Source organism: Bacillus nitratireducens, assembly GCF_036320425.1.
Lineage (GTDB): Bacteria > Bacillota > Bacilli > Bacillales > Bacillaceae_G > Bacillus_A > Bacillus_A nitratireducens.
Window position 1 is genome coordinate 286,072 of sequence record NZ_JAUMJO010000003.1, and the last position, 57,671, is coordinate 343,742.

A 57,671-nucleotide genomic window follows, 5' to 3' on the forward strand; every position below is an offset into this window, starting at 1 on the left:
GTGACATATCTCCTTTTTGTGTTATACTATTATTGGGATTGGAGATAAATAGTATAACGCATTCAAGGGGGATAACATATTATGACTCGTGTGGCAATTAATGGATTTGGACGTATTGGGAGAATGGTATTTCGTCAAGCAATAAAAGAAAGCGCATTCGAAATTGTAGCAATCAATGCAAGCTATCCATCAGAAACGTTAGCACATTTAATTAAATATGATACAGTTCATGGTAAGTTTGACGGAACAGTAGAAGCATTTGAGGATCACTTATTAGTTGATGGGAAAATGATTCGCCTTTTAAACAACCGCGATCCAAAGGAATTGCCTTGGACGGATTTAGGTGTTGAAGTTGTAATTGAAGCAACTGGTAAATTTAACTCGAAAGAAAAAGCAATTCTTCACGTTGAAGCTGGAGCGAAAAAAGTTATTTTAACAGCGCCTGGTAAAAATGAAGATGTAACAATTGTAGTTGGTGTGAACGAAGACCAATTCGATATTACAAAACATACTGTTATTTCAAATGCATCTTGTACAACAAACTGTTTAGCGCCTGTTGTAAAGGTGTTAGATGAGCAGTTCGGAATTGAAAACGGTTTAATGACGACTGTTCATGCTTATACAAATGACCAAAAAAATATTGATAACCCACATAAAGATTTAAGAAGAGCACGTGCTTGCGGACAATCAATTATTCCGACAACGACAGGTGCTGCGAAAGCGCTTGCAAAAGTTCTTCCGCACTTAAACGGCAAACTTCATGGTATGGCACTTCGTGTACCAACACCAAACGTGTCTCTTGTTGACCTAGTAGTAGACGTAAAACGTGATGTAACAGTTGAAGATATTAATGAAGCGTTCAAAACTGTTGCAAACGGTGCATTAAAAGGAATTGTAGAATTTAGTGAAGAGCCTTTAGTGTCTATCGATTTTAATACAAATACACACTCAGCTATTATTGATGGTTTGTCTACAATGGTAATGGGTGATCGTAAAGTGAAAGTACTTGCTTGGTATGATAACGAGTGGGGCTACTCTCGTCGTGTTGTAGATCTTGTAACGTTAGTTGTTGATGAATTAGCGAAACAAAAAAATGTGCAACATATTTAAGTGAACGAGGGAGAGGGCAAGTGAAAATTTGCCCTCTCTTTTTAATTTTTTCTGAAAAGGAAAAAAATTATATGAGTATATTTTGGAAAGTGGACATACCACGAAACGTTGGGATTACTGTATTCGTGAATCATTAATTTTTTTTAGGGAAAAGTAAAGAGGAAAATATGACAGAAAATCGAAAAAACTGTTGTTGCAAAATGAAAATAAACAAAGTATACTAACACTCGTAAACTTAAGAGCTGAGGTACGTAGTCACTACTTAAAGGGTTAGGACCTCTCTGGACTAACTTTCCCCCGTGGTAGTGGAGCAAGCCAAATTGCAAATTAGTTTTCAATTCGAACAGTTAGAATAAATTTACAAGGGGGAACTGTAGAATGGATACTATGGATACGATGGGTCGTCACGTGATCGCTGAACTTTGGGATTGCGATTTCGACAAGCTTAATGACATGCCGTATATTGAACAATTATTTGTGGATGCAGCACTAAGAGCTGGTGCTGAAGTACGTGAGGTTGCTTTTCATAAATTTGCACCACAAGGTGTAAGTGGAGTAGTAATTATCTCGGAATCACATTTAACAATTCATAGCTTTCCGGAGCACGGTTACGCAAGTATTGATGTTTATACTTGTGGGGATCGTATTGATCCAAATGTTGCTGCAGAATATATTGCAGAAGGTTTAAACGCGAAAACGCGTGAGAGCATCGAGCTTCCTCGAGGCACTGGTAGCTTCGAGATTAAGCAGAGAGAAACAAAAGCTCTTTAAAAAAGAACATAATTGATTTAAAATGTAAAGAGGTGTATAATGCACCTCTTTTTTAGTTTATATAAAATAGGATCATGATATGTAATAACTTAGAGTGGTCAGTATATAAGAATGAGTTATATAATATTGTATATATATTTTCACATGTAGGTGAGTAGCGAAAAAATAAAGATTATATTGTAAAGGAGTGAATGAATTGCGTTGTCCATCCTGTTTTCATAATGGCACAAGAGTGTTAGATTCGCGTCCGGTAGACGAGGGACGCTCTATTCGAAGAAGAAGAGAGTGTGAAAGTTGTTTAAGTCGCTTTACAACATTTGAAAGAGTAGAAGAATCACCTCTTATCGTTGTTAAAAAAGAAGGAACACGAGAAGAGTTTAATAAAGAGAAGATTTTACGCGGTTTAATTAAAGCGTGTGAAAAAAGACCTGTATCTTTAAGGCAGTTAGAGGAAGTGACACAAAGTGTGGAGCGTGAACTTCGTAACTTAGGTATATCGGAAGTGAAAAGTGATATGATTGGTGAAATTGTTATGGAAGAACTTCGTGATATTGATGATGTTGCTTACGTACGTTTTGCTTCTGTGTATCGTCAATTTAAAGATTTAAATGTATTTATTGAAGAATTAAAAGATATACTGCAAAAAGAGAGAGAGTAGAAGGTGTAGTATATTCTCTTTATATACTGTAAGTAAATGAGATAAGAGAGCTAGAAGCGGAAGCTAATAGCTCTTTTTCGCTAAGGAATTATATAATAAAGATAGAACGAGTGAAATATAGGTTAGATTGGATGAGAGAAAGGAAAAGCAAGAATGGAAAAACAGTCATGGATGGAGCTATTGCCGATTGATCGTTATAAGGTAAGTGCGAAAGGGTTGTTACATAATTACGACCGGAAAGTTTTAACAATGTTGTATCAGCCATTAATAGGTAGTAGAGCTTTTAGCTTATACATGACGCTATGGGGAGAGTTAGAGCAAGATCGTGTATTTGGAAAAGAGAATACACATCACTCCCTTATGGTGACCATGCAAATGCAACTTCCTGAAATATATGAGGAACGAGTAAAGTTAGAGGCGATTGGGCTTTTAAATGTATATATTAAAAAAGAAAAAGATATTCGAATGTTTATATATGAGTTGCAACCACCGTTATCTCCGAAGCAGTTTTTTGATGATATTGTTTTAAGTATCTTTTTATACAATCGATTGAGTCGGACAAAATATAACCAAGTAAAGCAATATTTTTTAGAAGAAGAATTCGATTTTGCTTCTTATGAAAATGTTACGCGCTCCTTCAACGATGTATTTGATTCATTTAACCCGGGTCAGTTTGAGCATGCGCAAGAAGAACTTCGTATCCCGAAAACGACAATTATGCCAAGTAACGAGAAGGGGGATGCTCCGAAAGTTTGGAATGATTTCTTTGATTTCTCTTTATTTGTGGAGGGATTATCAGCGCTTGTTCCTAAAAAGGCAATTACAGATCAAGTACGAGAATGTGTCATTACACTCGCTTATGTGTATGGTGTGGATGTGTTATCAATGCAAAATATCGTTCTTGGTACGGTGACAGAGGTGCAAACAATTGATATCGAAAGACTTCGAAAAGGAGCTCGTGATTGGTATCAATTTGAAAATGGGCAAGCTTTACCTATATTAAGTGAAAGAGTGCAACCTCATGCTGCGCGTACGATGAAAGAGAAAGAGCCATCTACGCAAGAAGAAATGCTGATGAAGCAGTTAGAGGAAATATCGCCAAAACAACTATTGAAAGAAATTTCGGGCGGTGCAGAAGCAACGAAAGCAGACTTGCAAATTGTTGAGGATGTAATGATAAATCAAAAGTTAACGCCGGGGGTTGTGAATGTACTTATTTATTATGTTATGCTACGCTCAGATATGAAACTTGCGAAAACGTATGTTGAGAAGATTGCTGGACATTGGGCACGAAAAAAGGTCGGTACAGTAGCTGAAGCGATGGCGTTAGCGAAAGAAGAAAACCGTCAATATCAAGAGTGGGCTGAGACGAAGAAAAAAGGTCGTACGGCGAAGAAAACAGTGCGAAGAGAAATGGTACCAGATTGGCTTAAAGAAGAGCCGAAAGAAGAAGTGAAAGAAACTGTGAAAACGGACGTGAGTGTTGAGAAAAATACAAGTTCGTTAGAAGATGAGCGGAAGCGATTAGAAGAAGTGTTGAAAAAATATAAGCGTGATTAATAAAAGAGAATGAACGCTCTTTGAGGTGAGGAAATGGAGCATATTCAAAATTCATTTACGAAATTAATGGAAAATGAAAATTTTAAAAATAGATATGAAGTCTTAAAGACAGAAGTGATGGCGCATCCGCGTGTGAAAGCATTTATAGACGAACATAAAGGTGAAGTAACGACTTCTATGATTGAGCGTAGCCTTGTGAAGTTGTATGAATATATTGGACAAAGTGTAGGGTGTGCGGATTGTCCGGATTTAGGATCATGTAAAAACATGCTAGAAGGATATGAGCCGAAGCTCGTCATCCAAGGTAAGATGATTGATATTCAATACGATCGTTGCATTAGAAAAGTAGCATATGATGAGAGAAAAAAATATGAAAAACTTGTTCAAAGTGTATATATGCCAGCTGACATTTTACAGGCAACTATGGAAAATTTAGACCCTTCAGATTTAGATGCACGTATTGATGCAATAGGTGCATCGAATGAATTTTTAAACACATTCGAACCAGGTAAAAAAGTACAAGGTTTATATTTGTACGGTAAATTTGGTGTAGGGAAAACGTATCTTTTAGGGGCAATTGCAAATGAGCTTGCTCGAAAGAAAATTAGTTCGATGCTCGTATACTTCCCTGAATTTCTACGTGAAATTAAAAGTTCGATTCAAGATAATTCGATTGGTGAAAAGATTGATGCAGTTAAACGCGTACAAGTATTAATGTTAGATGATATCGGAGCAGAAGCGATGTCAAGTTTTGTACGTGATGATGTGCTTGGCGCAATCTTGCAGTTCCGTATGTTAGAGAACTTACCGACGTTCTTTACGTCTAACTTTGATTTCAAGGAGTTGGAACATCATTTAACGTATACACAACGCGGTGAGGCAGAACAAATGAAAGCAGCACGTATTATGGAACGAATTAAATATTTAGCGAAGCCAATTCCAATTGGTGGGAAGAACCGTCGTCATAAGTAAAAGAGCAAGCTGAGAAGCTTGCTCTTTTTTTATTATAGTGATGATTTCTTGGCGATAAGATTAAAGTATTCAAGGTGTCTAAAACTAATGCTTTCTTCATAACGATGTAGTAACTCTTAAGCGGTTTACATATGACGGAGGAATCTTTTATATACTCAAACATCTTAATACCGTCCGTTTATCCTAATTCGTGAGGGCTAATAATCAGTAGGGGATGAACAAAACCCCCACTGATTAAAGTTTCACTTTATCATAATGGTCAAATTGTTGAAAATTCATAGTAGCTTGTATCATTTTTTTCTCTCCCCCTTAATATATATAAAATTAGCAAGCCATATCGAGTGGATTTTCTAACGATGGGAGATATATTTCTACTAAGAGTGAACTTCCACAGATCGGACTCTTATAGGATGTGTAACGTATAGATGCAATCCTTTAGAGCGGGGATAAAAGGGGGGACAAAAGTGATTGAAATTTGCTTCGAAGAAAAAAATGATGCTGCGCACGTATACAGACAACTAACGAAAAGAACGGAATCTTTATACAAGGAAACAAGTGTATATTTAGATGGGCAAAAGGTTATTATTCATATACCACTATGTGAATCGAATTATATTGAAAAGATTTTATTGCCAGTACTACTATATTTCATTATGAATGTGAAACAAAATGAATGGATTCATACCATTTTAAAGGAAAAGTTTTTTTACGAAGAACAAGAAGAGTGTCATCAAATCTTGCATATGGCACAGGAGATATTAAAAGAAAGAAGAAAAGGAGTGGCTCATGATTTAACGCGTCATAAATTTGAGACATATATTATGTCATCTTTAAATGATTGGCTTTGTGATCCGCTTTCATTCTCGTTTTCATCATATGTCCGTTTTCGCCTTCGTACATATAGGGAAATGGTAGCCAGACTTGCTGAAGTTGCAATTGATGAGTATAAAATGGAGCAAGAATACCAAATGTTCATTGAGACCCTTCGTCAACAAGTTAGTGGCCGGAAATCACGTTTGTCCTGTGTACATCTTATTTTTGATGAAAGTTTTATTTTCTATGATGATAAAGGTAGACGTTTAAAACAGGAGAGATTGGTCCAATATATAGATGAAGAATTATTAAAGCAAAAGGATGTATATATCGATACGAAAGTAATTGCGCCACTTCTTTCTATTTCGCCGAAAAAGATTTATTTATATACGAAAGAACAAGATCATAACATGATTGTAACTTTGCGAAATGTATTTCAAGAACGGGTCCAATTGCATGGATTACATGAGTTTGAGCGCAATGTGAAAAATTTAAAAAATAAAGGTAACGCCCTTGATTTTCTAAGTTTTTGAGCATATAATTACCTACATAAATGAAATATATTGAAATGTCATGATGAGGACATGAGTAGTTATCTACGATTTTCAGAGAGGGAAGCCTTAGGGTGTGAGCTTCCTAGTACGGGATTATTACTTACCACCTCTAAACTTTAGCAGTGAACGTTTTTCTAGTAATTGCTAACGGACAACACCGTTATGTTGAACTTGAGCAATTAACAATAAGGTTAATTGGAACAAGGGTGGAACCACGAATTCAACACTCGTCCCTTTTTACGGGATGAGTGTTTTTTATTTTGAAAAAAAAGAGGAGTGACCAGTGATGGCAGATGTAGTTAAAATTACTTTCCCTGATGGAGCTGTGAAGGAGTTTCCAAAAGGCGTAACAACTGAAGAAATCGCAGCTTCTATTAGCCCAGGCTTAAAGAAAAAAGCTGTGGCTGGAAAATTAAACGATGAGATGATCGATCTTGTTACACCAATCGAAGAAGATGGTGCAGTTTCTATTATTACATTAGATTCTGAAGATGGCTTATACATTTTACGCCATTCAACAGCCCACCTTTTAGCACAAGCGTTAAAACGTTTATATAAAGATGTTAAGCTTGAGCTTGGCATTGGTCCAGTAATCGAAAATGGCTTCTACTACGATATTGATATGGAAGAAGCAATTACGGTTGAAGACTTCAAGAAAATCGAAAAAGAAATGCAAAAAATTGTGAACGAGAACTTAGAAATCGTTCGTCATGAAGTACCACGTGCAGAAGCACTTCGTCGCTTTGAAGAAATCGGCGATGAGTTAAAATTAGATTTAATTAACGATCTTCCAGAAGATGCAGTTATTACAATCTATGAGCAAGGCGAATTCTTCGACCTTTGCCGTGGTGTTCACCTTCCATCTACAGGGAAGATTAAAGTATTTAAATTATTAAGCGTTGCTGGTGCTTACTGGCGCGGCGATAGCAATAATAAAATGTTGCAACGTATTTACGGTACTGCATTCGTTAAGAAAGCAGAATTAGATGAGCACTTACGTATGCTTGAAGAAGCAAAAGAGCGCGATCACCGTAAATTAGGTAAAGAATTAAAACTATTTACTAATAGCCAAAAAGTAGGACAAGGTTTACCACTTTGGTTACCAAAAGGTGCTACAATCCGCCGTATTATCGAGCGTTATATCGTTGATAAAGAAGCAAGCTTAGGCTATGATCACGTATACACTCCAGTACTAGGAAGTAGAGAGCTTTATGAAACTTCTGGTCACTGGAACCACTACCGTGATGGTATGTTCCCATCAATGGAAATGGATAATGAAGAATTAGTTCTTCGTCCAATGAACTGCCCTCACCATATGATGGTTTATAAAAATGATATTCACAGCTACCGTGAATTACCAATCCGTATTGCGGAACTTGGAACAATGCACCGTTATGAAATGTCAGGTGCGTTATCTGGATTACAACGTGTACGCGGAATGACTTTAAATGATGCGCACATTTTCGTTCGTCCAGATCAAATTAAAGAAGAGTTAAAGCGTGTTGTAAACTTAACTCTAGAAGTATACAAAGATTTCGGTTTAGAGAACTATTCATTCCGTCTATCTTATCGTGACCCAGCTGATACTAAAAAGTACTATGCTGATGATGAGATGTGGGAAAAAGCACAAGGTATGTTAAAAGAAGCTATGGATGAAATGGGTCTTGATTACTACGAAGCTGAAGGTGAAGCGGCATTCTACGGTCCAAAACTTGATGTTCAAGTTCGTACTGCTCTTGGAAAAGACGAAACACTTTCAACTGTACAATTAGACTTCTTACTTCCAGAACGCTTTGAACTATCTTACGTTGGTGAAGATGGTAAACAACATCGTCCAGTTGTAATTCACCGTGGTGTTGTATCAACTATGGAACGTTTCGTTGCCTTCTTAATTGAAGAATACAAAGGTGCATTCCCAACTTGGTTAGCTCCAGTTCAGGCGCAAGTAATTCCTGTTTCTCCGCAAGTGCATTTAGACTATGCGAAGAAAGTACAAGATGAATTACGACGTGCTGGTATCCGTGTTGAATTAGACACTCGTGAAGAGAAAATTGGTTACAAAATCCGTGAAGCACAAATGCAAAAAATCCCGTACATGCTTGTAGTAGGTGACAATGAAGTGGCTGAAAACGGCGTAAACGTACGTAAATATGGTGAACAAAAATCAGAAACAATTGCATTAGATGCTTTTGTTGACATGATTAAAGTAGAAGGAAAACGATAAGAAAGAGCCGCGGTATACCGCGGCTTTCTTATGTATTATAAATAATTAAATTTAGAAAAAATAACCAAACAATACTTATCATAAAAAAGTATTGCAAGTATGTTAGTTGTTTGTTACAATATTTCTTGTTGTTAGTAAAACACATCGCGTCTTCTTGACAGACGTCATGTCCTATGATAAACTCATCAAGGATAATAGAATATGGTTTTGGAACAAGTAGAAGCACCCGCTTCTCACCTGATGGACGCATTCGCAGTTAGCAGGTAAATGTATTTCTTACTTAAGATCTTACAAGTGTGGGTGCCGTATGCCCGCGCTTTTTTTGTTCGGGTTCTACAATTACAAAACGTATTCTGAGAAAACCTTGGAGGTGGCTTACTATTAGCAAGGATATGATGATTAACGAGCAAATTCGTGCACGTGAAGTACGTTTAGTTGGTGCAAATGGCGATCAACTTGGAATCAAGTCTCGTAATGACGCTTTAGACTTAGCTGCAAATCTTAATCTTGATTTAGTATTAGTTGCTCCAAATGCGAAACCGCCAGTATGCCGCATTATGGACTACGGTAAATTCCGCTTTGAGCAACAGAAGAAAGAAAAAGAACAGCGCAAAAATCAAAAAGTAATCAGCATGAAAGAAGTTCGTTTAAGTCCAACAATTGATGAACACGACTTTAACACAAAACTTCGTAATGCTATCAAGTTTTTAGAGAAAGGCGACAAGGTTAAAGCGTCAATTCGCTTTAAAGGACGTGCCATTACTCATAAAGAAATCGGTCAACGTGTTTTAGATCGCTTCTCAGAAGCTTGTGCTGAAGTTAGTACAATCGAATCTAAGCCTAAAATGGAAGGACGTAGTATGTTCTTAGTTTTAGCACCGAAAAACGATAAGTAATAGATAGAGGAGGAAATACCTATGCCTAAACAAAAAACTCATCGCGGCGCTGCAAAGCGTTTCAAAAAGACTGGATCAGGTAAACTGAAACGTTCTCACGCTTACACAAGCCATTTATTCGCTAACAAATCTACAAAAGCTAAACGTAAACTACGTAAAGCTGGTGTAGTAAGCGCTGGTGACTTCAAACGCATTCGTCAAATGCTTGACAACTTAAAATAAGTTCGGCTGATATATAGAACAATTAGGAGGTAATATTATGCCAAGAGTAAAAGGTGGTACAGTTACTCGTCAACGTCGTAAAAAAGTAATAAAATTAGCAAAAGGTTATTACGGTTCTAAAAATACATTATTCAAGGTTGCTAACCAACAGGTTATGAAATCTCTAATGTATGCATTCCGTGACCGCCGTCAAAAGAAACGTGACTTCCGTAAATTATGGATTACACGTATCAACGCAGCAGCTCGTATGAATGGTCTTTCTTACAGCCGCTTAATGCACGGTCTTAAAAATGCTGGCATCGAAGTTAACCGCAAGATGCTTGCTGACTTAGCTGTTCATGACGAAAAAGCTTTCGCTGAATTAGCAACAGTTGCAAAAAACAACATTAACTAATTAATTAGTTGAAACCTTAGAAGATTTTTCTTCTAAGGTTTTTTTATTTACATTCATGGCAAATAGTAAATGATTTGCAAAATCATTTACTTATTATCGTTATCGATATGACAAAATCAATGCGAAAACTATAGTGATATAGAAGAATATGTGTATAATGTCGGGAGAATCCTCCTGGCTTTTTTTTATTTATGCTCCTTTGGAAAGAAGAGTATCTTTCCTAGCAGAAACGACACTGCTATAATGGAAAGATGATATGGAACTTTCATCAGATAAAGTAAAACTTTAACCAGTGTGGTGTTATCCTCGGCTAAATATTAGCCATCACCAATGAGGTGAACAATCGAATAGCGATGATTGAAACGTATTTGCAAATTAAGGACAAGCTATTTTATAAAGAGTTAGGTAGCTGACTTGTTAATAAGAACTGAAAAATAATAATGAACTTTGAGATGAAACAACATTGTTGCGTAAAATGCGATGTTGGAGGAGGACAATAGAATGGACTTACTACAACTATTTAAACTACAAAAAGAATTAGATGACCGTATTGTGAAAGAACATGACTTACAACCGAAAAAATTGTTAAAAGAAAAAATGTTAGCTCTTCTTGTAGAAATTGGAGAACTTGCAAATGAAACACGTTGTTTTAAATATTGGAGCAATAAACCAGCATCAGAGCGTGAAGTAATATTAGAAGAGTACGTAGATGGTTTGCATTTTATCTTGTCAATCGGAATCGATTTAGGAATTGATAAAAACTTCTTATTCTATAAATGTGCGCAAACGAATAAAACACAAGTAGAAATTTTCTTAGACACATATGCAAAAGTGATTCGATTTACAGATCAACCTTCTATTACGAACTATATTGAACTATTTACAAGTTATCTTCGCCTTGGACAAGCGCTTGAATTTGAACAAGAAGAGATTGAAAAGGCGTATTTAGACAAAAATGAAGTAAATCATCAGCGTCAAACACAAGGATACTAAGTTAATTTTTGAATATTTCAATTTCCTTTTGTATAATAAAGTGACTGAAGAAAAAGGAGGGTGTTGGCAATGACAAAATTAGACGCGACATTGACAATGCTAAAAGAATTAACAGACGCACGAGGTATTGCGGGTAATGAGCGCGAACCACGTGAAGTAATGAAGAAATATATTGAGCCGTTTGCAGATGAACTTTCTACTGATAATTTAGGAAGTTTAGTTGCGAAAAAAGTTGGGGAAGAAAACGGCCCGAAAATTATGGTTGCAGGTCATTTAGATGAAGTTGGCTTTATGCTTACGCAAATTGATGACAAAGGCTTCCTTCGTTTCCAAACGGTTGGTGGCTGGTGGTCGCAAGTTATGCTGGCACAGCGCGTAACAATTGTAACGCGTAAAGGAGATATAACAGGTGTGATTGGTTCGAAACCACCGCATATTTTACCTCCAGAAGCTCGTAAAAAGCCAGTTGACATTAAAGACATGTTCATCGATATTGGTGCTTCTAGCCAAGAAGAGGCAATGGAGTGGGGCGTAAGACCAGGAGATCAGGTTGTACCTTACTTTGAATTCCAAGTAATGAAGAATGAAAAGATGTTACTTGCAAAAGCATGGGATAACCGAATTGGTTGTGCAATTGCAATTGACGTATTAAAACAATTAAAAGATGAAAAACATCCAAACGTTGTATACGGCGTTGGGACTGTACAAGAAGAAGTTGGTCTTCGTGGTGCGAAAACATCTGCGAATTATATCAAACCAGATATCGCGTTCGCAGTAGATGTTGGTATCGCTGGAGATACACCGGGTGTAACGTCAAAAGAAGCGCAAAGTAAAATGGGCGATGGACCGCAGATCATTTTATATGATGCTTCTGTTATTGGTCATACAGGTTTACGTGACTTTGTAGTTGATGTTGCTGATGAATTACAAATTCCATATCAGTATGATTCTGTAGCCGGCGGGGGAACAGATGCAGGAGCAATTCACATTTCTGTAAACGGTATTCCGTCTATGGCAATTACGATTGCGACACGCTACATTCATTCTCATGCGGCAATGTTACACCGTGATGACTATGAAAATGCAGTAAAGTTAATTGTAGAAGTTATTAAACGTCTTGATAAAGAGGCTGTACATAACATTACATTTAATTAATAGAAAAAAGCGAAGGATAACCTCCTTCGCTTTTTTCATTTTTAAAACGGTCTTTCTAATCCTGCTGCAGTATGGGCTCCTAAAATAATTAAGCGAGTTAATTGCATTGCCATGAAATGTGGGGTATAAATCATGCCTCTTTTTAACCATGACATAATCATTCCGATATGAGCGCCTGTAACATAACTAATAAGAATATCACGAGGGACCATAAGGTCTTCATCATCTGGCTGGGAAATAGATAAGCTTAATGTTAAATGTGTTTGGATTGTTTTCATCATTTTATAAGAATAGTTTCCAGCTGCCTTATCGCCGAGCATAACGTTATAGAAATTAGTATTTTCTGCGATATGCTCAAACAAAGCTAAAAAAGTTGGATGCGGTGAATCAAAAGTGAGCTGAAAATCTTCTTTATTTCGATTTTGTGGTTTAATTACTTCAGCTAATTTTTCTAGCATTTCTTCTATGCTTTTGTCTAATAAATCATATTTATCATGGTAATGGCTATAAAATGTAGCGCGATTTACAGGAGCGCGTTCCGCGATATGTTGCACAGTTACATTTTCAAAGCCCTTTTCGCCTACTAAAGCGACAAAAGCATCCTGTATGAGTTGTCTCGTTCGTTTTACACGTGGATCATTTGTATTTTTAATAGACATTTTACTTCACCTCGTTTAATTTTTTTAACTTAAACAACACATATATAGTGTAATGTTGTTTAAACAACATATAGGTTTAAATTGTTGGTTGTAGATTCGGCATAATTATTTATAATTATAAACGATAGTCCTTCAGAAATCAGCACCGCTCGCAGACAGACGAAATAAGGTTTGTACTGCAAAGGGTGTGATTTTTTTGTTTAAAAGTTAATATAATTAACAATTAAGCAATATAAACAATAAGGATGTAAATAGTTTAGAAAAAAATTATATGCGATATAAGGAGAGGAATGCAATGAATCAGTTTCGAAGAATGGTAATTATCAACATTATCACATTAATTGTATTAGTTGGCGGCGGTATCGGCGGTTATTACTACTACAATCAAGCAGAAAATTATTTAAAAACAGACAATGCAAAAATTGACGGAAAGGTAATTCCGATTGCATCACCAGTAGCAGGTAAGTTAACAGACTGGAAAGCTGAAGTAGGAAAAAACTACAATGAAAACGATAAATTAGGTGCTGTCACTGTAGCAGGAGCAAATGGCGAACAAACAGTAGACGTAACAATTCCGCAAAATGCTACGGTTGTACAATCAAACGCAACAACAAACGCGTTCGTTGGAGCAGGTAGCCCAATTGCATACGCATTTGATATGAGTAATTTATGGGTAACAGCAAACATTGAAGAGACAACTATTGATGATGTTCAAAAAGGTCAAACAGTAGATGTATATGTAGATGCATACCCAGATACAACGTTAACAGGAAAAGTAGAACAAGTTGGATTAACAACAGCGAATACATTCTCGATGTTACCATCAAGTAACGCAACAGCGAACTATACGAAAGTAAAGCAAGTTGTACCAGTTAAAATTTCTTTAGATCATAGTAAATCAGTAAATATTGTTCCTGGAATGAATGTGTCAGTTCGTATTCATAAGTAAGGGGGAGATGAGATGTCCTCAATTGCAATTGTAGGATATGCACTATTTTGTATAATCGTCTTCTTCCTTGTAAATCGTCTTTTACGAAAGAAAAAAACGAATATGGGAGAAGAACAAGTCCCAGCCGTAAGTAAAATAGAGGTAACTAAAGCAGAAACAGAACTTGAACAAAAACAAGAAATAGAAGCTTCTAACGTAGTGGAATTAGAAACAGGGAAGCAAGAGCAAGTAAAGCAAGAAAAAGAAATGCTGAAGAGACAATTGCCGGTAGAGAATGTGAATGTAAAGGCAGTTGTAGCTGTATTAATTCTTGGTATGTTCGTTTCTATTTTAAACCAAACAATCATTAATGTTGCGTTGCCTCCATTAATGAACGAATTTAACGTATCAACTTCAACGGCCCAATGGTTAATTACAGGTTTCATGCTTGTAAACGGAATTTTAGTACCGATTAGTGCCTTTTTAGTTTCGCGATTTACGTATCGTAAATTATTCGTAGCGGCAATGTTATTTTTCACGGTAGGATCTATCATTTGTGCTACATCAGGTAACTTTACAATGATGATGACGGGCCGCATTATTCAAGCGGTTGGTGCAGGTATTTTAATGCCGGTTGGTATGAATATCTTCATGACATTATTCCCGCCTCATAAGCGCGGAGCAGCGATGGGATTACTAGGGGTAGCAATGATTTTAGCGCCAGCTATCGGACCAACTATTACAGGTTGGGTGATTGAAAATTATAGCTGGAACTTAATGTTCTACGGTATGTTTGTGATTGGTTTAATTATTACGTTCTTATCTTTAAAATTCTTCACACTAGCACAGCCGGTGTCTAAAACAAAGTTAGATGTATTTGGTGTTATTAGTTCAAGTATTGGACTAGGAAGCTTATTGTACGGATTTAGTGAAGCTGGAAATAATGGCTGGACTAGTGCAGAAGTTGTTATAACACTTATCATCGGTGTCATTGGTTTAGCAGTATTTATTTGGAGAGAGTTAACAACGGACAATAAAATGCTTGATTTACAAGTGTTTAAATATCCAACGTTCACTTTCACATTAGTAATTAACGCAATCGTAACGATGGCATTATTCGGAGGTATGTTATTACTTCCAGTATATTTGCAAAATATTCGCGGCTTTACGCCAATGGAATCTGGTCTACTACTCCTTCCGGGATCATTAATTATGGGGATTATGGGACCAGTTGCAGGTAAACTATTTGATAAGTATGGTATTCGTCCGTTAGCAATTGTCGGATTAGCCATTACAACATTTGCGACATATAAATTTACAACGTTATCAATGGATACACCGTATAGCGTTATTATGACGGATTATATTATACGTTCAATTGGTATGTCATTCATTATGATGCCAATTATGACAGCTGGTATGAACGCGTTACCGATGAAATTAATTTCTCACGGTACAGCAACGCAAAATACGTCAAGACAAGTAGCTGGTTCAATTGGAACGGCGATATTAATTACGCTTATGACGCAACAAACTACTGCTCACGTAGCGGATTATGGCAATATGTTAACAACGTCAAACCCGATTTTAGTTGATAAAGTACACGGTATGGGCCAAAGCTTAGCGGCATTAGCCGGATCAGCTCAAGCAGGAGATGCGATGAGCACGCAACTATTATTCGGACAAATTTCTAAGCTATCTGCGATTAATGGCATTAACGATGCCTTCTTAATTGCAACAATATTAGCCGGTATTGCTTGGGTGTTATCGTTCTTCTTACCATCAGGCAATAAACCAAATAGAAAAGCAGGGAATTAATTTCCCTGCTTTTTTATGTTTTTATGTAGTTAAATATAAAAGATGATAAGCAGTCAAAGAGCATAATCCCGTTATAAACAAAATTATCCCCATAGAACGAATATGTGTGAATTGTCTCCCGCTTATAATAGCTAATAGTCCGGCTAAAGGGAAGAAGCTCCAATATAAAGTTCCTGAAATTGGGAGCATCCGCTCTAAATCTATTCCATAGCCTATACAAATGATAGGAACAACGATAAGCGATATGCTAATCAATCCCGCTATAAAGGTAAGTAATTTTCGGTATTTAATTCCGGCAGCAATTAAAAAAATGCCCACGATGACTTCACATAGCATCAAAATAGGGCCTAAGATAATCCAAACTAACAATCCGGTAACTTCCATGTGTAATAACTCCTTAATGAATGAAATATGAATCAGGCATAGACATGAGCTGATAACAAATAGCTGCGAACAGTCCTAACGAGAAAATAATGAATCCCATATTACGTATACTTTTAATTTTTGAACGTGCCCCATTAATCCCTGCTAATAAACCAGCTAGAGAGAAAAGCATCCAATATAGAACCGCTGGAATATGAAGAACATCCTCTCCGTTTATACCTTTGTTCAAACAAATAAAAGGCATTATAACGAATGAGCAGCAAATAATCCCCATTAAAATAGCAAGGAATTTACGATGAATAATTCCGGTTACCACTAAAAAAATACCACCAGCAATTCCGCACAACATGAGAAGTGGCATAAAAAGCATCCAAATATTACTTAATTAACATAGGTAAACGCCTTTATGTTAATTAAGTAATATTTTACTACATGAGGTTTATTTTGGATATTGTAAATAAATATGAATAATTTGATAGGAATGTATGGATGATATGTTATTGGCTCTTAGAAAAGCTAGGGGATAGTGTGACGGGAGAAGCGTTTGAAGTTGTTATAAAAGAGTAAAAGAGGTATCGGGATGATACCTCTTTTTTACGTTGAAAAGGCGATTATATTAGTCAAAATATGTAATAGTATAGCGGGAATAATAGATTTAGTTTGTTTGTACAATAAACAAGCAAATATTCCCGTCATAAATGCGCTAATCATAACTCCCACAGAGTACGTATGAGCAATACCGAAAATTAAACTTGAGAGAATTACAGCTGGCCAAAAGGTAAACTTCTCTTCGAAAAAACGAAGAAGAATACCTCTGCATACAAGCTCTTCAAAAATAGGTGCAAAAATCCCACCAGCTAGAAGTAAGAGAAGTGGATAGTGCTCTAGTGTTGAAAGTTGTAATGCATCAGACTGTTCTTGTACGGATGAAGGGAATAATTTATCTAGTACAAACATATCTACAAACAGGGTGAGTACATAATAAATGAGAACATAGATGTACATCTGAAAAGATTTTAAAACTCGAAAATCGAATGTAGGTAATACTAGTTCTTTCAGTGGTTTATATTTCATGATATATACGATTAGTAAAAGTAGGGCAACTAATTCATAACTTACATTTTTTATAGATTCAAGCAAAGGTTTATTTGTATCTGGGTTAATATATCCATATAACTCAATAGGTAAAAATGTAAAGAGTATATTTATTAATGAGAGACACGGAAAGAGAATGAATAAAACTCCAAGAAATTGTAACCATGACATAGAGTTTTTCTGTTCGTGTGGAATTTGTGTAGCGGGTTGCATATGTTCAAATCACCTCTTTATATTTATATATAAAATTATAGTTGATTTGAATTTGGAATGTTACGTTTAAATATTACATACAAGATTCGAATTTGAAATATTCCGTTTGTTTTTTAGGGGGAAATAATAAAAGAGGTATCACTCTGTAGTGATGCCTCTTTCTCATTGATAACTATGTTTTGCCTTGCTATTCGATTTCGATTGCTCTATTTGCAATTCACGCTCTACCAATCGGTCTAATTGTTGGATAGCTTTCAATGCTTTTTCATAAGAAATCGTTCTATAATGATGTGCGCCACCCGGTTCCTCATCGGCTTCATCCGCCCACTTAATAACGTTTTGTAGAGGTGTTCTTTCAAGCGTTTGTTCTAGTAGGAAAGAATCGGTGTGCAGAAGAATTGCAACAGAAATTTCTTTTGCTAGTTTCGGATGTTCTCCTAATCTAATAAGCAATTTATGAGCTCTTTCTGCTCCTTTAATTGCATGTATATCATTCTTTTTATACAAGTCATAGTCCCATTCTCCCTCGCTGTACCATGTGTGGTGTCCGATATCATGAAGGAAACCAGCCTTTGTCGCAGCATCGACTGAGGCGTGATGCTTTTTAGCTAGGTGAAACGCATGGTAAGCGACAGCAATCGCGTGGACCATTCCAGAACGGTTTACATATTTTTGTGTAATGTGATGTTTAAAAACTTGTTCAAGCGTAATACGGTGCATAAAACATTCACTCCTTTTATCTAATGGTGTATATGAAGAAAATCGATCGGTTTAAATGTATTTTGAACATTGTACTCCATCAATCAGCGTTAGTAAAGTAGAAATGTTTAGGAGAAGAAAAAAATTTTCGTAAAAAAATCACCTCGGCTTATGCTAAGGTGATTTTCAAATTGCTTATTTTTTTAATCCTTGCTCCAGTGTTTCTAACATTTCGTGTTTTTCATTTTCATCAGCATTTTTCCAAATGACTTCGAATAAAACGCCAAGACCTGGAAGCATTTTTTCTTCACCGCTTTGAATTGCATCGACAATCGTTTCTTGTAATTGGTCTTGTGAATTCCCAGTTACATTCGCTAATACAGCGCCGCGTAAATTAAAACTCATGATTTTCACCTCTTCTTCAGAATTGAAACTGACGTTAGTTTTTGTTCTTTTTTATGTAAATATGTATGAAAAATAGGCTATAATGATAAGACAAGAAGAGAGGGAAATACATATTATGAAAAACATTGATTCAGTACAAAATCCGCGTGTGAAGCAGTGGAAAAAGCTGCAGACGAAAAAAGAGCGCGATAAAAAAGGTTTATTTTTTGTAGAAGGATTCCATTTAGTAGAGGAAGCTTTAAAGGCGGGAGTTGTAACAGAACTTATCGTTTCTGATCAGACAGATCTTCCGAAAGATTGGACAGTTAATGATGTGGAAATGTATATTGTGCCTGAAGCAATTGTAAAAATACTTCGTGAAACAGAAACAACGCAAGGTGTATTTGCTGTTTGTGAAAAGCATGAGAAAGAAGTAGCTCTTACTGATGGGAAGTTTCTTTTATTAGACGGCCTTCAAGACCCAGGTAATTTAGGAACGATCATTCGTACAGCTGATGCAGCTGGTATTCATGCCGTTGTGCTTGGAGAAGGATGCGTTGATGTTTATAATAGTAAAGTACTCCGCTCTACACAAGGTTCTATTTTCCGCTTACCAATTGTAAAAGGGAACTTAGAAGAATGGGTAGACAAGTTAAAAGAAAATAACGTCCCTGTATATGGAACAGCTCTTGAAAATGGAGTTCCGTATGGTGAAGTAACACCGGCCGGAAGTTTTGCATTAATTGTAGGAAATGAAGGAAGCGGCGTACGCCAAGAAATTCTTGCGAAAACGGATCAAAACTTGTATATTCCAATTTATGGCGGGGCAGAATCATTAAATGTTGCAGTTGCAGCAGGGATTTTAACGTATTATTTACAAAGCCCGGTTGCGAACAAATAAAAAACTTCTTATAATAAGTTGAAGTATATGTTTGTAATGAACATACAATAAAAGTTAAATAACGAAAAACGTTGATAGAGAAGAGTAGCTTACAAAATCGCCATATAGGGAGAGAGTGCCATAGACTGAAAGCATTCTTATGGTAGACGGAAGTGAATTCACCTCTGGAGTTGACGCCAGGACCATTTATATGTAAAGGCGTTCCGGTCAGAATTGATCGTTATAACTAATGAGTGGGCAGACTTGTTCTGTCAATTTAGGGTGGTACCGCGAATTTACCTCGTCCCTTTTTGGGAGCGGGGTTTTTTTATTTTTAAAATTAGGAGGGTTCCAAATGGAAGCACGTTTAAAAGAGCTAAAGCAAAAAGCGTTAGAGCTTATTGAAGAAGCGAAAGAGCTAAAAGGCTTAAACGATGTACGCGTAGCGTATTTAGGGAAGAAAGGCCCAATTACAGAAGTATTACGCGGCATGGGAAAATTATCAGCAGAAGAGCGTCCACGTATGGGAGCATTAGTAAATGAAGTACGTGAAGCGATTCAAACGCGTCTAGACGACAAAATTGGTAACTTAGAAAAAGCAGTGATTGAAGCGAAATTGGCTACTGAAACAATTGATGTTACACTACCAGGTCGTCCTGTTGAGACAGGTTGTCACCATCCGTTAACAGCTGTTGTTGAACAAATTGAAGATGTATTTATCGGTATGGGTTATGAAGTAGCTGAAGGAACAGAAGTAGAAAAAGACTACTACAACTTCGAAGCATTAAACTTACCGAAAGATCATCCAGCGCGTGATATGCAAGATACATTCTACATTACAGAAGAAACGTTACTACGTACACATACATCTTCTGTGCAAGCACGTACGATGGAAAATAATAAAGAAAAAGGCCCGATTAAAATTATTTGTCCTGGTAAAGTGTATCGCCGCGATGACGATGATGCGACGCATTCACACCAGTTCATGCAAATTGAAGGTCTTGTAATTGATAAAAACATTCGTATGAGTGATTTAAAAGGTACACTGCAAGTATTCGTGAAAAAAATGTTCGGTGAAGACCGTGAAATCCGTCTTCGTCCAAGTTTCTTCCCATTCACAGAGCCATCTGTAGAGATGGATATTTCTTGTATGATGTGTCACGGCAAAGGTTGCGGCACTTGTAAAGGAACTGGCTGGATCGAAATTTTAGGCGCAGGTATGGTTCATCCGAACGTACTTGAAATGGCTGGTTATGATTCAAAAGAATATCAAGGTTTCGCATTCGGTATGGGCGCAGAGCGTATCGCAATGTTGAAATACGGCGTAGATGACATTCGTCATTTCTATACAAATGATGTACGTTTCTTACAACAATTCAAACGAGCGTAAGGGAAGGAGAGGATAAATATGTTCGTATCATATCGTTGGTTACAAGAGTATGTAGATATTAAAGATGTAACAGCACAAGAACTAGCAGACAAAATCACGAAAAGTGGTATTGAAGTAGAGGGTGTTGAAGTATTAAATAAAGGTGTAAAAGGTGTTGTAGTTGGTCACGTATTAGAATGTGAAAAACACCCAGAAGCTGATAAATTAAGCAAATGCTTAATTGATATCGGTGAAGAAGAGCCAGTACAAATTATTTGTGGTGCTGCTAATATTGCAAAAGGTTTAAAAGTACCAGTTGCAAAAGTTGGCGCTGTACTTCCTGGTAACTTCAAGATTAAAAAAGCAAAACTACGCGGTGAAGCTTCTCACGGTATGGTTTGTGCGCTTCAAGAGCTTGGTATTGATGGAAAGTTAGTTTCAAAAGAATATGCAGATGGTATCTTCATCTTCCCAAGTGACGCTGAAGTTGGTGCAGATGCACTTGAAATTTTAAACTTACACGATGAAGTACTTGAGCTTGGTTTAACACCAAACCGTGCAGATTGCTTAAACATGTTAGGTGTTGCATATGAAGTAGCTGCTATTTACGGCCGTGAAGTAAAACTTCCAGCTATCGACTTACAAGAAACAGCAGAAAAAACTTCTGATTACATTTCTGTAAGTGTAGAAGCGAAAGAAGAAAACCCATTATATATTGCAAAAATGGTTAAAAACGTAAAGATTGGTCCATCACCAATCTGGATGCAAACTCGTCTTATGGCAGCTGGCATTCGTCCAATTAGCAATGTAGTTGATATTACAAACTACATTTTAATGGAATACGGTCAACCGTTACATGCATTTGATTACGATAAATTAGGTTCAAAAGAAATCGTTGTTCGTCTTGCAAAAGAAGGCGAAAAAATTGAAACGTTAGATGATCAAGAACGTACATTACAAAGCCACCACCTTGTAATTACAAACGGCACAAAAGCTTTAGCTGTTGCTGGTGTAATGGGCGGAGCTGATTCTGAAGTTACAAATGACACAGTAAACGTTCTAATCGAGTCTGCATACTTTGCAGGACAAACTGTGCGCCGTACATCAAAAGATTTAGGTCTTCGTAGTGAATCAAGTGCACGTTTCGAAAAAGGGATCGACCCAACACGCACATTTGAAGCGATTCAACATGCAGCTGCTTTAATGGCAAAATACGCTGGCGGTGAAGCACTTGAAGGTGTAGTAGAAGCTGATAACTTACAAGTACAAGAGCGTACAGTATCTGTTACTGCTGAAAAAGTAAACCGTGTATTAGGTACAGATATTTCTGCAAGTGAAATGGGTACAATGTTCACAAACTTAAAATTCCCATTCACAGAAGTTGAAGGAACATTCCATGTAAATGTACCAGCACGTCGACCTGACATTACAATTTCAGAAGACTTAGTAGAAGAAGTGGGTCGTCTATACGGTTATGACCACATTCCAGTTACATTACCTTCTGGAACGATGACACGTGGTAAATTAACATCGGCACAAACGAAACGTCGTAAAGTACGCCGCTTCTTAGAAGGCGCTGGTTTATATGAAGCAATCACGTATTCATTAACAAGCGCTGACAAAGCGAAACAATATATGGTTGAGCCAAACGAAAAAGCTCCTGTAAATCTTGCACTTCCAATGAGCGAAGAGCGTAGCCAACTTCGTTTAAGCTTAGTGCCACAATTGTTAGAAGCAGTTTCATACAATGTTGCACGTAAAAACGATAGCGTTGCTTTATACGAAGTAGGTTCTGTCTTCTTACCAACAGAAGCAGGAGAACTTCCGAAAGAAGAACAACATCTTGCAGGTGTTATGACAGGTCTGGCTCTTCACCATGCATGGCAAGGTGAGAAGAAAGTTGTAGACTTCTTCGTTGTGAAAGGTGTGCTAGAAGGATTATTCGACGTACTAGGCGTTGCCAACCAAATCACATATGCACCAGCAAAACGTGAAGGTATGCACCCAGGTCGTACAGCTGACATCGTATTAGATGGCGAAGTAATCGGATTCATCGGTCAATTGCACCCAGAAACCGAAAAACAAATAGATGTGAAAAATACATTCGTATTCGAACTATCTCTTGTAAAAGTATTCGGTGCAGACGCAGAGGAAACTTACTACTCAGCAATTCCACGTTTCCCATCTATGACACGTGACATGGCTGTTGTCGTAACAACAGAAACAAAAGCTGGTGAAATGAAGCAAGTCATTGCTGAAGCTGGCGGAGAACTTCTGAAAGACGTAACACTATTTGACTTATACGAAGGTGAAAAAATGGAAGAAGGCAAGAAATCACTTGCATTCTCTATGACCTACTTCGATGCAGAACGTACGTTAACAGACGAAGAAGTAACAGAAGCACATAACCGTGTATTAACAACGGTAGAAGAGAAATTTGGTGCGGAGTTACGTAAGTAATTAAAAAATGCCGGATTTAAAAATAAAAAACACATAGTTAATTACTATGTGTTTTTTATTTTGGGTCATCTAATCTCTAAGCCATGACTGAATAGTTTCGAGTTTTATTTATTGTGACATGAAATTTTTTATTTTTATCATTTTTAGTATGACCTTCGATATCGATAAAACCTTCACGCATCATGTGTTGTATTTCTATTATGGATTATATATGCGGTACATGTTATTAGTAGAATTAAAATAGTTAAAATTATAATATTTCTCTTTTTTGTTTTAGTCACTATTTTCCCTCCTGAAATAAGTTATATAATTAATAGATATAATGTATAAGGGGATGAAAGTCATGACTAGTTCTGTTACAGATAAAACTCTTGCTCATTTAGCAGATAGTAGTTATCGTGATGCTTCTAATGAACGTGTAAAGATTGGAAACCATGTAGAAGTTTGGAGACCTGTAAATATTAAGGGTGCAATTTTACACGATGAGAAAAATAGTTTTGATGCTACTGTTTATAAAAATGAAGAAACAAAACAAATTGTAATCGCTTTTAGAGGTTCTCAAGAAGGCCCTGATTTTTATGATGCAGATCTTTTAGACGTTGTTGGTAATCGTTTAAGAAAAAACCAAGATAGCCTAGATCAATTGAATAAATTGGATACGTCTTCTCTTCCTTTAACGTATCAAGCAAATTTTGCTCTGGCAAAAGAAAGGGCACAACAAGTAATTGCGGAAAATCAATTTACTTATGCTGATGATTTAGTGAAGAAAGTTAAAAATCAAATAGCTGGTGAAAAAGAATTTGAAGGTTATAAATTAACTTTAACAGGCCATTCTTTGGGTGGCGGTTTATCAGAATATACAGGTGTTATGAATGATATTAATGCTGTAAGTTATGAAGCACCAAATGTAATTGATCTGTTACCTAAGGATAAGAAAGAAAAAGCTTTACGTGGTGATTATAAGAACCAAATTACAAGTGTGGGAGATCCCTATGATACTGTATTTACAGGGTTTAAAGGGAATGATAATGATAAAAGAGGTAGGATAGGACATGTGTATCATACAAATGATACAGGTGTACAAAATAATGATATAGTTCAAGAAACAAGTAGTATGTTTACTTTTCTTTTGAAACCTTCATTTTTTGTTTATAACGCATTAAGAGGTATTGCATCGTTCGTTGGTGGTCCGCTACCAAAATATCATAGTATGGATCGTTATATGTTTGATAAATATGGCCACTTTAATATGGAGAATATATTTGATGGAGAAACTGGAGAACGGATTTTGGGTTCACCTCGTGCAGGTGAAATAACAATTCGTTTATTAGTGGAAGAGGTTAAGCAAATTGCTAAGGATTTAAAAAGAGAAATTGATGACATTAATCAAAAGTTGGTACAAACGAGTAACAAAATTATTAATATATTACATCAATCGCCGGCTAGCGTAGATGGGAATCTGATTAATACAATTACATATGGCGTATATGGGTTTCAAAGGGGATATATGGAGCGTATTCGTTCAGAAGCCGATTTTATTGAACAACAAGCCGATAAATTTAAAAATGTGGATGAGCAAGGTTAAGTGGGGATGGGGGATTTTTGTGAAAAATTATGATGTTATTGGACATGCTATCGATGTAGTAGGCGCAAAAAATGATTTAGAATCATGTATTTTAGATTTAGAGAATCATAGAAAAAACGTAAGTTCAATTAAGATATTATTAGAACATAGTTGGCAAGGGAATACAGCAAAAGAAATTGAAAGAAGATTAAGTGAAGTAGACAAAGAACTAGTCTATAGAATTGATGAATTTAGAAAAATACAAGGTGATTTAGAGAGGTATAGAAAAGCAGTGGAAAGTTTCGCGAATCACTTTATGATGATGGGTCCAAAATATTAAATTAGTTAAATGGGGGACAATTATTATTATGTTCATAGGGTGGGAGTGGTTGCCGAAAAAATGGGGGAAAAGAAAAGTCGCAGAAAAGTTTCTGCAAGCAAAATTTGCTGATGAAGGTAAAGGGATTTTAATTATTACTTATGCTATAGATCTATATGTTATATCTATTCCTTTACAAGTAAAAAAATATAATTCACTTTAATTTTGAAGAAAGCTAATATCTTATAAGGTATTGGCTTTTCAGAGTGTTGGAAGTCCTAAAGGGTTTCTCAACACTCTGAAAGAACACATAGTTAATTACTGTGTGTTCTTTTATTTTAGGTCATCTAATCCCCAACCCATGACTGAATAATTTTGAGTTTTATTTATTGTGACATGAAACTTTCTATTTTTATCATTTTTAGTATGACCTTTGATATCGATAAAACCTTCACGCATCATGTGTTGAATTTCAACTTTAGTAACTGTTACATCAATATTTTCCTCTGTTTTCATATGTTTTATTGCAACTTCAGCAGCTCTTTCTTTTGTTGTATTTCTATTATGGATTATATATGCGGTACATGTTATTAGTAGAATTAAAATAGTTAAAATTATAATATTTCTCTTTTTTGTTTTAGTCACTATTTTCCCTCCTAAAAAAAGCTATATAATTAATATATATGATTTATGGGGAGATGGGAATAATGAGTAGTTCTATTACAGATAAAACGCTAGCTGCATTAGCAAAAAAGAGTTATGTCAATGATAATGAACCAGGGATTTTAGAGATTGGAGATCATGAAGAAGAAAGATATAGAAAAATAGTGGCAGGTTTTGTAAATCACTTTATGATGATGAGGCCAAAATATTAGATTTGTTAAATAGAGGGTATTTTTACAGGGATGATTGTTGAATCGACTATATATTCGAAATTTCGCCTATGTATATCAAGGCATCTTGCATCTTTCTCTCGAATGTAGTACATTAATTTTAGTTTAACAAAATGAAAGACGATGATAAGGAAAAGTAGTATATACTATAATCCAAAGCGAGTCAGGGACGGTGAGAGCCTGATGAGGCGGTATATGTGAAGAACACCTTGGAGTTGCTAACCGAAATTGAAGCTTGTATTCAAGAGTAGACTTAGACGGGAATCCGGCCTGTTACAAACCGGGAAGTATGTATTACATACGAGTTAAAGTTGGTCTTTATGACAAATTGGGTGGTACCGCGAAGTTTAACCTTTCGTCCCTTTATGGATGAAAGGTTTTTTTGTATTTAAATATAATCAGCAAAGGAGAATTTCACTATGGAAAACACATTAGTAAAAAGTCTGTATAGAGATACAGAAAAGTATGCAGATCAAACAGTACAAGTATCAGGGTGGATTCGTAACTTACGTGATTCAAAAGCTTTTGGTTTCATCGAATTAAACGACGGTAGCTTCTTCAAAAGTGTTCAAATCGTTTTTGATACAGAATTAGAGAACTTCAAAGAAATTGCAAAGCTTCCACTTAGCTCTTCAGTTAAAGTAGAAGGTAAAGTAATTGCAACGCCTGGAGCGAAGCAACCATTTGAAATTAAAGCAGAAAAAATTGATATCGAGGGCTTATCAGATTCTGATTACCCACTTCAAAAGAAGCGTCATACGTTTGAATACTTACGTACAATCGCTCACTTACGTCCAAGAACAAATGCATTCTCTGCAACGTTCCGTGTACGTTCTATCGCAGCATTTGCGATTCACCAGTTCTTCCAAGAGCGTGGATTCGTACATGTTCACACACCAATCATCACTGGTAGTGATACAGAAGGTGCAGGCGAAATGTTCCGTGTAACAACACAAGATTTAAACAACGTACCAAAAGGTGAAGACGGACAAGTTGATGAATCAAAAGACTTCTTCGCTAAAGAAACAAACTTAACAGTAAGTGGACAGCTGAACGCTGAAGCTTATGCATTAGCATTCCGTGATGTTTATACATTTGGACCTACATTCCGTGCGGAAAACTCAAACACAACTCGTCACGCAGCTGAGTTCTGGATGGTTGAGCCTGAGATTGCATTCGCTGAGTTAGGCGATGTAATGGATCTTACAGAAGATATGCTGAAATATGCAATGAAATACGTACTAGAGCATGCACCAGAAGAAATGGACTTCTTCAACAGCTTCGTTGATAAAACAGTTCTAGAGCGCATGAACAACGTGATTAACTCTGACTTCGGTCGTATCACATATACAGAAGCAATTAAAGTACTTCAAGAATCAGGTGCTGACTTCAAATACCCGGTAGAATGGGGTATTGATTTACAAACAGAGCATGAAAGATACTTATCAGAAGAAATCTTCAAACGCCCTGTATTCGTAACAGACTATCCAAAAGACATTAAGGCATTCTACATGCGTATGAACGAAGATGGTAAAACAGTAGCTGCTACTGACCTTCTAGTTCCTGGCATCGGCGAATTAATCGGCGGAAGTCAACGTGAAGAAAGAATGGACGTTTTAGTAGACAGAATTAAAGAACTAGGCATGAACGAAGAGGATTATTGGTGGTACTTAGAACTTAGAAAATACGGCGGTACAAAACACGCTGGATTCGGTCTAGGTTTCGAGCGCTTCCTAATGTACATCACTGGCATGGCTAACATCCGTGACGTAATTCCATTCCCAAGAACTCCAGGTTCTTCTGAATTCTAAAATATAAAAAAGCGAGAGGATTTCCTCTCGCTTTTTATATTGAATAGTTTATTACCTCGTAGCAAAAAGTAATGCGAAGGGGTGAATATAAATGAGTGGAAAAGTGAAAAAAGATCATTCAAGATCAAGCCTAGGTTCTCCAGAAGTAGAAGGACAAGGAACGACGACACATGAAACAGGTTCTCATAAAGTATCTTCATCAAATAAGAAGCAGAAACGAAGCTAACATAAAAAAGGAGAGTCTTGGCGACTCTCCTTTTTTTATGAATTACATCTTATTATCATTAATCTCTTTTGTAATGTTATCTACATCTTTGTCTAATCGATCTAAATAGAAAAACCATAGTAAGCTCATGAGCACGTAATAGATGGCCATCACACCAAGATTATCAGATATATTTTCGAATGTGGATTTAGTAGTGAAAAAAACTCCCCAAATGGTAGAAATGGTAAGGTAAGAAAGTGGGCCCACGAGGTGTACGAAAACATATAATAACTTTTTAACTTTTACAGCGTTCATATGAATTCCCTCCTTATGTAAACAATCTTTTTCTTCTAATCATAAACTCAAGTTCCTCACAGAAGTGTTGTAGTTTTGCTGGATTATGTATTAACAAGCGGGCATCGTGTTTCCCGATAAATCTTCGAATCCGAAAGTTTAATAAGAAAGATCGACCATATCGTTCTATTAAATCGTTGAACGCTGGTTGTTCACTTAGTAGCTGAATGTTTTCTCTAATTTCGAACTGTCTTTCGTGTGGATCGCCTAGTAAGATATTTAGAATCATTTGTAGAAGTAGCAATGGGAATCTCCTCCCGTGTTAGAATAATCTGTATATTATAATTGCAACAAAATTACAAGGACAATAGTAGGTTGAAACAAAAAAACAGGAGTTTGTAGGCTCCTGTTTTTGTCGATACTATTTTAATAAGCGAAACGCCTTCTCCTTATTAGCGAAATGCATTTTCACAAACTCGGGTAATCGTTCTTTACCAAGCTTTTGAATTAATTTAGCAGCGGCGATATCAACTTGTTTACCGGCACCTTTTGGAAGTGGCATACCAGCTTTTTTGCTTAGTTCGTTAAACTGTTTTACGAATGAGTAACGAGCTAAAATAGAAGCTGCGGCTACTGCTAAATGGACGCTTTCACCTTTTGTTGCGAAGTAAACATTTTCACGCTGTACCTGCTTTTGTTTTGCTAAATATTTGTAGTATGTATCAGGTTGTGTGAATTGGTCGATTAAGACGCCTTCAGGTTTTGTAGGTGCAATTTTGGCTAATAAGTTTGTAATGGCTTTATTATGTAGTAAAGCTTTTAACTTACCTTGGTTGTTTCCTTTATCAAATAGCTCGTTATATTTTTCATTATGAAGGACAAGAGAGCTGTAAGGAACAACGTGTAGAAGTTGTTTTGCAATGGCAGTAATTTGATCGTCATTTAAGTTTTTAGAGTCTTTTACACCAAGTTCTTTTAAAAGTGGAATTTGCTTCGCATCCACATATACAGCAACTACTGTCATCGGTCCGAAGAAATCACCAGTACCAACTTCATCTGATCCTACGATAGACATTGTACTGATGGAAGCGGGCGGTGCATAACGGTGTGAATCGACAGATTTTTTTACAGTTGTTTTCGGTGTTTGAGAGACAGTTTGCCAACGAGAAGCTTCTGCTTCAGCGCGTCCACCTTGGAACATTACTTTTCCAGATTTATACGCTGTAATTGTGCAAGATGGCACCTTTGCCATGAAGATTCCGCCTTGTGGAATTTTCGGGCTAAGCGATTGTTTATATTGTTGTTTCATGTCTTCAATTACTGTAGAATTTGTTTGAATTACGATAGAATTTGACATAGTGGTCGCCCCTTTTTTTATATTGTTATTTTTATCATATCGGATTGTTCTTTCTGTTTCCATAATATGATGGTTCATGGTATTATAAACTTTAGGATTCTGTACGTGATTGGAGGCCGGTGAGTTGTCACAACAAAAGGGAAAGAAAAGTCGAATTAATGTAGAAATCTATGGTCAACAATATTCAGTTGTTGGCGATGAAAGTACAAGTCATATCCGCATGGTAGCAGCGATTGTGGATGATAAAATGCGCGAACTCAATGCCAAGAATCCTTCGCTTGACACGAGTAGACTAGCGGTATTGACGGCGGTAAACGTCATACACGATTACATAAAATTAAAAGAAGAACATGAGAGATTGAAAGAAAGTATGACAAAAAAAGGAATGGAATAACATGATTGATATTATTATCATTTTACTGCTTGTTATGGGATTTTTCCTCGGCTTACGCAGAGGGTTTATTCTGCAACTTGTAAAGTTAACAAGCTTTATTATCGCATACCTTGTTGCATACTGGTACTGTAAAGATTTAGCGCCAGCACTTGCGAAATTTATTCCGTATCCATTTGATAAAAACGTATCTGTTCCAGAATGGATTGATGCAAATAATATTGAGACAGTATTTTATCAAGCACTTGCGTTTATCATATTGTTTATTATTACAAAAATTGCACTTTCATTACTTGGTAATTTGTTAAATATGTTTGCAGAAATACCGGTTTTAAAGCAAGTCAATGCGTTTGCGGGGGCAATCCTCGGATTTTTAGAAGTATATATTATTTTGTTTGTTTTAATTATCGTTGGAAACATCCTTCCAATTGAACAAATACAAACACCATTACAAAAATCATCAATTAGCAAAATAATTGTAGACGATACACCGATTCTCTCTGAAAAGGTGAAGGAACTATGGCAGACAGGTAGCAAAGTATAACTTCTCTTTTTTCGGAAAGAGGAGTTTTTTTCTATGAAAGAAAGGCGGGGCAATGATGAAAGTAAATAAAAAACAAGTTATTAAATTATTAGAGACAATCGGCCTGTTTATGGAACTAAAGGGCGCGAATCCATTTAAAATATCTGCATTTCGTAAAGCGGCAGCAGCACTAGAAAGTGATGATCGTAGTCTTTCTGAGATTGAAGATTTCACGAAGATTCCGGGCATTGGAAAAGGAACAGCAGCAGTTATTCAAGAATATATAGAATCGGGAACATCTGAAGTGTTACAAGAGCTTGAACAAGAAGTGCCAAGTAGCTTATTACCGCTATTAAAATTGCCAGGCCTTGGTGGTAAAAAGGTAGCTAAGTTATATAAAGAACTTGGTGTTGTTGATATGGAATCGCTAAAAGCGGTTTGTGAGGAAAATAAAGTACAAGCTTTAGCAGGTTTCGGTAAGAAGACAGAAGAGAAAATATTAGAAGCAATCGATCAAGTAGGATCTCGTCCAGAGCGTTTACCAATCGCAATGGTATTGCCTATTGCCGGGGAAATAGAGGAGAAATTGTCGAATGTTGCTGAAATAATTCGTTTCTCTCGCGCTGGTAGTTTACGCCGTGTTCGTGAGACAGTAAAAGATTTAGATTTCATTATTGCAACGACGGAGCCAGCAGTAGTACGCGAACATTTATTACAATTCGATAATATGATTGAAGTGATTGCAAGTGGAGATACGAAAGTATCTGTTCGTCTTCAATATGAATATGATATTTCAATTGACTTCCGCTTAGTAAAACCAGAAGAGTTTATTACAACTCTTCACCATTTCACGGGATCAAAAGACCATAACGTAAAAATGCGCCAAATCGCGAAAGATAGAGGCGAGAAAATTAGTGAGTACGGTGTGGAAAACTTAGAAACAGGCGAAGTAAAGACATTTGAAACAGAAGAGGAGTTCTTTGCTCATTTCGGTCTTCCGTTTATTCCGCCAGAAGTACGTGAAGATGGAAAAGAAATTGAATTAATTAAAGAGTATCCAAACTTAATTCAGTTCTCTGATATACAAGGTGATTTACATATGCATACAACATGGAGTGACGGTGCCTTTTCAATTGAAGAAATGGTACAAGCATGCCGCGCTCGTGGATATAAGTTTATGGCGATTACGGACCACTCACAATACTTGAAAGTAGCGAATGGTTTAACGAAAGAGCGTCTTCGCGAGCAAGCGAAAGAAATTGAGCGTATGAATGAAAAGTATCCAGACATTACAATTTTACGCGGAATTGAAATGGACATTTTACCAGATGCGACACTTGATTTTGATGATGAAGTATTAGCAGGATTAGATTATGTCATTGGGGCGATTCACTCTAGCTTCTCACAAGACCGTGAAACGATTATGAAACGTCTTCGCACTGCGCTGGAGAATAAGCATGTCACAATGATTGCCCATCCGACAGGTCGTCTTCTTGGGCGCCGCGAGGGTTACGATGTAGATACAGATTTATTAATCAAGCTCGCAAAAGAAACAAATACAGTTTTAGAATTAAATGCAAATCCAAACCGTCTAGATTTAAGCGCAAAATTATTAAAACAAGCACAAGATGCTGGTGTAAAAGTGGCGATTAATACGGATGCTCATACACTTGAAATGTTAGAAGATATGGAAACAGGTGTAGCAGCAGCACGTAAAGGTTGGATTCAAAAAGATAACGTAATTAACACATGGGATATTGAACGTTTATTAGACTATATTAAACGTAATAAGTAACACAAGGGGGACCTGCAACATGTTAGAAAGAACGTTGCGTGTATTAGAATACAATAAAGTAAAAGAACAATTACTTGAACATACAGCCTCTTCACTTGGCCGTGACAAAGTGAAGAATTTAGTACCAAGCACAGATTTTGAAGAAATTGTAGAACTGCAAGATACGACGGATGAAGCTGTGAAAGTCATTCGTCTGAAAGGTAGTGCACCATTAGGTGGTATTACAGATATTCGCTCAAATGTAAAACGTGCAAAGATTGGAAGTATGTTAAGCCCAAATGAACTGCTTGATATCGCAAATACGATGTATGGTAGTCGTAATATGAAACGTTTCATTGAAGATATGGTTGATAATGGTGTCGAGCTTCCAATTTTAGAAACTCATGTCGCTCAAATTGTATCTTTATATGATTTAGAAAAGAAAATTACAAATTGCATCGGTGATGGTGGTGAAGTAGTCGATAGCGCAAGTGATAAACTGCGTGGTATTCGTACTCAAATCCGTACTGCGGAAAGCCGTATTCGTGAAAAGTTAGAAAACATGACGCGTTCTTCAAACGCGCAAAAGATGCTGTCTGACGCGATTGTAACGATTCGTAACGAACGTTACGTAATCCCAGTAAAACAAGAATACCGCGGCGTATATGGCGGTATTGTTCACGATCAATCAGCTTCTGGACAAACGTTATTTATTGAGCCGCAAGTAATCGTAGAATTAAATAATGCGCTTCAAGAAGCACGTGTGAAAGAAAAACAAGAAATCGAACGCATCTTATTGATGTTAACAGAAGAAGTAGCAGTAGAAGCGGATATCGTTTTATCTAACGTAGAAGTAGTTGCTAATCTTGACTTCATATTTGCGAAAGCTTTTTATGCGAAGCGAATTAAAGCAACGAAGCCAATTGTAAATAACGAGCGCTACATGGATTTAAGACAAGCACGTCATCCGCTTATTGATCCGGAAATTATCGTGCCAAATAATATTATGCTCGGTAAAGACTTCACAACAATTGTTATTACAGGACCGAATACAGGTGGTAAAACAGTTACGCTGAAAACCGTTGGTATTTGTGTATTAATGGCGCAATCTGGTCTTCACATTCCAGTAATGGACGAGTCAGAGATTTGTGTATTTAAAAATATCTTTGCTGATATCGGTGATGAGCAATCGATTGAACAAAGTTTAAGTACGTTCTCCTCACATATGGTGAACATTGTAGATATTTTAGAAAAAGCTGATTTTGAAAGCTTAGTTTTATTCGATGAATTAGGTGCTGGAACAGATCCACAAGAAGGGGCTGCACTAGCGATTTCAATTTTGGATGAAGTATGTAACCGCGGTGCTCGCGTTGTTGCAACGACGCATTATCCAGAATTAAAAGCATACGGATATAACCGTGAGCAAGTTATTAATGCGAGTGTTGAGTTTGATGTGAATACATTAAGCCCAACGTATAAATTATTAATCGGTGTACCAGGACGTAGTAATGCCTTTGAAATTTCGAAACGCCTTGGATTATCTGATCGAGTTATCGATCAAGCACGTAACCACATTAGTACAGATACAAACAAAATTGAAAATATGATTGCGAAGTTAGAAGAAAGTCAAAAGAACGCAGAGCGTGACTGGAACGAAGCAGAAGCGCTTCGTAAGCAATCTGAAAAACTTCATCGCGAATTACAGCGACAAATTATTGAATTTAACGATGAGCGCGATGAAAAATTATTAAAAGTGCAAAAAGAAGGGGAAGAAAAAGTCGAAGCTGCAAAGAAAGAAGCAGAAGGCATTATTCAAGAACTTCGTCAATTGCGTAAAGCACAGCTTGTAAACGTGAAAGACCATGAGCTTATTGAAGCGAAGAGCCGTCTAGAAGGTGCCGCGCCAGAGCTTGTGAAGAAACAAAAAGTAAACGTGAAAAACACTGCGCCGAAACAACAATTACGAGCAGGCGATGAAGTAAAAGTGTTAACGTTCGGTCAAAAAGGTCAACTACTTGAAAAAGTAAGTGATACAGAGTGGAGCGTACAAATTGGTATTCTGAAGATGAAAGTGAAAGAATCCAATATGGAATACATTAATACACCGAAGCAAACTGAGAAAAAAGCAGTCGCAAGTGTGAAGGGTAGAGATTATCACGTTTCATTAGAACTTGACCTTCGCGGTGAACGTTATGAAGATGCAATGATGCGCGTTGAAAAATATTTAGACGATGCACAGCTTGCAAGTTATCCTCGTGTATCAATCATTCACGGTAAAGGAACAGGAGCACTTCGCCAAGGTGTACAAGATTACTTGAAGAAGCATCGCGGCGTGAAAAACTACCGCTACGGTGACATGGGCGAGGGAGGCCTAGGCGTAACAGTTGTCGAATTAAAATAGCAAACAACCAAACAAAAGGGGAAACCATTATATGTTTATGGACAAACTTGCAAAAGTATTGTTAGCTTGTTGCGGAATATTTCTGGTGATTGGGGTTATTTATTTAGTTGTTTTTGCGAAGTAAAAGAGCGTCAATCGTGGCATAATGATATTGCCATAGATTGACGCTTTTAATATATATGAAAAGGAATAAGCTATGAAAATCAACCAATACATAAGCGAAGCAAAATCTTGCTCAAGACGCGAAACAGACCGTCTTATTAAAACCGGACGCGTGGCTATTAACGGTGAAATTTGTACGCACGGTGCACTCGTGAGCGATGGTGATGTTGTAACGATTGATGGACAGGTTATTGCAAAAGAAGAGAAAGAAAAGGTGTATATCGCCTTTCATAAGCCGGTCGGAATCACTTGTACAGCAGCCGATCATATTGAAGGTAATATTATTGATTATATTAATTATCCAGAGCGGATCTTTCCCGTTGGACGATTAGATAAAGCATCGGAAGGGCTCATTTTATTAACGAATGATGGCGCTATTGCGAATCAAATTTTACACGGAGATCATGAGCACGAGAAAGAATATGTTGTGACGGTGGATAAACCTTTTACAGATTGGTTTATTGATGAGATGTCCAGCGGTGTAAAGATTAAAGATGGAATGACGAAGCCATGCAAAGTGACGAGAGTCGGCCAATCTACATTTCGCATCGTTTTAACACAAGGAATGAACAGACAAATTCGTAGAATGAGCCGTGCTTTCGGGGTTACTGTAACAAAGCTAAAGCGAGTGCGCATTATGAATATAGAATTAAATGAGCTTGAAGTAGGAAAGTGGCGGAGCGTTACAGCTGAAGAGTTAGAAATTTTAATAGGGCAGTTATAGGGAGGAAAAATTTTCTCCCTATATTTTTTTGTCAGAAAAAATAAAACTATTGATTTTTTAAAAAATAGCCCATATAATAAAAAACAACAAGTTTCGACAAGATATTTTATAAAAGTAATGATGAGGACATGAGTTGTTTTCTACGATTCTCAGAGAGGGAAGCCTTAGGCTGTGAGCTTCCTAATACGAAAAGACAATCTTACCACCTCTAAACTTCAAGAGTGAACTGCATGCATGATGCATTGTAATTCTTGGCGGATAAAACCGTTATCAATTTACACGAGCTATAAAATGAGCTTATTTCGTTATAAATTCATTTTATTAGAATAAGGGTGGAACCACGATTTCAACACTCGTCCCTTTGTTAGGGACGGGTGTTTTTTGCGTTCTTTTACGGGGAAGTATGCTTGAAAGAGGATATGTGACGGATTTTAATTCAGAATATTTTGTAAATCAAATAATTAGGAGGTTAGTAGAAATGAAATCATCTTTAAAGTTTTCCGAGATGTTTGCAATAAGTTTAATGTTGTTTGCACTATTCTTTGGTGCAGGTAATATGATTTTCCCGCCGGCGTTAGGGCAAGGTGCTGGAACTGATGTATGGATCGCGTTATTTGGCTTTATCGTAACAGGTGTTGGATTACCTTTATTAGGGGTAATTGTTATAGCTCTAAAGGGAGATATTAATGAGCTAGCGGGACGTGTACACCCTGTATTCGCACTAGTTTTTATCACTGCAATATATTTATGTTTAGGCGTATTTGTAAGTGTTCCGCGTACAGGAACAGTTGCTTATGAGATGAGTGTTGCACCGTTTTTACCAAGTGAGATAGCTGGTCAATCCTATCCACTTGTTATCTTTACATTTATTTTCTTTGCAGTAACTTTCTATTTAGCTTTAAACCCATCGAAATTAGTGGGGCGCATTGGTAAAGTGTTAACTCCAATTTTATTAGCTGTTATTGCAATTATTGTAGCGAAAGCAATTATGACGCCAATGGGAGAGTTTGGTGCACCGACAGAAGCATATAGTGCTCCACTCTTTAAAGGTTTTATTGATGGATATTTAACTTTAGATGGACTTGCAGCACTTGTTTTCGGAAATGTTGTCATTAATGCTTTAAAAGCAAAAGGTATTACAAATAAGAACAGTATTGCGAAAGTAACAATCTTTGCAGGATTTATTGCAGCACTTGGTTTACTACTAGTTTATTTAGCGCTTGCTTACCTTGGAGCTTCTAGTGTTTCACTCGGAATGGGGGCAAACGGAGGAATTATTTTAACAAACGTAGTGAATCATTTATTTGGTAGTTACGGAACTTTATTATTAGGGATCGCAATTACAGCAGCATGTTTAACAACTTCTGTAGGTATTGTTGCAGCTTGTGGAGAATATTTTTCTTCGTTATTACCAAAGCTTTCTTATCAAAAAATCGTTTTCATTTTCTCTGTATTAGCATTTATGGTAGCAAATCTTGGTTTAACTCAGTTAAACGCATTAGCATTGCCGATTTTAATTGCAATTTACCCAATTGGTATCGTACTGATCGTATTATCACTTGTTGAAAACTATATTCGTCTTCCATTAGCTATGTATGTAGGCGGTATTGTAGGCGCATTTGCAATTAGCTTCTTTGATGGATTGCATAATGCAAATCTTCAAGTAGCGGCCCTTGCTCCTATTTTAGATAAAATTCCATTATATAGTGTAGGGATTGGTTGGCTAGTTCCGGGTATCATTGGAATTGCAATTGGATATGTAGTTTCTTTATTTCAAAAGCAAGAAATTGCTGTAGAAAAATAAGGGAAAGAGGCTTTCTTTAAAAGAAAGTCTCTTTTTTTGTAGAAAAATTATATATAGAAGAATTTAGATATTAAAAATTTTATACGTAATACAGTTGACAAAAAATTTACCAGTAGGCTAAGATTGAATTAGTTGTGGAAATATTGGAAGGGAAGAGGTTTTCTATGACTATATCATTTTTGTAAGAAGAGGTGATAGAACGATAGAATTAGGCGGTTTATTTTTTTTGAACTTCGTTGAGAATGATAATCAATAAAATGATGAAAGAGTTTTATGTTTATTCTTATAGAAAAAATTGATGGGATTATTTTTTTGTCTATCAATGAGAATGATAATCAATGCATTTCTAACTACATATTGTTACTCGTTATAAAATAGAGATGGAAAGATTATTTTTTTCTTATATATTGAGAATAATTATCATTTTCAAAAAAGAAAAACAAGGAGGCAGTAAGGTAAATGAGAAAGTTTTCGGTATTACCCGCTTTTATTATGACATTCGTATGTATGCTAGCTTTTTTCGTAGTGCCATGTGGACAAGCTTCGGCAAATGTAGCTGACGGTACTTACGATATTAACTATGTCATACAAAAAGCAGAAAATGATTCAGCTTCAATGGCAAATGATTATTTTGAAAAACCAGCTAAGTTAATTGTAAAAAATGGTGAGATGAGAGTACAAATTCCTATGAATCATAGTGCTTGGATTACAGAATTTAAAGCACCAGAGAATGGAAACTTTGTTGATGCAAAAGTTGTTAGTAAAGATGAATCTGCAGATAAAAGAACTGTAGAGTTTAAAATTGACGACCTATCTAAACCAGCAGCTGTAAAAATTCATGTTGTTGTACCGAACGTAAATTATGACCATAACTACACAATTCGCTTTGCGTTTGATGCAAATGTAAAAGCAGTAGGTGGAGAGAATAAGGAAACTGCTGCAACAAAAAATGAAGATCAAACTCAAAAAAATACACAAGTAAAAGAAGAAGTGAAGAAAGAAGAGAGCAAAGAAACAAACAAAGATGTAAATAAAGGAACAAATGAAAGTGGGAAAGCTGAAAAAACAGATAACCCAAAAACAAGTGATGAAGCACGTATCGGATTATTTGCAGCATTACTTCTTATTTCAGGTGTTTTCTTAATTCGTAAAGTACGTCAAAACTAAATAAAGGAGAGGTACTCCATTGAATAAATATCTTAAAATTGTTGCTGCGATGTTTTTAATGGTATTTACATTCGTATCAACATTACAACCCCTTGCGGTTCAAGCTGCTAGTCAACTAGCTGACGGTGAATATTCAATCGGTTTCAAGGTTCTTAAAGACACATCAGATGAAGAATCCATGATGAATCAATACTCTGTAAGTCCAGGAACTTTAAAAGTAAAGAATGGGAAAAAGAAAGTATCCTTTACGTTAGAACATAGTTCATGGATTACAAAGTTTGAAACGGAAAAAAGTGGTCAGTTTGTTGCGACAAATGTAATTAATGAAGATAAAGAAAAAGATACAAGAGTCGTAGAATTTGAAGTGGACGATGTAGAGAAGGTATTAAATGCGAAAGTAAAAGTAGACATTGACTTTTTAAATTATCATCATGATTATGATGTTCGTATTGCATTTGATCAAAATAGTATTACACCGGTTCATGTAGAACAACCAAATGAAAAAGAGGACCCAGCTAATAAGCCAGATCCAAATGAAAATCCGGATCCGAGTCAGAAGCCCGACCAAAAGCCTGACCCAGATCAACAACCAAATTCTAACACAATTAAAGATGGAGAGTACAGCATTCCATTTAAAGTGTTAAAAGATCAAACAGATGAAGAATCTAAGATGAATACTTACATGGTAAATCCAGGAGTATTAAAAGTAGAAAATGGTAAGAAAAAAGCAATTGTAACACTAAAAAGTAGCTCATTAATTAAAAATTTCCAAACGGAAAAAGATGGTGCATTTATCGATGCAAAAGTAGTGAGTGAAGATAAAGAAAAAGATACAAGAGTAGTAGAGTTTGAAGTAAACGATTTATCTAAAAAACTAAATACAAAAGTATTTATCGAAATGGCATCAAGAAACTATAAGCAAACACATGATGTGCAACTTTTATTTGAACAAGATAAACTTGAACAAATTAAAAACGAAGAGAAACCAGAAGTAGAGAAACCAGAAGTAGAGAAACCAGAAGTAGAGAAACCGGAAGTAGAAAAGCCAGATGCTGACACAATGAAAGACGGCGAATACAGCATCAATTTTAAAACATTAAAAGATCAAACAGATGAAATATCAATGATGAACACATATACAAAAAGTCCAGGTGTGTTAAAAGTAAAAGATGGTAAGAAGTATGTATCATTTACGTTAACGAATAGCGCTTGGATTACAAAGTTTGAATTTGATAAAAATGGTTCGTTTGTTGATGCGAATGTATTAAGTGAAGATACGAAAGCTGATACACGTGTAGTGGAAGTGGAAGTAGCAGATTTATCGAAAAAATTAAATGCAAAAGTAAAAGTAGATATCGATTCAATGAATTATCACCATTTCTATGACATTCAATTTGCATTTGATAAAGGTAGCATTAAACCGTTAGACAACCAAGGTGGAAACGATAACCAAGGCGGAAACAACAACCAAGGCGGAAACGATAACCAAGGCGGAAACGATAACCAAGGCGGAAACGATAACCAAGGCGGAAACAACAACCAAGGTGGAAACGATAACCAAGGCGGAAGCAACAACCAAGGCGGAAACAACAACCAAGGCGGGAACAATAACCAAGGTAACAACACAACCATTGATCCAAAAGCCCTTAAAGATGGTGAATACAGCATTGGCTTTAAAGTATTAAAAGATCAAACAGATGAAATATCAATGATGAATACATACACAAAAAGCCCAGGTGTATTGAAAGTAAAAGATGGTAAGAAATATGTATCGTTTACATTAACAAATAGTACATGGATTACAAAGTTTGATTTTGAGAAGAATGGCTCGTTCGTTAATGCAAAAGTATTAAGTGAAAATAAAGAGCAAAATACAAGAGTAGTAGAAGTAGAAGTAAACGATTTATCTAAAAAATTAAATGCAAAAGTAAAAGTAGATATTGATTCAATGAATTATCACCATCTCTACGATGTTCAATTTGTATTTGATCAAGATAGTATCAAAGCTTTAGGGAACCAAGGTGGAAATGATAACCAAGGCGGAAACGATAACCAAGGTGGAAACGACAACCAGGGAGGAAACGATAACCAAGGTGAAAATGAAAACAAAGATGGAAATGATAAACCGAAAGTAATAGTAGATCCGAAAAATTTAGTAGATGGTCAATATGATATTACATTTAAAGTGTTAAAAGACAAAACAGAAGAACTTTCAAAGATGCATGACTACACTGTAAACCCAGCAAAATTAATCGTTAAAGATGGTAAAAAGTACATTGAGATGACGCTGAAAAATAGTGCATGGATTACGAAATTCCAAACGGAAAACAATGAGCTATTTGCTGATGCGAAAGTAGTAAGCGAAGATAAAAATGCAAATACGCGAGTAGTGCAATTTGAAGTAGACGACTTATTTAAAAAATTAAACGCAAAAGTAAAGGTAGACATCGATGAGATGAACTACCACCATTTCTACGATGTACAAATTCAATTTGATACAAACAATATTGGTGCGCTAGGAACGATTAAAGAGGATCCAAAAAAAGATCCGAAAAATGATCCGAACAATCCAGTGATTACACCGAAAGTAGATAATGTAAAAAAAGTAGATAATCCTGATTTTAACCGAAATGCAGATGATAAGAAGAAAAAAGAAGATCAAAAAAATGATTCGAAAAAAGAGAAAAACTCAAAAACGGCAGATACAGCACAACTAGGTTTATACATGGTGCTATTGCTTGGGTCACTTGCTTTACTAGTTCGTAAATATAGAGCAGGAAGATTGTAATTTTTGGAGTCTTGATGCATGTTCGCATGCATCAAGACTTGTTTCATATTGTTTGGAAAGGAGTGGTGATTGAGAGTGAAGAAAATTGCTAGTGTACTAATGGCTATCATTCTATTAGTGAGTATAGCTGGATGCTCGGCGCCCAAAAAAGAAGAAGCAAAACAGGTAAAGAGTGAGAGTAAAGAGAGAATTGTTGCAACGACAGTTGCTGTTACTGAAATTATGGATGCGTTAGAAGTAGATTTAGTTGGTGTTCCAACAAGTACGAAAGATTTACCAAAGAGATATAAAGGTTTACCTGAAGTCGGGAATCCGATGAGTCCTGATATGGAAAAGGTAAAATCATTAAAGCCGTCAGAAGTATTATCCGTGACAACACTTGAATATGAATTAAAGCCATTTTTTGATGGTGTGGGCACGAAAGCAAACTTTTTAGATTTAACAAGCTTGAAAAATATGCAAAATTCCATTAGCGATTTAGGTAAGCAATATGGACGTGAAAAGCAGGCTGAAGCAGTTGTAACGAAGTTAGATAACAAGGTTGCAGAAATTAAAAAAGCAGTAAAGGGAAAGAAAGAACCGACAGTGCTTATTTTATTAGGTGTACCAGGGAGTTATTTAGTAGCAACAGAGCATTCTTATATTGGAGATTTAGTGAAACAACTAGGTGGTAAAAATATTGTGCAAGGTGAACAAGTAGAGTATTTAGCTTCTAATACAGAGTATTTAAAAAAAGCTGATCCAGATATTATTTTACGAGCAGCTCATGGTATGCCTGATGAAGTTGTGAAAATGTTTGATAAAGAATTTAAAACAAATGATATTTGGAAACATTTCGCTGCAGTTAAAAATAGCCGTGTTTACGATTTAGAAGAGCGCTTATTTGGGACGACAGGTAATTTAGCAGCAATTGAAGCGTTAGATGAATTGAAAAAAATGATGTATCCGTGATGCATTTTAATATAAAGGAAGAGTGGAATGAATAAAAAAACTTGGAGTTTCCTCATTGTTACTGCATTGCTTATTGTTATGACATCATTGTCAGCGATGAAAGGGAGTTTAGAAATAGGTATTGTTGAGCTTGTGCAAGGGATATTTACAGGGGGGAATGAAGATGTTGAAGTGATTAAAGATTTACGTTTCCCACGTATTATTATTGCACTATTTACTGGAGCAGCTCTGGCCGTTTCAGGTGTGCTTTTTCAAGCTGTTATGAAAAATCCACTTGCTGATGCTGGGGTAATCGGGATATCTTCTGGAGCAAGTTTTATGACACTTGTTATTATTACGCTATTCCCGCAATTCTTTTTCTGGACACCAGTATTCGCCTTTTTAGGTGGTGCGTTTGCATGTTATCTCGTTTATGCATTTTCATGGAAGTCAGGGTTAAGTCCGCTTCGCATTATTTTAGTTGGTATAGCTATTAATGCAATGTTCACTGGATTAAATGAATCGTTCATTACGATTTGCGGATACTTCATTAAGAGTATTAAGCAAACGACGACTTCTAACATAACGATGAAGACGTGGGGCGATGTAGAAATAATGGTTACATATGGAACAATTGGTCTTATTCTTGCTCTGTTTGTAGGAGCTTGGTGTAACTTATTATCGCTACAAGATAAGACTGCGAAAAACTTAGGTTTGCACGTGACGAGAGTTCGTCTTATTATTTCTGCTATTGCAGTACTTTTAGCAGCAGTATCAACAGCAATTGCAGGTGTTATTGCTTTCGTAGGATTACTCGTTCCGCACATTTCAAGACAACTAGTCGGTTCGGATCATAAAGTATTAATTCCATTTTCTGCTCTTGCAGGAGCGTTATTAATTTTGACGGCGGATACGATTGGAAGGTTAATTGTGCCACCTAACGAAATTCCAGCAGCGACGATTATGGCAGTGATTGGTGGCCCATTCTTAATATTCTTGCTTAGAAAGAGTGATAAAGTTCATGGAAATTAAAAATGTAACCTTTTCGTATGATAATGTAACGGATCGATTAAAGTCGGTTAGTAGTGAAATAGAAATTGGTAAAATTACAACAATTATTGGTCCAAACGGTTGCGGGAAATCGACATTACTTGGCGTGATGTCAAGAAATCACGACCCTCGTAGCGGAGAGATAATACTCGATGGGAAGGCGATAAGTCAATATAAACCGAAAGAGTTTGCTAGAAAGTTAGCCGTTGTCCATCAACAAAATGAAGCACCGGCAGACATGACGGTAGAGAAATTAACAAGTTATGGTCGTATGCCTCATAAAAATATTTTTTCCTCGCAAACTGATGAAGATAGAGAAGCAATCGAAAGGGCTTTAGCATGTACAAATTTGCTAAGTAAACGTGATAAAGAGATTCACGCTTTATCTGGTGGAGAAAGACAACGAGTTTGGATTGCCATGACGTTAGCTCAGAAAACACCAATGCTCTTTTTAGATGAACCGACAACCTATTTAGATATTTATTATCAACTTGAAATATTAGAGCTAGTAAAAGAGCTAAATGAAGTACATGGATTGACGATTGTTATGGTATTACATGATATCAATCAGGCGATTCGCTATAGTGATCATATCATCGTTATGAAAGACGGCGAAATTGTTACGAAAGGTAAGCCAAATGATGTTGTGACAGAAAGTATGATAAAGACGATATACGGTGTAGATGTCGTTGTAAAGCAAGATGAAGATACAGGGTTGTATATGGTCCCAATGGGTATTTAAATATACGAACAATCCGTTTTGAGGTGATAATTTGAGTAGTAAAAAAGAACGGAAGAAGAATTCTTTTTTTCAACGAATACTTACAGTTGTTTTTTTAGGTACCTTTTTCTATTCAGTATATGAATTAGGTGATATTTTCATGGATTACTATGAAAATCGTAAAGTAATGGCCGAAGCACAAAACATTTATGAAAAGAGTCCGATGGAAGAGCAATCACAAGATGGGGAAGTACGTAAACAGTTCAAAGCTCTGCAGCAAATTAACCAAGAAATAGTTGGATGGATTACAATGGACGATACACAAATTAATTATCCAATCGTTCAGGCGAAAGACAATGATTACTATTTATTTCGTAATTATAAAGGTGAAGATATGAGAGCAGGCAGCATTTTTATGGACTATCGTAATGATGTGAAATCTCAAAATCAAAATACTATTTTATATGGTCACCGTATGAAAGATGGTTCTATGTTTGGAAGTTTAAAGAAAATGTTAGATGAAGAGTTCTTCATGTCGCATCGTAAATTATATTACGATACATTATTTGAAGGATATGATCTTGAAGTGTTCTCGGTGTATACAACAACAACTGATTTTTATTACATTGAAACGGATTTTAGCAACGATACGGAATACACATCATTTTTGGAGAAAATTCAAGAAAAATCGCTGTACAAAACGGATACAAAATTGACAGCAAGTGATCAAATCGTAACACTTTCGACGTGTGACTATGCACTTGATCCGGAAGCAGGAAGGTTAGTCGTGCATGCGAAACTAGTAAAGAGACAGTAAAAAAAGTATAGAATATGAGAAGTGGTAACGCTTCTCATATTCTATACTTTAAAAAAGAAATATGTTTACTGTGCTGCAGCCATTGGCATACGTACAACTTCAACATTGTAGTAAGTGATTTTATTATCAAGAATATATTCTGGCATTCCGCCTTGATGTGAGTGAGCATCTTTAAATGCTGAGCTCTTCGTCCAACCCTGGAAATCTTCTTTTGCATTCCAGCGTGTGCTAATTGTTACTTCATCATAATCAACTGTATTTTGCGTTAAAAGAACTTCTAATCCTAAAAAGCCTGGCATCGTTTCGACTTGACCTACTTTATTAAAACGCTCAATTAATTTATGTCCATTTCCCTTTGTAATTTTAGCTGTGTTTGTAACAATAATCATGTTTTATTCCTCCTATAAATGTAGCCTTTATTTTCGAGAACTCATATACATTAAATGATAATGAAAATCATTATCATTGTCAATGGTAAATGTGAAATAAATAAGTTTTTTTATTATTTTGGACAGTAAGATTCCCGTTTCAAAATGTAGTAAATATGTGGCGGTTAAGGGAGAGAATGAGCTAGTTGTACTAGCAAAGCAATAATATGGTATAGTGAAACGAGGCTGTTTTTTAGCCTTGTTTTTTTATATGCTTCCTACTAATTAGAAAGCATTCAAATGGAAAGGAAGACATTACATGCGATCTGAAGTAACTATAAAAATAAAACCGAAATTTATAAAAGAAATTAAAAGTGGATATCCACTTATTTTAAAAGATGCTATTCAAAATTTAAATGATGTACGTGAAGAAGGGACAATCATCAAAGTAGTAGATGAGAAGAACCAATTCATCGGAAAAGGCTATTATGGAAGACAAAATAAAGGATATGGATGGATTTTAACAAGAAAAGAGAAAGAGCAAATTAATCAACCTTTCTTTGAAAGTAAAATCAAATCTGCTTTACATAAACGAAAACATTTTTATAAATCAAATGATACAACAGCTTTTCGTGTCCTAAATGGTGAAGGTGATGGCCTTGGTGGTTTAATCATCGATTATTATGACGGTTATTACGTAATAAGTTGGTATAGTGAAGGGATTTATACTTTCCGCGATGAAATCGTAGAAGCACTTCAAAAAGTAGCGAACTTTAAAGGTATCTATGAGAAAAAGCGTTTTGATACGAAAGGGAAATACATTGAAGATGATGATTTTGTAGCAGGAGAGCGCGGTGAGTTCCCACTTATCGTAAAAGAAAACGGTGTAAACTTTGCTGTATATTTAAATGACGGGGCGATGGTTGGTGTATTTTTAGATCAGCGTAACGTTCGAAAACAAATTCGTGATAAATATGCACAAGGAAGAACTGTTTTAAATATGTTCTCTTATACAGGAGCGTTCTCTGTATTTGCAGCACTTGGCGGCGCAAGTAAAACAACAAGTGTTGACCTTGCCAATCGTAGTTTAAGTAAAACGATTGAGCAGTTCAGTGTAAATGAAATTGATTACGAAGCACAAGACATTATTGTAGAAGATGTATTTCTATATTTCAAATATGCAGCTAAGAAAAAGATGAAATTTGATATGGTGGTACTTGATCCTCCAAGTTTTGCACGCTCTAAAAAATATACATTTAGCGCAGCGAAAGACTATAAAAACTTATTAAAAGAAACAATCGCGATTACAGAAAATAACGGTATTATCGTTGCTTCTACAAATTGTAGCGCGTTCGATATGAAAAAGTTTAAAGGTTTTATCGATACAGCATTTAAAGAAATGAATGGCAAATATAAAATATTAGAAGAACATTCTTTACCAGAAGATTTCCGTACAATTGATCAGTTTAAAGAGGGAGACTATTTAAAAGTAGTTTTCATCGAGAAAATTAAAGGTTAATAAAGAAAAAGGAGCTCAAGTTTAAATGAGCTCCTTTTCTTATTGAACGATATTTTGCACTCTGCCAACTTGCCCATCCTGCAATCGTACTTTAATACCGTGCGGATGAGAGGGGGAGTTAGTTAGAATATCTTTTACAATTCCTCTTGTTAGCTTGCCTGTACGTTGATCTTGTTTTAATACAATATCAACTTCAAGACCTGATGAAATGTTAGATCGTTTTTGTCCGTTCATTTACACACCTGTACGTCTACGTTGGTTGTTTGTTTTCTTCGTTTGTTGGTTTTGTAATTTTTTTGTTGCTTGGCTTTGATTTGTATTATTTGAACCATTTCCATTTCCTTGCTTTTTCTTTGCAAGTTGTTCGCGCATTAAATCAGCTAAGCTTACTTTTTTGTTTTCTGACATGATAAGTCTCCTTTATATAAAGTTAATTATGAACAATAGTAGTGAATTTTATCATATCATTGTTAAGGAAGGAAGGGAAGTTGGTTTAAAAATTCATATAATTCTTTCCAGCATTCCTTCGTTACGATACAATTAAAATGTTAATGTTTGTAAAAAAAGGGGATAGAAATATGTCACATCATATTTTATTAGTTGAAGATGACATCTCAATTCAAGAGATGGTTGAAACATATTTAGTAAAAGAAGGTTTTCAAGTTACAATCGCATCTGATGGAGAAGAAGGCGTGAACACATATTTAAAAGGTTCATTTGATTTGATCATCCTCGATATTATGATGCCAAAGCTAGATGGCTTAGAGGTTGTGCGAATCATTCGAGAAAAAAGTGCCGTTCCGATTTTAATGATGTCGGCAAAAGATACAGATGTTGATAAAGCTGTTGGATTAGGACTTGGAGCAGATGATTACATTTGTAAGCCGTTTTCTATGATTGAACTAGCTGCACGTGTAAAAGCGGGTATTCGGAGGTCTACAAAGTATTCAGCTGTGGAATCAAAAGATGAGGCCATTCAGATTGGTGATTTAATAATTGACCCAATTAATTTTACTGTGGAGAAAAAGGGAAGACAGCTTAAACTTACTTTAAAAGAATTTGAGATTTTAAAGCTATTCGTGAAGAATCAAAATCGTGTTTTTACGAAAGCACAAATATATACGCTTGTTTGGAATGAAGAATATTATGGTGATGATAATGTTATTAATGTTCATATGAGAAGATTACGTGAGAAAATTGAAAGTGATCCATCTAATCCAGAATATATTAAAACATTATGGGGCATCGGCTATAAGTTGGAAGTGATGTAGTATGGTTGTATTTTTAACCGTGGTGATTATTATATTGCTGATCGTTATTTACGTGCAATATAAAATTAGGAAAAATAGTAGTAGGAATTTACGCTACACGTATGAGAAGTTAAATCGAATTGTAAAAGAACAAACTGGTGAGAAGCTATTAATTATGACGGATGATACAGAATTGCAAAAGTTATTAGTGGCTATCAATCATTTGTTAGATGCAAAACAGAAAACGAATGCAGATCATGCAAAAGTAGAAATTTCGATGAGAAAAATGCTTTCAAATATTTCACATGATTTAAAGACGCCACTAACAGTTATTCTTGGATATACAGAAATGTTAAATAAGGATAAAACGATTAATAAGGAAGAACAGCAAATATTACTTGAAAAGGTGCATGTGAAAACATTAGAGGTAATGGAACTAATTCATAAGTTTTTTGATTTAGCAAAATTAGAATCTGGTGACAAAGCAATCGAGATAACAAAAGTAAATATGAATGAAGTTTGTCGCGAGAAGATTTTATCGTTTTATGATTTAGTGACGGCGAAAGGGTTTCAAGTTCATATTGGTATACCAGAAAGAAATATATATGCACTTGGAAATGTAGAAGTATTAGGCAGGGTATTGAATAATTTAATATCAAATGCGATTACATATGGAGACGATGGAAAGACACTTGGTATGACGTTAAGAGATGATGAAACGAGTGTGTATATAGATGTATGGGATACAGGAAAAGGAATTGATGAATCTCATATTGATAAAGTGTTTGAGCGTATGTACACACTTGAAGATTCCAGAAATAGATTGTACCAAGGGAGTGGTTTAGGGTTAACGATTACGAAAAGGCTTGTGGAAGCGATAGACGGAGAAATACATCTTTCTAGTAAGCCGTATGAAAAAACAATTTTTACAGTTGTATTAACAAAGATGCTGTTTTAGCTTGTAGAGAAGTAGATTCTACAAGCTTTTTTTTCAGTGTAAGGAATTTGTAAGGAACGGGTAAGAAAAAAGAGATTTCCGTTGTCTATTATAGAAATATAAAGTAGTGCGAAAGGAGACAGTGACATGACATATATATTAAAAACGAATCAGCTAACGAAAGTATTTAAAGGGAAAGAAGTTATTTCTAGCGTTAACATGCATGTGAAAAAAGGAGAGATATACGGTTTCTTAGGGCCGAATGGTGCAGGTAAAACAACGATTATGAAAATGATCACAAATTTAATCAAACCGACGAGCGGTGATATTGAAATTTTCGGTGAGAAGTTAACAGATACATCTTATGAATTGTTAAAGCGCATGGGGACAATTATCGAATATCCAATCTTTTATGATAAATTAACGGCGAAGGAAAACTTAGAATTACATTGTGAATATATGGGGTATTACGATAAGAACGCAATTGATCATGCTTTAAATTTAGTAAAACTGCACGGTATAGATGATAAAAAAGTAAAAGATTTTTCATTAGGGATGAAGCAACGACTTGGTATTGCAAGGGCGATCATGACAAAGCCAGAACTACTTATTTTAGATGAGCCAATTAACGGTTTAGATCCAATTGGTATTAAAGAATTACGAGACTTATTTAAAATGCTTTGCAAAGAATATGGCATTACTTTATTAGTCTCTAGTCATATTTTAGGTGAGATGGAACTAATGGCAGATACAATTGGTGTGATTCAAAATGGAAAACTAATAAAAGAAGTTTCGATGAAGAGTATTAACGGAAAACAAACAGAGTATATTGAAATCACAGTTCCTGATGTGAAGCGTGCAGCTTATATTTTAGAAGATAAACTCGCTATAAAAAATTACAAAATAATGAGTGGAAACATGATTCGTGTGTATGAATTGAAGGCGACGCAGCAAGCCATTTCAAAAGCACTTATTATGAATGATGTAGAAATTGAAAGTATTAATAAGAAACATAGTTCCTTAGAAGAATATTTCTTAAATGTAATGGACGGAGAGGGCATTCATGCTTAATGGATTGTTAGTGAATCTAGTAAGTGGATTGATCGTAATGTTCATAAGTGGGATCTTATATTATAGAAAATCTGAGCGGAAATGGATTTTAATTTTATTAGTGATAGGAATGTTAAGCGTAGTTACGGCTGGAATTAGAATGTTAGTAGCATAGAGATAGTTATGTCAGTAATGGAGGTGTGGTTTATATGTTTAAATTAATGAAACTTGAATGGAAGAAACATCAATTATCTAGTTATTTTAAAGGGGTAGCCATTTGTATTATAGCAATTTTTGCTGCGGTAAGTTTTATGGGGTTGGGAGCGAAAGGTGAAGGAGATGCGGCGCTAACTGATTTCACAAAATATATGACTTTAGCGAACCTTTTTATAAGGATAACATTTCTTATTTTTAGTGCGGTCATTTTATCACGTTTAGTAATTGATGAGTATAAGAACAAAACAATGCAACTATTGTTTATGTATCCACTGCAAAGGAAAAAGTTAATGAGAGCGAAATTAACAATTGTTTTCAGTTTTTGTTTTGTGAGCATGATTATTGCTACTTTCAGTATTAGTTTGCTCATATTTTTTATGAACCCAATGATGGAGCTGTTTGAAACACCTATGACGATGGGGGAAATAATAGCTACCGTTCCAGCTACTTTTATAAGTGCATTTATGATATCTGGTATTAGTTTAATTCCTTTATTTTTTGGGATGAGAAAGAAATCGGCACCGACAACGATTACTTCTGCAGTAATAATTGGGATGTTAGTGAACAGTAACGTTGGTCCTGGAAACGGTCAAGTAAGTATGTATGATTTTATATTTATCCCAATTGTACTCTGCTTATTAGGAATTTTTATTAGTTATCTTTCGTATCGTAAGATCGACAAGATTGATGTGGCGTAAAATAAGCTTAAAACAACAATGAACAGGGGTATGCATGGTGAAAAAAATAATAGTAATTGCAATTTTATTTCTGACAATTGCTAGTGTAGTTTTTGGTTTTAAGACATTTCAGGGGAAAGATTTTAAGAAAGAAAAGTCTTTTGAGATAAATCATATAAAAGAAATAGAAGTGGACAATGAAAACTGGGATATTGAATTTAAAAGTACAGACGCTAACAAAATAGTGATCTTCGCCCAAGGTCAACGAGCAGATAAAAATCTAGATCCCGTCGAAATAGAACATGAAGGAAATAAAGTTGTGATTAAGCAAAAACAAAAGGCGACTAGATTTTTTAATGGTTTTACGTTTAGGAAGAAAAATAGTATATCTATAGCTGTTCCGAAGAAAGAAATAGATAAAATTGTATTAAATAATAAATCGGGTGATGTGAAAATAAGGGATATAGAAGTGAAAAATATCGTGACAAAAAGTGAGTCTGGAGATGAAATGGTTGTAGGACTATCGGCAGATAAGGGTGAATTCACATCCGAAAGTGGAGATTTAATGTTAAAAGATAGTTCGTTACAAGAAGTAAATATAACTTCTACTACTGGCGATAATTATGTGAAAAATATAAAAAACGAAAATATGAACATCACTTCAACATCTGGAGAAATACTACTGAAAGATATGAAAGAAGGGAAATCATTATTTGTAGAAACAAAATCAGGCGATATTGGCGTACGGTATAAAGGTGTTCCGATTTCTTTAAAACTTACGGCTAAAAGTAATTCGTCTGATGTAATGGTGAATGTAAATGGACTTAAGAAAGATAAAAATACAGAAAAGGTAAAAGCAGGAACCATCGGTGATGCAAAAAACGAGGTGAAGATTTTAAGTAAAACAGGAGCGATTTATATCGATTAAAATGTAAATGAAAGGAGGACTATTATGCTACGTCTTATGAAGCTAGAATTGAAGAAGTTTAAGCTTGGATGGTATGTGAGGGGAGCGATTATTGCAAATATCGCTATACTGGCATTAATGATCTTTACGAGCATCGTTGCTCAAGTAGAAGGTGATCCGGAAATAAGGGATCCACAGACAATTTTGTTGATGGCCAGTACAGTAGTAAGGGCAACATTTATTATTTTTGGTAGTGTGTTAATCGCAAGGTTAATAATTAGTGAATATAAAAATAAAACAATACTACTTATGTTTTCTTACCCAATTAACCGAAAGAAAATGATGGTTAGTAAGTTGGCTATTACAGCAATATTAACATTTATAACAGTCATTTTATCTAATATTTTAGTAGTAGGAGTGTTCTTTGGGATAGATAGTTATTTTTCAATTCTTCCTAATTCATTCACAGTAGATCAATTGACGCGAGAAGGGATAAACCTTGTTCCTTTAGCTATTGCCACTGCTGGAATAAGTTTAATACCTCTATATTTCGGAATGCGTAAACGTTCAGTGCCAACTACAATTGTTTCATCTCTTATCGTTGTATCAATTGCAATTAATAACACTCCAATGTTTTCTACAGCAACCTTTCTTCCCCTTCAACTATCATTGGCAGCAATTGGAGTTGCGATTGCATATTACGGAGTTAAAAATATAGAGAAGGAAGATATAACAGTATGACAAGAATACGTAAAAAAGAGTTGGCGTTATACCAACTCTTTTTTGTATATGTATGCTTCGTTACTACTCTGTAAATTTATAGTGTTTGCTTAAATACTCTTGCACTCCTGGAGAAATGTTAAAGTTATTAGGACCTTTATATTCGATAGTAAACTCCCCATCTTCAATTGTTTCAAAGGCGATTGCATAGCTATCCATTTTAGAATCGTAAGAAGTATTTTTGACTTTTGCATCTAGATTAAAGTATTTTGTAATATACTCTTTTGATTCAGCAACTGCTGTTTGTTTTCCCCAAGGGGTACCATAACTTGTGAAATAAAGAGATACACCGATAACTCCAATGATAGAAGTTAGTAAGAGAGTTCTTATTGTTACTTTTTTGTTTTTTGTATTCAATTTAGTTCCCTCCAATTAATATGAATTTATCTTAACGTATTTTCTCATAAAATACCATTTAGTAGAAAATAGTTTCACATGAAACAAGTTACAGAAAAAGACAAGGTGCATAAACACCTTGTCTTTTTCTGTCGTTACATTTGGGGAGCTTCCATTCCAGTAGCAGCCCATTCTTCTTTTGCAGGACCATATACGCCAGGGACTGTTAAGCCAGCTTGACGCATTAAAACAGTCATTTGTCCGCGATGGTGATTTTGATGATTAATGAGTGTCATCAAAAATATAGAATTCGGCATAGGACGACCAAAGAAGTCATTAATAGTAGCTAAGTCTTTATCTGTCCATTCGCCTTGAAGAGCTTCAACAAAAGCTACATTCACTTTGCGATACCCATCTGCAATTGTTTTTGCTGAAGTTGGTACAGGATAATCTTTCGTTTCTCCTTCAAACTTAAGTCCTGTCCCTGATAGCATAACAGGAAGTGCTGTAACGATATGCCAAGCGACTCTCCCTAAAGTCCAGTGCCCAGGTGCAATTTCTTGTAATAAAGATTCATCTGTTAATGTATCGAGCATCTTTTGAGTAGACTCAGCCTCGTATGTCCATGATTGTAGAAAACCTTCAATAGTTTGGTACATTATTGTTATCCCCCCTACTTATGTTCATAGATTAAGTTCGAGATACTTAATTCATTCCCTTTTTATAGAAAAAATTTCAATGCATATTGCTACAATATAAAAATAATTAGAAAATATTTGTAAAAGTGTCAGAAAACCGCCCTATGCATTCGTATATATAATGAATAGAGAATGGAGTAAAGAGTGGTGATAAGGGTGAAGGATATAGAAATAGTAGAAGGTCTTCGGAAACAAGATATGTTAGCATTACATACAGCAATTGATCGATATGGAGATTTAATTTATAGGGTAGTTCACAGTGTTTTAGATACGGCGCATAGTAAGGTGTTAGTGGATGAATGTGTTGATGATATTTTATTAATCGTTTGGTACAACATTAGTAGTTATGATGAAAATCGTGGGAAGTTTAGAAATTGGCTTATATCTGTCGCGAAATTTAAAGCCATTGATTATAAACGAAAAAGTAATAAGGTCTATCAATTACAAGAGTTTCAGCAAGAAATATATGTAGAAGGAAAAAATGTTAATTTAACAAAAGAAGAGCGAGATTGTAATTTTTTCGTTTTAATTAAAGAATTGAACGAAGAAGATAAGAAAATTTTTATAAAAAGGTATTTAGATGAATATAGCGTACAAGAAATAGCGCTTGAGTTCAGTATGACGCGAGATACGGTGTATAGTAGGCTTTCAAGAGGGAGAAAGAAATTGAAGAAGATGTTGGGAGGGAATAGGGATGAATAAAGAGAAGTTCCTTCAGGAATTAAATAATTTGCAGTATAGAGATGATTTTGTAGATGACGATATAAATGATGAAAAAATAGATGAAAAGAAAATAAATCGTACAAAAGAAGTTGTAACAAAAAAAATTTTAATGAAACGATGTCATGAGGTTGTACAAGAAGGGCTACAGGGAAGTGAAGAGATTTTATATAGTATGTTTGCTGAAAATCCTCGCGTGAAAAATTGGCAGACAGGAACAGCGATGAGCTTAGGGGTAGGCGTTCTTGCGATGAACTTCGGTATTAATAATATGCTAATCGTTACAAATGAACGATTGTACGTGTTTTTTGTAGATCGTTATTATAATGACGTTGATCTAAAAGTATGTGTATTAAATGAAATAGCTTCTATGAAAACAATATTAGACCGTAAAGGTGGAAGTGAGTTTCTGCATATAAAGTATAAAAATGATAAGGAATATGTATTGTTGGGAAATGCTGATGATTATAGAGAGTTATTTCAAATACTTGGTGGATTGAAAGTAGCGAATGGAATAGAACTAAAATTAAAGGATAAGAAATTAAAGAGACAGTTAACTTTAAAACGAAGTGTGTTCAATATAATCATGTATTCACTTGTTATATATTTTATGTACAAAGCTTATATTAATTTTATCCCGCATTAACGGGCAGTAAAAATCTCATCTCTAAGTGCGGCTGGAGAGAAGAAGGTGGATGGGGGTCGGGATGCCCGTAAAATCCTAACTGATTAAAGTTTCGCTTTATGCCATAATAGAAAAGCTGGCTTCATATATGAAGCCAGCTTTTAATTAACCTTCTTCCCACTCTTCCTCATCAACCACAAGAAATAAGGTGCTCCAAGTACAGCAACGACAAGACCAGAAGGGATTTCTTTCGGATATGCAATCGTTCGTCCGAGCAAATCAGCAATGGAAAGAAGTATTGCTCCAAACAGTGCGGAACAAACGAATAGTCTTTGATGATTCATACCAACGACGATTCGTGCTAAGTGAGGTGCAACAAGACCTAAAAAGGCAATTGTACCGACAGCAGCAATGTTAATTGATGCAAGTAGTGTCGCTAACACAATTAGAGCAAGACGCGTTTTATTTACAGGCTGCCCGAGTCCGGTTGCTAAATCATCTCCAAGTACAAGAACGTCAAGTTGTTTCATTAAGAAAAAGATAATTGGTATAAGAATAAGAGATGGATATAGAATGATATTTTCTAAGTGATTCCATCCTCTTGCATACGTACTGCCTGACAACCATGTTAAGGCCGCAGCAACATTCAAATTTGCCCTAACGATAAAGATTTGAATAATCGCTGAGCCGAGCGCTGAAATGCCAATTCCTATTAAAGCAAGAGCTGTTGGACTAAGTCCTGATTTCCATGAGAAGAAGAGGACAATTCCAACTGCAAGTAGTCCACCAATAAATGCACCAATTGGTAGGAAGAAACCAGGAAGTGCAGGGAAGACATACATAATGGTTAAAGCGCCAACACCTGCTCCCGATGAAATACCAATAATAGAAGGATCGGCAAGTGGATTTCGTAATATACCTTGGAAAACAAGTCCGCTTATCGCAAGGCATGCTCCAGCAATAGCGGCAACGAGCATTCTTGGTAAACGAAGATTCATCATCATATTTTTATCAAATTGTGTTAATTGTCCTGTTATGGCATTTGTAATGCTTTCGATATAAGCGTTACTACCGATTGTAACACCAAGAGAAATCGTCACAATACAAAGCACGATAGATATAATGATTACTTTTTTATAAGAGTAATAACGGGAACTAGCTCCAGCTGTATTCGCTCCGTTATCATTCATATATTGTTTCGATTTCATCATTCGATACACTAAATAAATAAGCCAAGGTGATCCAATCATTGCCGTGACTGCTCCGACAGGAAGTTCAGCACCGGTTGGATCTATTAATCTACCAACAACGTCTGCTCCTAGTAATAATATTGCTCCCCATAAGAAAGAGGAGAGAAGGAGGGTAAAGTGTTGCCGATAACCAATAAGGCGCATTAAGTGTGGTGCAACTAAGCCGACAAACCCAATCGGTCCAACAACAGTTACAATTACTGCTGTTAAAAAGATGGCGGCGATAAATGCAATAAACCGTGTTACTACGGTTTTCTCTCCAAGTGAAACAGCTACATCATCGCCGAGTAAGAGGACATTAAGCTTACGTGACATGAATAGTAAAACTAGGAAAGAAAAAATAATGAATGGAAATGCGAATTGAACACCGTTCCAGTTATTTTGAATAAGGGAACCAGCTCCCCATAAAAACAAACCTGCTGTTTCATTTTCATAGAAAAGTTGCATCGTTCCAGTAAAAGCTGAAAGCATTAATGTAACGACCATACCAGCTAAAGCCATACGAAGTGGAGTGCCTTTTTTTCCGCCAGAAATACGGTACACAAATAAAGCAGTAATTGCACCACCGATAAATGTGAAAAGGAGAGAGTTAATTTGTAACCCCTTCGGTAAAAAAATAGTAGCGGTTACTAGAAAGAAATATGCACCAGAATGAATTCCCATTGTACTGGCTTCAGCAAGTGGATTTTTCGTTAAAGTTTGTAAAATGACTCCAGATGCAGCAAGAGCCCCTCCAGCTAAAATGGCGATTACAGCTCTAGGTAATCGAAGCATGATTAAAGTTTGATGCTCTAGCGATTGGTTCGGTGAGATAAGAGCATCGATAATCATACTATAGGAAATATTTGCTTGTCCTTGTCCGATATGAATAAAGAAAAGGAGGAGCAAGAGAGCTGCTCCTCCTCCGAATACAAGACTTGCTCGAAGTGTATGTTGTAAGCTATTCATCGTGTAATCACTTCTTCGCTGTCATTACATCAGCTACTTGTGTTGCTAAAGATTTTGCAGACTCAGGACCACCGAAAATCCAAGTGTCGCCTTTTAATTTATACATTTTGTTTTCTTTTTTGAACTTTAACTCTTCCCAAGCAGGGTTACCTTTTAGTTGAGTGTCAAAAATATTATCTTCATCAGCTACAATGTAAATGAAGTTCGAATCTTGTACACTTTGTAATGATTCTACAGTAGTTTGTTTGAAACCATCTGCCTCTGATTTACCTGCTTCAAAAGTATTTGTTAAACCTAATTTTTTTGTAACTTGTAAAGCTGTAGAATTGTCAGTTAAGATACGGAATGTTGGCACGTTTTTAGCAGTAAATGCTTGTGCCATTGCGATGTTTTTATCTTTTAAGCCAGCTTTGTCAATTTTCGCTTTTGCATCTGCAAATGTTTTATCCATATCAGCTAATACTTTTTTACCTTCTTCTTCTTT

General features: G+C 35.8%; 62 protein-coding genes and 5 other annotated features (1 of these 67 running past the window's edge). Of the genes, 45 read left to right on the forward strand and 17 right to left on the reverse strand.

Annotated elements, in window-relative coordinates; genetic code table 11:
• Positions 1-81: 81 nt before the first annotated feature.
• The 12 genes from Q3V31_RS13395 to Q3V31_RS13450 all read left to right on the forward strand — a co-directional run bounded on the left by Q3V31_RS13395 (position 82) and on the right by Q3V31_RS13450 (position 12,322).
• Positions 82-1,110: a glyceraldehyde-3-phosphate dehydrogenase gene (locus Q3V31_RS13395; protein WP_329765418.1), complete on the forward strand. Its 1,029-nt coding sequence runs from the start codon at positions 82-84 to the stop codon at positions 1,108-1,110.
• Positions 1,111-1,497: 387 nt separating this feature from the next.
• Complete coding sequence (gene speD, locus Q3V31_RS13400) at positions 1,498-1,881, forward strand: adenosylmethionine decarboxylase (protein ID WP_002003660.1); 384 nt, start codon at positions 1,498-1,500, stop codon at positions 1,879-1,881.
• Positions 1,882-2,077: 196 nt separating this feature from the next.
• Positions 2,078-2,539, forward strand: coding sequence for a transcriptional regulator NrdR (gene nrdR, locus Q3V31_RS13405; protein ID WP_001203686.1), 462 nt, complete (start codon positions 2,078-2,080; stop codon positions 2,537-2,539).
• Between the two features lie 153 nt (positions 2,540-2,692).
• Positions 2,693-4,099, forward strand: a complete 1,407-nt coding sequence (locus Q3V31_RS13410; RefSeq protein WP_000415036.1) for a replication initiation and membrane attachment family protein — start codon at positions 2,693-2,695, stop codon at positions 4,097-4,099.
• Between the two features lie 33 nt (positions 4,100-4,132).
• Positions 4,133-5,071 (forward strand): primosomal protein DnaI, encoded by a 939-nt coding sequence (dnaI, locus tag Q3V31_RS13415; protein ID WP_000400122.1) that lies wholly within the window; start codon positions 4,133-4,135, stop codon positions 5,069-5,071.
• Positions 5,072-5,535: 464 nt separating this feature from the next.
• A complete protein-coding gene (ytxC, locus tag Q3V31_RS13420) occupies positions 5,536-6,417 on the forward strand; it encodes a putative sporulation protein YtxC (RefSeq protein ID WP_000569602.1) in 882 nt (293 codons plus the stop codon).
• 31 nt (positions 6,418-6,448) lie between these two features.
• Positions 6,449-6,676: a binding site (T-box leader), on the forward strand.
• A gap of 48 nt (positions 6,677-6,724) precedes the next feature.
• A complete protein-coding gene (thrS, locus tag Q3V31_RS13425; protein ID WP_000786078.1) occupies positions 6,725-8,662 on the forward strand; it encodes a threonine--tRNA ligase in 1,938 nt (645 codons plus the stop codon).
• Positions 8,663-8,870: 208 nt separating this feature from the next.
• Positions 8,871-8,991, forward strand: a sequence feature (ribosomal protein L20 leader region).
• A 63-nt stretch (positions 8,992-9,054) separates the two neighbouring features.
• Entirely contained in the window at positions 9,055-9,558 is a 504-nt protein-coding gene (gene infC, locus Q3V31_RS13430) for a translation initiation factor IF-3 (RefSeq protein ID WP_000973214.1), read from the forward strand.
• 21 nt (positions 9,559-9,579) lie between these two features.
• Complete coding sequence (gene rpmI, locus Q3V31_RS13435; RefSeq protein WP_001125945.1) at positions 9,580-9,780, forward strand: 50S ribosomal protein L35; 201 nt, start codon at positions 9,580-9,582, stop codon at positions 9,778-9,780.
• Between the two features lie 37 nt (positions 9,781-9,817).
• Positions 9,818-10,174: a 50S ribosomal protein L20 gene (rplT, locus tag Q3V31_RS13440; RefSeq protein WP_001138362.1), complete on the forward strand. Its 357-nt coding sequence runs from the start codon at positions 9,818-9,820 to the stop codon at positions 10,172-10,174.
• Between the two features lie 501 nt (positions 10,175-10,675).
• Positions 10,676-11,167, forward strand: a complete 492-nt coding sequence (locus tag Q3V31_RS13445; protein WP_000365057.1) for a dUTP diphosphatase — start codon at positions 10,676-10,678, stop codon at positions 11,165-11,167.
• A gap of 69 nt (positions 11,168-11,236) precedes the next feature.
• Complete coding sequence (locus Q3V31_RS13450; protein WP_000163562.1) at positions 11,237-12,322, forward strand: M42 family metallopeptidase; 1,086 nt, start codon at positions 11,237-11,239, stop codon at positions 12,320-12,322.
• Between the two features lie 41 nt (positions 12,323-12,363).
• Here Q3V31_RS13450 and Q3V31_RS13455 read toward each other — a convergent pair whose 3' ends face one another.
• Positions 12,364-12,981 (reverse strand): TetR/AcrR family transcriptional regulator, encoded by a 618-nt coding sequence (locus Q3V31_RS13455; protein ID WP_000023662.1) that lies wholly within the window; start codon positions 12,979-12,981, stop codon positions 12,364-12,366.
• A 295-nt stretch (positions 12,982-13,276) separates the two neighbouring features.
• Between Q3V31_RS13455 and Q3V31_RS13460 the strand changes: the two genes are divergently transcribed.
• Together Q3V31_RS13460 and Q3V31_RS13465 are read left to right on the forward strand one after the other, a co-directional pair.
• Positions 13,277-13,930, forward strand: a complete 654-nt coding sequence (locus Q3V31_RS13460) for an HlyD family secretion protein (protein ID WP_001071405.1) — start codon at positions 13,277-13,279, stop codon at positions 13,928-13,930.
• A 12-nt stretch (positions 13,931-13,942) separates the two neighbouring features.
• Positions 13,943-15,727, forward strand: a complete 1,785-nt coding sequence (locus tag Q3V31_RS13465) for a DHA2 family efflux MFS transporter permease subunit (RefSeq protein ID WP_000094775.1) — start codon at positions 13,943-13,945, stop codon at positions 15,725-15,727.
• Positions 15,728-15,748: 21 nt separating this feature from the next.
• Here Q3V31_RS13465 and Q3V31_RS13470 read toward each other — a convergent pair whose 3' ends face one another.
• The 5 genes from Q3V31_RS13470 to sspI form a co-directional block, all read right to left on the reverse strand.
• A complete protein-coding gene (locus Q3V31_RS13470) occupies positions 15,749-16,111 on the reverse strand; it encodes a hypothetical protein (RefSeq protein WP_000454109.1) in 363 nt (120 codons plus the stop codon).
• A gap of 13 nt (positions 16,112-16,124) precedes the next feature.
• A complete protein-coding gene (locus tag Q3V31_RS13475; RefSeq protein WP_016130315.1) occupies positions 16,125-16,472 on the reverse strand; it encodes a hypothetical protein in 348 nt (115 codons plus the stop codon).
• A gap of 233 nt (positions 16,473-16,705) precedes the next feature.
• Positions 16,706-17,419 carry a CPBP family intramembrane glutamic endopeptidase gene (locus Q3V31_RS13480; protein WP_001182102.1) on the reverse strand — a complete coding sequence of 238 codons (714 nt, stop codon included), beginning with the start codon at positions 17,417-17,419 and terminating at the stop codon, positions 16,706-16,708.
• 162 nt (positions 17,420-17,581) lie between these two features.
• On the reverse strand, positions 17,582-18,139 hold the full coding sequence (locus Q3V31_RS13485) for an HD domain-containing protein (RefSeq protein ID WP_000554802.1): 558 nt from the start codon (positions 18,137-18,139) through the stop codon (positions 17,582-17,584).
• Between the two features lie 174 nt (positions 18,140-18,313).
• Positions 18,314-18,523, reverse strand: a complete 210-nt coding sequence (gene sspI / locus Q3V31_RS13490) for a small acid-soluble spore protein SspI (protein ID WP_000009515.1) — start codon at positions 18,521-18,523, stop codon at positions 18,314-18,316.
• A gap of 82 nt (positions 18,524-18,605) precedes the next feature.
• On the opposite strand from sspI, the gene Q3V31_RS13495 reads away from it, so the two are divergent.
• The 6 genes from Q3V31_RS13495 to Q3V31_RS13525 all read left to right on the forward strand — a co-directional run bounded on the left by Q3V31_RS13495 (position 18,606) and on the right by Q3V31_RS13525 (position 25,317).
• Positions 18,606-19,403, forward strand: coding sequence for a TrmH family RNA methyltransferase (locus tag Q3V31_RS13495; RefSeq protein ID WP_002077446.1), 798 nt, complete (start codon positions 18,606-18,608; stop codon positions 19,401-19,403).
• Positions 19,404-19,465: 62 nt separating this feature from the next.
• Positions 19,466-19,694 (forward strand) — a binding site (T-box leader).
• 43 nt (positions 19,695-19,737) lie between these two features.
• Complete coding sequence (gene pheS, locus Q3V31_RS13500) at positions 19,738-20,772, forward strand: phenylalanine--tRNA ligase subunit alpha (RefSeq protein ID WP_000388217.1); 1,035 nt, start codon at positions 19,738-19,740, stop codon at positions 20,770-20,772.
• Positions 20,773-20,790: 18 nt separating this feature from the next.
• A complete protein-coding gene (gene pheT, locus Q3V31_RS13505) occupies positions 20,791-23,211 on the forward strand; it encodes a phenylalanine--tRNA ligase subunit beta (RefSeq protein ID WP_000498171.1) in 2,421 nt (806 codons plus the stop codon).
• Positions 23,212-23,554: 343 nt separating this feature from the next.
• Complete coding sequence (locus tag Q3V31_RS13515; protein ID WP_329765419.1) at positions 23,555-24,796, forward strand: hypothetical protein; 1,242 nt, start codon at positions 23,555-23,557, stop codon at positions 24,794-24,796.
• Between the two features lie 19 nt (positions 24,797-24,815).
• Positions 24,816-25,115 (forward strand): hypothetical protein, encoded by a 300-nt coding sequence (locus Q3V31_RS13520; protein WP_000800687.1) that lies wholly within the window; start codon positions 24,816-24,818, stop codon positions 25,113-25,115.
• A gap of 49 nt (positions 25,116-25,164) precedes the next feature.
• A complete protein-coding gene (locus Q3V31_RS13525; RefSeq protein WP_165444499.1) occupies positions 25,165-25,317 on the forward strand; it encodes a hypothetical protein in 153 nt (50 codons plus the stop codon).
• Positions 25,318-25,427: 110 nt separating this feature from the next.
• Here Q3V31_RS13525 and Q3V31_RS13530 read toward each other — a convergent pair whose 3' ends face one another.
• Positions 25,428-25,739: a hypothetical protein gene (locus tag Q3V31_RS13530; RefSeq protein ID WP_000167951.1), complete on the reverse strand. Its 312-nt coding sequence runs from the start codon at positions 25,737-25,739 to the stop codon at positions 25,428-25,430.
• 62 nt (positions 25,740-25,801) lie between these two features.
• Here Q3V31_RS13530 and Q3V31_RS13535 point away from each other — a divergent pair, with 62 nt between their 5' ends.
• The 3 genes from Q3V31_RS13535 to Q3V31_RS13545 all read left to right on the forward strand — a co-directional run bounded on the left by Q3V31_RS13535 (position 25,802) and on the right by Q3V31_RS13545 (position 28,024).
• Positions 25,802-25,969, forward strand: a complete 168-nt coding sequence (locus tag Q3V31_RS13535; protein WP_000099003.1) for a hypothetical protein — start codon at positions 25,802-25,804, stop codon at positions 25,967-25,969.
• A 132-nt stretch (positions 25,970-26,101) separates the two neighbouring features.
• Positions 26,102-26,353, forward strand: a binding site (T-box leader).
• Positions 26,354-26,406: 53 nt separating this feature from the next.
• Positions 26,407-27,798 carry an asparagine--tRNA ligase gene (asnS, locus tag Q3V31_RS13540; RefSeq protein WP_000432179.1) on the forward strand — a complete coding sequence of 464 codons (1,392 nt, stop codon included), beginning with the start codon at positions 26,407-26,409 and terminating at the stop codon, positions 27,796-27,798.
• Between the two features lie 91 nt (positions 27,799-27,889).
• Positions 27,890-28,024 (forward strand): YuzL family protein, encoded by a 135-nt coding sequence (locus Q3V31_RS13545; RefSeq protein ID WP_000015593.1) that lies wholly within the window; start codon positions 27,890-27,892, stop codon positions 28,022-28,024.
• A gap of 42 nt (positions 28,025-28,066) precedes the next feature.
• Here Q3V31_RS13545 and Q3V31_RS13550 read toward each other — a convergent pair whose 3' ends face one another.
• The 3 genes from Q3V31_RS13550 to rnhC all read right to left on the reverse strand — a co-directional run bounded on the left by Q3V31_RS13550 (position 28,067) and on the right by rnhC (position 29,654).
• Positions 28,067-28,318 carry a hypothetical protein gene (locus Q3V31_RS13550; protein ID WP_000994752.1) on the reverse strand — a complete coding sequence of 84 codons (252 nt, stop codon included), beginning with the start codon at positions 28,316-28,318 and terminating at the stop codon, positions 28,067-28,069.
• Positions 28,319-28,331: 13 nt separating this feature from the next.
• The gene (locus Q3V31_RS13555) at positions 28,332-28,601 is read right to left on the reverse strand and encodes a hypothetical protein (RefSeq protein ID WP_071735185.1); all 270 of its coding nucleotides are present in this window, start codon (positions 28,599-28,601) and stop codon (positions 28,332-28,334) included.
• A 117-nt stretch (positions 28,602-28,718) separates the two neighbouring features.
• Positions 28,719-29,654 carry a ribonuclease HIII gene (gene rnhC, locus Q3V31_RS13560; RefSeq protein WP_071735186.1) on the reverse strand — a complete coding sequence of 312 codons (936 nt, stop codon included), beginning with the start codon at positions 29,652-29,654 and terminating at the stop codon, positions 28,719-28,721.
• Positions 29,655-29,778: 124 nt separating this feature from the next.
• On the opposite strand from rnhC, the gene zapA reads away from it, so the two are divergent.
• From zapA to srtB, 12 genes are all read left to right on the forward strand, one after another.
• Positions 29,779-30,048: a cell division protein ZapA gene (gene zapA, locus Q3V31_RS13565; RefSeq protein WP_329765420.1), complete on the forward strand. Its 270-nt coding sequence runs from the start codon at positions 29,779-29,781 to the stop codon at positions 30,046-30,048.
• 1 nt (position 30,049) lies between these two features.
• Entirely contained in the window at positions 30,050-30,589 is a 540-nt protein-coding gene (locus Q3V31_RS13570; RefSeq protein ID WP_000565410.1) for a CvpA family protein, read from the forward strand.
• Positions 30,590-30,644: 55 nt separating this feature from the next.
• The gene (polX, locus tag Q3V31_RS13575) at positions 30,645-32,363 is read left to right on the forward strand and encodes a DNA polymerase/3'-5' exonuclease PolX (protein ID WP_329765421.1); all 1,719 of its coding nucleotides are present in this window, start codon (positions 30,645-30,647) and stop codon (positions 32,361-32,363) included.
• A 19-nt stretch (positions 32,364-32,382) separates the two neighbouring features.
• On the forward strand, positions 32,383-34,743 hold the full coding sequence (locus Q3V31_RS13580; RefSeq protein WP_329765422.1) for an endonuclease MutS2: 2,361 nt from the start codon (positions 32,383-32,385) through the stop codon (positions 34,741-34,743).
• A gap of 196 nt (positions 34,744-34,939) precedes the next feature.
• Entirely contained in the window at positions 34,940-35,629 is a 690-nt protein-coding gene (locus Q3V31_RS13585; RefSeq protein WP_071735189.1) for a 23S rRNA pseudouridine(2604) synthase RluF, read from the forward strand.
• A 108-nt stretch (positions 35,630-35,737) separates the two neighbouring features.
• Positions 35,738-35,993 (forward strand) — a binding site (T-box leader).
• A 114-nt stretch (positions 35,994-36,107) separates the two neighbouring features.
• Entirely contained in the window at positions 36,108-37,433 is a 1,326-nt protein-coding gene (gene brnQ6 / locus Q3V31_RS13590; protein WP_071735190.1) for a branched-chain amino acid transport system II carrier protein BrnQ6, read from the forward strand.
• 459 nt (positions 37,434-37,892) lie between these two features.
• On the forward strand, positions 37,893-38,600 hold the full coding sequence (gene isdC / locus Q3V31_RS13595; protein ID WP_071735191.1) for a heme uptake protein IsdC: 708 nt from the start codon (positions 37,893-37,895) through the stop codon (positions 38,598-38,600).
• Positions 38,601-38,619: 19 nt separating this feature from the next.
• On the forward strand, positions 38,620-41,388 hold the full coding sequence (locus tag Q3V31_RS13600) for an NEAT domain-containing protein (RefSeq protein WP_329765423.1): 2,769 nt from the start codon (positions 38,620-38,622) through the stop codon (positions 41,386-41,388).
• Positions 41,389-41,457: 69 nt separating this feature from the next.
• Positions 41,458-42,339, forward strand: a complete 882-nt coding sequence (gene isdE / locus Q3V31_RS13605) for a heme ABC transporter substrate-binding protein IsdE (protein WP_329765424.1) — start codon at positions 41,458-41,460, stop codon at positions 42,337-42,339.
• Between the two features lie 27 nt (positions 42,340-42,366).
• Positions 42,367-43,350 carry a FecCD family ABC transporter permease gene (locus tag Q3V31_RS13610; RefSeq protein ID WP_001036828.1) on the forward strand — a complete coding sequence of 328 codons (984 nt, stop codon included), beginning with the start codon at positions 42,367-42,369 and terminating at the stop codon, positions 43,348-43,350.
• On the forward strand, positions 43,340-44,110 hold the full coding sequence (locus tag Q3V31_RS13615; protein ID WP_000403736.1) for an ABC transporter ATP-binding protein: 771 nt from the start codon (positions 43,340-43,342) through the stop codon (positions 44,108-44,110). Before Q3V31_RS13610 ends, Q3V31_RS13615 begins: the two co-directional genes overlap by 11 nt.
• 31 nt (positions 44,111-44,141) lie before the next feature.
• Positions 44,142-44,906, forward strand: a complete 765-nt coding sequence (srtB, locus tag Q3V31_RS13620; RefSeq protein ID WP_071735194.1) for a class B sortase — start codon at positions 44,142-44,144, stop codon at positions 44,904-44,906.
• Between the two features lie 65 nt (positions 44,907-44,971).
• Here the strand turns inward: srtB and isdG are convergent, their stop codons facing one another.
• The gene (gene isdG / locus Q3V31_RS13625; protein ID WP_000587825.1) at positions 44,972-45,295 is read right to left on the reverse strand and encodes a heme oxygenase; all 324 of its coding nucleotides are present in this window, start codon (positions 45,293-45,295) and stop codon (positions 44,972-44,974) included.
• 298 nt (positions 45,296-45,593) lie between these two features.
• Between isdG and Q3V31_RS13630 the strand changes: the two genes are divergently transcribed.
• Entirely contained in the window at positions 45,594-46,793 is a 1,200-nt protein-coding gene (locus Q3V31_RS13630) for a class I SAM-dependent rRNA methyltransferase (RefSeq protein WP_001255949.1), read from the forward strand.
• Between the two features lie 39 nt (positions 46,794-46,832).
• Here Q3V31_RS13630 and Q3V31_RS13635 read toward each other — a convergent pair whose 3' ends face one another.
• Both Q3V31_RS13635 and Q3V31_RS13640 read right to left on the reverse strand, forming a co-directional pair.
• The gene (locus Q3V31_RS13635) at positions 46,833-47,027 is read right to left on the reverse strand and encodes a YwbE family protein (protein WP_001014316.1); all 195 of its coding nucleotides are present in this window, start codon (positions 47,025-47,027) and stop codon (positions 46,833-46,835) included.
• Entirely contained in the window at positions 47,028-47,201 is a 174-nt protein-coding gene (locus tag Q3V31_RS13640) for a hypothetical protein (protein WP_001293584.1), read from the reverse strand.
• Between the two features lie 170 nt (positions 47,202-47,371).
• Here Q3V31_RS13640 and Q3V31_RS13645 point away from each other — a divergent pair, with 170 nt between their 5' ends.
• The 7 genes from Q3V31_RS13645 (at position 47,372) to Q3V31_RS13675 (ending at position 52,571) form a co-directional block, all read left to right on the forward strand.
• Positions 47,372-48,064, forward strand: coding sequence for a response regulator transcription factor (locus tag Q3V31_RS13645; RefSeq protein WP_000018051.1), 693 nt, complete (start codon positions 47,372-47,374; stop codon positions 48,062-48,064).
• Between the two features lies 1 nt (position 48,065).
• The gene (locus Q3V31_RS13650) at positions 48,066-49,001 is read left to right on the forward strand and encodes a HAMP domain-containing histidine kinase (RefSeq protein ID WP_000259974.1); all 936 of its coding nucleotides are present in this window, start codon (positions 48,066-48,068) and stop codon (positions 48,999-49,001) included.
• A 126-nt stretch (positions 49,002-49,127) separates the two neighbouring features.
• Positions 49,128-50,051 carry an ABC transporter ATP-binding protein gene (locus tag Q3V31_RS13655; RefSeq protein ID WP_000221078.1) on the forward strand — a complete coding sequence of 308 codons (924 nt, stop codon included), beginning with the start codon at positions 49,128-49,130 and terminating at the stop codon, positions 50,049-50,051.
• Complete coding sequence (locus Q3V31_RS13660; protein WP_000931769.1) at positions 50,044-50,205, forward strand: hypothetical protein; 162 nt, start codon at positions 50,044-50,046, stop codon at positions 50,203-50,205. The genes Q3V31_RS13655 and Q3V31_RS13660 overlap by 8 nt, the downstream gene beginning before the upstream one ends.
• Before the next feature lie 34 nt (positions 50,206-50,239).
• The gene (locus Q3V31_RS13665) at positions 50,240-50,944 is read left to right on the forward strand and encodes an ABC transporter permease (RefSeq protein ID WP_000475543.1); all 705 of its coding nucleotides are present in this window, start codon (positions 50,240-50,242) and stop codon (positions 50,942-50,944) included.
• Positions 50,945-50,978: 34 nt separating this feature from the next.
• Positions 50,979-51,851 (forward strand): DUF4097 family beta strand repeat-containing protein, encoded by an 873-nt coding sequence (locus Q3V31_RS13670; RefSeq protein ID WP_002077422.1) that lies wholly within the window; start codon positions 50,979-50,981, stop codon positions 51,849-51,851.
• 24 nt (positions 51,852-51,875) lie between these two features.
• Positions 51,876-52,571 carry an ABC transporter permease gene (locus tag Q3V31_RS13675; protein WP_000945197.1) on the forward strand — a complete coding sequence of 232 codons (696 nt, stop codon included), beginning with the start codon at positions 51,876-51,878 and terminating at the stop codon, positions 52,569-52,571.
• 63 nt (positions 52,572-52,634) lie between these two features.
• Here Q3V31_RS13675 and Q3V31_RS13680 read toward each other — a convergent pair whose 3' ends face one another.
• The gene (locus Q3V31_RS13680; protein ID WP_001093312.1) at positions 52,635-52,967 is read right to left on the reverse strand and encodes a YfjL-like protein; all 333 of its coding nucleotides are present in this window, start codon (positions 52,965-52,967) and stop codon (positions 52,635-52,637) included.
• A 134-nt stretch (positions 52,968-53,101) separates the two neighbouring features.
• Positions 53,102-53,605, reverse strand: coding sequence for a DinB family protein (locus Q3V31_RS13685; protein ID WP_000284982.1), 504 nt, complete (start codon positions 53,603-53,605; stop codon positions 53,102-53,104).
• A gap of 186 nt (positions 53,606-53,791) precedes the next feature.
• Between Q3V31_RS13685 and Q3V31_RS13690 the strand changes: the two genes are divergently transcribed.
• Positions 53,792-54,346, forward strand: a complete 555-nt coding sequence (locus tag Q3V31_RS13690) for a sigma-70 family RNA polymerase sigma factor (RefSeq protein ID WP_016130304.1) — start codon at positions 53,792-53,794, stop codon at positions 54,344-54,346.
• Positions 54,339-55,010 carry a hypothetical protein gene (locus Q3V31_RS13695; RefSeq protein WP_001031086.1) on the forward strand — a complete coding sequence of 224 codons (672 nt, stop codon included), beginning with the start codon at positions 54,339-54,341 and terminating at the stop codon, positions 55,008-55,010. The genes Q3V31_RS13690 and Q3V31_RS13695 overlap by 8 nt, the downstream gene beginning before the upstream one ends.
• A gap of 140 nt (positions 55,011-55,150) precedes the next feature.
• Here the strand turns inward: Q3V31_RS13695 and fhuB are convergent, their stop codons facing one another.
• Positions 55,151-57,187: a Fe(3+)-hydroxamate ABC transporter permease FhuB gene (fhuB, locus tag Q3V31_RS13700; protein WP_329765425.1), complete on the reverse strand. Its 2,037-nt coding sequence runs from the start codon at positions 57,185-57,187 to the stop codon at positions 55,151-55,153.
• 7 nt (positions 57,188-57,194) lie between these two features.
• Positions 57,195-57,671: the 3' end of an ABC transporter substrate-binding protein gene (locus Q3V31_RS13705; protein WP_000821933.1), read on the reverse strand. 498 nt of this gene lie beyond the right edge of the window; the window shows 477 of its 975 coding nt (coding positions 499-975); the start codon falls outside the window, past its right edge — the gene reads right to left on this strand; the stop codon is at positions 57,195-57,197.

Bases quoted from the DNA above. Each gene is read 5' to 3' on its own strand.
- Q3V31_RS13570 (WP_000565410.1), top strand. From the start codon at position 30,050: ATGATTGATATTATTATCATTTTACTGCTTGTTATGGGATTTTTCCTC.
- Q3V31_RS13475 (WP_016130315.1), bottom strand. From the start codon at position 16,472: ATGCCACTTCTCATGTTGTGCGGAATTGCTGGTGGTATTTTTTTAGTG.
- Q3V31_RS13480 (WP_001182102.1), bottom strand. From the start codon at position 17,419: ATGCAACCCGCTACACAAATTCCACACGAACAGAAAAACTCTATGTCA.
- Q3V31_RS13695 (WP_001031086.1), top strand. From the start codon at position 54,339: ATGAATAAAGAGAAGTTCCTTCAGGAATTAAATAATTTGCAGTATAGA.
- Q3V31_RS13655 (WP_000221078.1), top strand. From the start codon at position 49,128: ATGACATATATATTAAAAACGAATCAGCTAACGAAAGTATTTAAAGGG.
- Q3V31_RS13645 (WP_000018051.1), top strand. From the start codon at position 47,372: ATGTCACATCATATTTTATTAGTTGAAGATGACATCTCAATTCAAGAG.
- Q3V31_RS13610 (WP_001036828.1), top strand. From the start codon at position 42,367: ATGAATAAAAAAACTTGGAGTTTCCTCATTGTTACTGCATTGCTTATT.
- Q3V31_RS13665 (WP_000475543.1), top strand. From the start codon at position 50,240: ATGTTTAAATTAATGAAACTTGAATGGAAGAAACATCAATTATCTAGT.
- isdC (WP_071735191.1), top strand. From the start codon at position 37,893: ATGAGAAAGTTTTCGGTATTACCCGCTTTTATTATGACATTCGTATGT.
- thrS (WP_000786078.1), top strand. From the start codon at position 6,725: ATGGCAGATGTAGTTAAAATTACTTTCCCTGATGGAGCTGTGAAGGAG.
- Q3V31_RS13515 (WP_329765419.1), top strand. From the start codon at position 23,555: ATGACTAGTTCTGTTACAGATAAAACTCTTGCTCATTTAGCAGATAGT.
- polX (WP_329765421.1), top strand. From the start codon at position 30,645: ATGAAAGTAAATAAAAAACAAGTTATTAAATTATTAGAGACAATCGGC.
- Q3V31_RS13465 (WP_000094775.1), top strand. From the start codon at position 13,943: ATGTCCTCAATTGCAATTGTAGGATATGCACTATTTTGTATAATCGTC.
- Q3V31_RS13685 (WP_000284982.1), bottom strand. From the start codon at position 53,605: ATGTACCAAACTATTGAAGGTTTTCTACAATCATGGACATACGAGGCT.
- Q3V31_RS13635 (WP_001014316.1), bottom strand. From the start codon at position 47,027: ATGAACGGACAAAAACGATCTAACATTTCATCAGGTCTTGAAGTTGAT.
- Q3V31_RS13485 (WP_000554802.1), bottom strand. From the start codon at position 18,139: ATGCACCGTATTACGCTTGAACAAGTTTTTAAACATCACATTACACAA.
- Q3V31_RS13640 (WP_001293584.1), bottom strand. From the start codon at position 47,201: ATGTCAGAAAACAAAAAAGTAAGCTTAGCTGATTTAATGCGCGAACAA.
- Q3V31_RS13675 (WP_000945197.1), top strand. From the start codon at position 51,876: ATGCTACGTCTTATGAAGCTAGAATTGAAGAAGTTTAAGCTTGGATGG.
- asnS (WP_000432179.1), top strand. From the start codon at position 26,407: ATGGAAAACACATTAGTAAAAAGTCTGTATAGAGATACAGAAAAGTAT.
- Q3V31_RS13495 (WP_002077446.1), top strand. From the start codon at position 18,606: ATGATAAGACAAGAAGAGAGGGAAATACATATTATGAAAAACATTGAT.
- Q3V31_RS13630 (WP_001255949.1), top strand. From the start codon at position 45,594: ATGCGATCTGAAGTAACTATAAAAATAAAACCGAAATTTATAAAAGAA.
- Q3V31_RS13395 (WP_329765418.1), top strand. From the start codon at position 82: ATGACTCGTGTGGCAATTAATGGATTTGGACGTATTGGGAGAATGGTA.
- Q3V31_RS13550 (WP_000994752.1), bottom strand. From the start codon at position 28,318: ATGAACGCTGTAAAAGTTAAAAAGTTATTATATGTTTTCGTACACCTC.
- brnQ6 (WP_071735190.1), top strand. From the start codon at position 36,108: ATGAAATCATCTTTAAAGTTTTCCGAGATGTTTGCAATAAGTTTAATG.
- Q3V31_RS13660 (WP_000931769.1), top strand. From the start codon at position 50,044: ATGCTTAATGGATTGTTAGTGAATCTAGTAAGTGGATTGATCGTAATG.
- Q3V31_RS13670 (WP_002077422.1), top strand. From the start codon at position 50,979: ATGGTGAAAAAAATAATAGTAATTGCAATTTTATTTCTGACAATTGCT.
- Q3V31_RS13650 (WP_000259974.1), top strand. From the start codon at position 48,066: ATGGTTGTATTTTTAACCGTGGTGATTATTATATTGCTGATCGTTATT.
- pheS (WP_000388217.1), top strand. From the start codon at position 19,738: ATGGAAGCACGTTTAAAAGAGCTAAAGCAAAAAGCGTTAGAGCTTATT.
- Q3V31_RS13455 (WP_000023662.1), bottom strand. From the start codon at position 12,981: ATGTCTATTAAAAATACAAATGATCCACGTGTAAAACGAACGAGACAA.
- speD (WP_002003660.1), top strand. From the start codon at position 1,498: ATGGATACGATGGGTCGTCACGTGATCGCTGAACTTTGGGATTGCGAT.
- Q3V31_RS13585 (WP_071735189.1), top strand. From the start codon at position 34,940: ATGAAAATCAACCAATACATAAGCGAAGCAAAATCTTGCTCAAGACGC.
- dnaI (WP_000400122.1), top strand. From the start codon at position 4,133: ATGGAGCATATTCAAAATTCATTTACGAAATTAATGGAAAATGAAAAT.
- Q3V31_RS13450 (WP_000163562.1), top strand. From the start codon at position 11,237: ATGACAAAATTAGACGCGACATTGACAATGCTAAAAGAATTAACAGAC.
- Q3V31_RS13545 (WP_000015593.1), top strand. From the start codon at position 27,890: ATGAGTGGAAAAGTGAAAAAAGATCATTCAAGATCAAGCCTAGGTTCT.
- infC (WP_000973214.1), top strand. From the start codon at position 9,055: ATGATGATTAACGAGCAAATTCGTGCACGTGAAGTACGTTTAGTTGGT.
- Q3V31_RS13445 (WP_000365057.1), top strand. From the start codon at position 10,676: ATGGACTTACTACAACTATTTAAACTACAAAAAGAATTAGATGACCGT.
- rnhC (WP_071735186.1), bottom strand. From the start codon at position 29,654: ATGTCAAATTCTATCGTAATTCAAACAAATTCTACAGTAATTGAAGAC.
- rplT (WP_001138362.1), top strand. From the start codon at position 9,818: ATGCCAAGAGTAAAAGGTGGTACAGTTACTCGTCAACGTCGTAAAAAA.
- Q3V31_RS13535 (WP_000099003.1), top strand. From the start codon at position 25,802: ATGAGTAGTTCTATTACAGATAAAACGCTAGCTGCATTAGCAAAAAAG.
- Q3V31_RS13580 (WP_329765422.1), top strand. From the start codon at position 32,383: ATGTTAGAAAGAACGTTGCGTGTATTAGAATACAATAAAGTAAAAGAA.
- Q3V31_RS13460 (WP_001071405.1), top strand. From the start codon at position 13,277: ATGAATCAGTTTCGAAGAATGGTAATTATCAACATTATCACATTAATT.
- Q3V31_RS13470 (WP_000454109.1), bottom strand. From the start codon at position 16,111: ATGGAAGTTACCGGATTGTTAGTTTGGATTATCTTAGGCCCTATTTTG.
- rpmI (WP_001125945.1), top strand. From the start codon at position 9,580: ATGCCTAAACAAAAAACTCATCGCGGCGCTGCAAAGCGTTTCAAAAAG.
- isdG (WP_000587825.1), bottom strand. From the start codon at position 45,295: ATGATTATTGTTACAAACACAGCTAAAATTACAAAGGGAAATGGACAT.
- fhuB (WP_329765425.1), bottom strand. From the start codon at position 57,187: ATGAATAGCTTACAACATACACTTCGAGCAAGTCTTGTATTCGGAGGA.
- Q3V31_RS13615 (WP_000403736.1), top strand. From the start codon at position 43,340: ATGGAAATTAAAAATGTAACCTTTTCGTATGATAATGTAACGGATCGA.
- Q3V31_RS13410 (WP_000415036.1), top strand. From the start codon at position 2,693: ATGGAAAAACAGTCATGGATGGAGCTATTGCCGATTGATCGTTATAAG.
- sspI (WP_000009515.1), bottom strand. From the start codon at position 18,523: ATGAGTTTTAATTTACGCGGCGCTGTATTAGCGAATGTAACTGGGAAT.
- pheT (WP_000498171.1), top strand. From the start codon at position 20,791: ATGTTCGTATCATATCGTTGGTTACAAGAGTATGTAGATATTAAAGAT.